We start from the raw sequence: 55,291 nt of genomic DNA on the forward strand, positions 1-55,291 counted from the left end.
CGGCGGGATAGTTCATATATAAACAATTGCGCGGCGCGGATGAAGGCGGAGGGCAGGATGGATCTGAAGGAAGCGCAGAGCGAACCGCGCGAGAGCATGGACTATGACGTCGTCATCGTCGGCGCCGGTCCTGCGGGTTTGGCTGCCGCGATCCGTTTGAAGCAGCTCGACGAGAACATCACCGTCGTCGTGGTCGAGAAGGGGGCCGAGGTCGGCGCCCACATTCTCTCCGGCGCGGTGATCGACCCGATCGGCCTGGATCGTCTCGTGCCCGATTGGCGCGATGATCCGGAGCGTCCGCTGACCACGGAGGTCAAGGAGGACATCTTCTATTTCCTCACAGAGCCGAACGGCATCCGCCTGCCGAACTTCGGTATGCCCAAGCTGATGAACAACCACGGCAATTTCGTCGGCTCGCTCGGGCTGGTGGCGAAGTTCCTGGCGGCGCGCGCCGAGGCGCTGGGCGTCGAGATCTATCCCGGCTTCGCCGCTGCGGAACTGCTCTACAACGATGACGGCTCGATCGCCGGCATCGCCACTGGCGATATGGGCATCGCCAAGGACGGCACGGTCTCCGAGCGCTTCACCCGCGGCATGGAGCTGCGCGGCCGCTACACGCTGCTGGGCGAGGGAGCACGCGGCTCGCTCTCCAAGATCGCCATCCGGAAGTTCGCTCTCGACGAGGGGCGCGAGCCGCAGAAATACGGCATCGGCCTGAAGGAACTCTGGCAGGTCAAGCCGGAGAAATTCCACAAGGGCCGCGTCCAGCATTCCTTCGGCTGGCCGCTCGACAACAGCACGGGCGGCGGCTCCTTCCTCTACCATTTCGACGACAATCTCGTCACCGTCGGCTTCGTCGTGCATCTGAACTATCAGAACCCGACGCTCTCGCCCTTCGACGAGTTCCAGCGCTTCAAGACGCATCCGCTGATCCGCGACACTTTCGAAGGCGCCAAGCGCATCTCCTATGGCTCACGCGCCATCACCGAGGGCGGCTATCAATCGGTGCCCAAGCTGACATTCCCGGGCGGCGCGCTGATCGGCTGCGCGGCGGGCTTCGTCAACGTTCCCCGCATCAAGGGCAGCCACAACGCGATTCTGTCCGGCATGCTGGCGGCGGAAAAGCTGGTGCCCGCATTGCAGGCGGGGCGCAGCCATGACGAGGTGGTCGAGATCGAGGATAGCTGGCGCGACAGCGCCATCGGCAAGGACCTCAAGCTGGTCCGCAACGTCAAGCCGCTCTGGTCGAAGTTCGGTACGCTGATCGGCATCGGCCTTGGCGGCATCGACATGTGGCTGAACCAGCTCTTCGGCTGGTCGCCCTTCGGCACGCTCAAGCACGGCAAGCCGGATTTCGCGACGCTGAAGCCGCTCGCCGAGGTCACGCCGATCACCTACCCGAAGCCCGACGGCAAGATTTCCTTCGACAAGCTGTCCTCGGTCTTTCTCTCCTCGACCAACCACGAGGAAGACCAGCCTGCGCATCTGAAGCTGACGGACCCGTCGATCCCGATCGCAAAGAACCTGCCTGTTTATGGCGAGCCGGCCCGGCTCTACTGCCCGGCGGGGGTCTACGAGGTGGTCTATGACGATGCCGAGGCGAAGACCAACCCGCGCTTCGTGATCAACGCGCAGAACTGCGTCCACTGCAAGACCTGCGACATCAAGGACCCCGCCCAGAACATCACCTGGACGGTGCCGGAAGGCGGCGGCGGACCTGGCTACGCGAATATGTGATCGGCTTGCGCCGGCGCGCTTGCAACACGTCATGAAAAAGGGCGCGCCGGCAGGCGCGCCCTTTGTTTTTGCGAGGCTGATCAGCCCTTGCGCACGACGGACGGAGCCGGCTTCGGCTCGTCCTTGGTGCAGCGGTCGGCGAAACCGGCGAGAAGAGCGGCAGCCGCGAAACTCGGAACAATCTTTTCCATTGGAACGATCCCAACAGAGAAGCTGCGTGATCTGGGGACCAACGAAATATGGAGCTGATAACCTTGCCTGATGACTGGCGTTTTCTCACGGCCTCCTCTCCGTCAGCCGGTTTTCGGGCACTGTTGCGCCGCCGCTACGAGACTGCCGCATTCGCTCGGAGCCCGGCTTGCCGGCCCGCCCGGAAACCGCCATCTTGCCAGCCTACGCGAAGCGATCACGGTCCGCTGGAAAAAGCGCCCCGGAACAGTGAGGCGGCGGACCGAGGGAGAATGGCAGTCGTGACATTTATGAAGAAGCTGCGTGCCTCCGGTACGGCTGCTGCCTTGTCGTTTTTGATGGTTCTGCCGGTGGCTGCTGCCGCTCAAGGCGCGACCGCGCCGCGTTCGGCCGATTCGCTCGAGCCGGCCGACAGCCTTGAAGGGAATTACCTCGCCGCCATCGTGGCAGGCGCCTCGCGCGATCTCGGCGCCGCCTCCGTCTATCTGCGTGAGGCCGTGCGGGACGATCCGCAGAACAACGACCTGCTGGAGCGCGCTTTCGTCGCTTTCCTGGCCGACGGCGCCATGCCCGACGCCTTCCGCGCCGCCGACAAGCTGATCCAGCAGGATCCGAGCAACGGCCTGGCGCAACTCGTCATTGGCATCCGTTCGATCAAGCAGAAGAGCTACCAGACCGCGCGCAATCACCTTCAGCGCGGCGGGCGCGGCCGGGCGGCCGACATCACCGCGACGCTGCTTTCCGCCTGGTCCTATCTCGGTTCGGGCAATTCCAGGCGCGCCATCGAGACGCTGGAGCGGTTGAAGGGCGAGCCGTCCTACAATCTTTTCCGCGACTATCACGCCGGGTTGATTCTCGACGCCGCCAACCGCAAGGCCGAGGCCGAGAAGCGGCTGAAATCGGCCTATGACGCCGAAAAGACGACGCTGCGCCTGGTAGATCTCTGGGCGCGCTTCCAGGCCCGCGGCGGCGATTATGCCGGGGCTGCGGCGACCTACGCCGATTTCGGCCGCTTGCTGCCCAACCACCCGATCATCCGCGAGGGCATGTCGCTGGTGGCGAAGAAGGAGGCCCCGCCGCGCCAGATCCAGACGGCGCAGCAGGGTGCCGCCGAGGTGCTCTACGGGCTCGCCAGCGCCGGCAATCGCCAGGGCGACGAAGCCGCTGCGCTGCTCTATCTGCGCATGGCGATCTATCTCGACCCCGGCCAGGACCTCGCCATCCTGACGCTGGGCGACATCCTCGAGCGCGCCCGCCAGCCGGAGGACGCGGTCGCGGTCTACGACAGGATGCCGGCTTCCTCGCCGCTGCGTTCCAATGCCGAGATCCAGGCCGGCCTCGCGCTGGAGAATCTCGGCAAGCCGGAAGAGGCGGTGAAGCATCTGGAGAAGGTCATCGCCGAGCGCCCCGATGATGTCGACGCGCTCTCCGCGCTCGGCAATATCTATCGCTCGCGCAAGCAGTTTGCCGAGGCGGCGGCGGCCTACGACAAGGCCATCAACAAGATCGCCTCGCCGGGCCGCGCCAACTGGGACCTGTATTATTTCCGCGGCATCGCGCGCGAGCGCATCAACCGCTGGCCGGAAGCCGAGGCCGATCTGCGCAAGGCGCTCGAACTCCTGCCCGATCCGCTCGGGCGCGAGCGCGCTCTGGTGCTGAATTATCTCGGATATTCGCTGGTCGACAAGCATCTCAAGCTCGACGAGGCGCTCGACATGCTGCGCCGTGCCGTCGAGCTGCGGCCGCGCGACGGCTACATCATCGATTCGCTGGGCTGGGCCTATTACCGCCTCGGCCGCTACGAGGATGCCTCACGCGAGATCGAGCGCGCCGCCGAGCTGCGCCCCTCCGACCCGGTCATCAACGACCACCTCGGTGACGTCTATTGGCGCACCGGCCGCCAGCTCGAGGCGAAGTTCCAGTGGAACCACGCCCGCGACCTCAAGCCGGAGCCCGAGGATCTGGAGAAGATCCAGCGCAAGATCGAGCGCGGGCTGGAGGATCCCTCGGCCAATGTCACGGACGACGCCAAGAAGGACGGCGGCTGACGCCTCCCGCGTCATAGGCGCCTCTAGAGAGTTTTCGCGTTGCTCCGAAGCGCAGAAATTCTCTAGCCCCTTGATTTATCGCATTTTCTTCACGCGAACCGGTATCCACTTCGCTCGAAAATGCTTCAGCCGGGATCGGCCGTGGCTCTACCGCTGACGACGCGTGCGCGCGCCAAGGTCAATCTTGACCTGCGGGTTCTTGGTCGGCGCGACGACGGCTATCACGAGCTCGAAAGCCTCGTCGCCTTCGCCGGAATCGGCGACGAGCTGACGCTCGATCCCGATGGACCGCTCTCCCTGTTGATTGCCGGTCCCCGCGCTACGGGGCTGGCGGTCGATGACGGCAATCTCGTCCTGCGCGCCGCCCGCGCGCTGGAGGCCGCCCGCCCCGGCCTGCGCTTCGGGCGCCTCCACCTCGTCAAGCGATTGCCTGTCGCCTCCGGGATCGGCGGCGGCTCGGCTGACGCGGCTGCGGCTTTGCGGCTGCTCGCGCGCCTGAACGGCATCGCCATGTCCGATCCGATTCTGCACGATGTCGCCGCGCAGGTCGGTGCCGATGTGCCGGTCTGCCTCGATTCGCGGGCGCGGCTGATGGCCGGTATCGGCGAGCGGCTCGGCCCGGCGCTGCGCTTGCCGCGGCTCTTTGCGCTGCTGGTCAATCCGGGCGTGGCAGTCGAAACGGTTGCGGTCTTCCGGGCGCTTGGACTGGCGCATGGCCAGCGGCTGGGCGGCCCCGATCAAAAGGCCGGCTATGGCACGGTCTCGGCGGCGGAGCTTCTCGCAAATCTCGCCCGTTCCGGAAACGATCTCGCCGTGCCCGCTCAGCGCGTTGCGCCGGGGATCGGCGAGGTCCTGGAGCGGTTGGAGCGCATTCCGGATTGCCGGCTTGCCCGCATGTCCGGCTCTGGCGCGACCTGCTTTGCGCTGTTCGATGATTGCCGCGCCAGCGCCGCTGCGGCGAAGGTACTGCAACGCGATCGGCCGGATTGGTGGGTGAAACCGACGTTGTTGAGCTGATAATCAGCCGTCATTCTCGGGCGAAGTGCAGCGCAGACCCGCGAATCGCTCACAGAATGAGGAGCAGGAGCCTCCGCGTTACGAGATGCTCGGGTCGAGCCCGAGCATGACGCTCCGCCTCAATGCGCCCGCGCCACGCAGAAATCGACGGCGGCGTTGAGCGCCTGCTTCATCGGCGAGGCCGGAAAGAGGCCGAGCGCGTCCTTGGCCATTCGCGCATAGTGCTCGGCACGGGCGATGGTGTCGTCCAGCGCCTTGTGCCGGCGCATGATCGCCTGCGCCTCTTCCAGATCGCCGTCCCTGATCTCGCCGTCCTGCAATGTGCGCTTCCAGAAGGCGCGCTCCGTCTCGTCACCGCGGCGGAAGGAGAGGACGACGGGCAGGGTGATTTTGCCCTCGCGGAAATCGTCGCCGGTGTTCTTGCCGAGCTTGGCCGCCACGCCCCCATAGTCGAGCGCGTCGTCGATGAGCTGGAAGGCGATGCCGAGATTGAGCCCGTAGCTGCGGCAGGCGGCGGCATCGGCCTTGGAAGAGCTGGCGATCACTGGCCCGACCTCGCAGGCCGCGGCAAAGAGCTCTGCCGTCTTGCCGCGGATGACCGACAGATATTCGTCCTCGGTCGTCTCGGTGTTCTTGGCGACGGAGAGCTGGAAGACCTCGCCCTCGGCGATCACGGCGGCGGCGGTGGAGAGAATGTCGAGTGCCCGGAGCGAGCCGACCTCGACCATCATCTTGAAGGCCTGGCCGAGCAGGAAGTCTCCGACCAGCACGCTGGCTTCGTTGCCCCAGAGCATGCGGGCCGCGAGCTTGCCGCGGCGCATGTCGCTCTCGTCGACGACGTCGTCATGCAGCAGCGTCGCCGTGTGCATGAACTCGACGGAAGCCGCGAGCTTGACCTGACCCTCGCCCTGATAGCCGCAGAGATTGGCCATGGCGAGCGTCAGCATCGGCCGCAGCCGCTTGCCGCCGGAGGAGATGAGGTGGTTGGCGACCTCCGGGATCATCGTCACGTCAGAGCCGGTGCGTGACAGGATCATGGCATTGACCCGCTCCATGTCGGCACGCGTCAGCGCGACGAGCGGCTCGATGCTCGCCTGATTCGATTCCCGTTCCTCGAGGGATACGACAACGCCCACTGGAAACACTCCGGATCAGATCCACGCGCCGATACGGCGCGCCTGCAGCCATGCCACAACCGTCGCATGGGACGCCAGCCCCCGCAAACCGGCGGGACGCCGCACCTTGCGCGAAGCGGCCGGCTTGGGCTCCATGGGGCGATGCACGAACTCATGCGCACCAACGACCTCATCCTGCTCGGCGCCGTCGAGGCCCTGCTGGACTCCGCCGGGCTCGACTGCCTGATCGCCGACCAGCACATCAGCGCGCTCGAAGGCATGATCGGTGCCTTCCCCCGGCGCCTCCTCGTGCGCGAGGCGGATAAGCGCCGGGCGCGGGCCCTGCTGGTCGAGGCCGGCTATGGCGGCGAGCTGCGTGATGAATGAGGCGGATGCTGCCTCGGCATTGGGCGAGATCGTCGAGGACCGGCTGCTCGACGGCCGTCTCGTTCTGCGCCAGCCGCGCAAGGGCCATCGCGCCGGCACGGATGCCATTCTCCTGGCGGCAGCGCTGCCCGATCTCGATGGCGGAACGCTGCTTGATATCGGTTCGGGCGTCGGAACGGTCGGCCTGGCCGCAGCGCTCGCAAGGCCCGGATTGAGCGTCACGTTGCTGGAGCGCGATCCCGATCTCGCGGCTCTGGCGAAGCACAATGCCGAGACGAACGGCATGGCCGGCCGCGCCGGCGTCATATCGGCCGACATCACGGCTCCTGCTGTGGAACTGGAGGCGGCGGGGCTGAAGGCAGCTTCCTTCGACGCGGTTGCGATCAATCCGCCCTTCTATCCCGCAGGGGGGACGCGGGCCTCGCCGACGCCCAATCGCAGGGCCGCCCATGTCGCCGAAGGCGATCTTCAGCCCTGGCTCCGTGCGGCCCGGCGCGCGCTGAAACCCGGCGGGCTCCTTGCGATGATCCATCGGGCCGAGGCGTTGCCGGAACTGCTCGCCGGCCTCGGCACCGGCTTCGGCGCCATCGCGATCCGGCCGGTCCACGGCTCGGCCGAGAGGCCGGCGATCCGTGTCATCGTCACGGCGGTCCTGAACAGCAGAAAGCCGGCAGAGGTGCTGCCGGCTTTCGTGATCAATGGCCCCGATGGCCGCTTTACCGATGCGAGCGAGGCCGTCCATCGTGGCCGCGCGCGCCTTGCGGCCTACCAGTAGCGCGGCCCGTAGAACGGCGGCGGCGGGGGCGGCGGACCATAGAAGCGCGGGCCGTAATAGGGGCGCGGCCCGTAATAGCGCGGCGGACCATAATAGCGGCGGGGCCCATAGTAGCCGCGCGGTCCGTAATAGCGGCGCGGCCCGTAATAATACTGGGCTTGCTGCACCATGCCGCCGGTATCAACCAGCGGCGCGGCGGCGACGGGCGCGGCAGCGGCCGGGGTGGCGCTCAGGGCGGCCACGCCCAGCGTGCCGGCCGTCGCGACGGTGAAAAGCATCGTCCGGAACATGATATCCTCCATGAGGTTGGCGCCGGCAGTATCTGCCGTCGAAATGAACGCCGTCCGTGGAAACGAAATTAGGTCTTTGAAGCTGAACGGAACGAAACCGCGCCGTTCAGCTTGCCTTCATTGAGCGGCCGATCATGGCCGGAATGCGTCGGCCTCAGCGGCAGACCCGTACGGGGCGGACGACCCAGCGCCAGCCATTCCACACGCGGCGTTCCGACCAGAAGCAGCGCGGGCGATAATAGGGGCGCGGGCCGTAATGGCGGCGTGGGCCTCGGTAGTAGTACTGGGCCTGTTCGATAAGGCCTTGGCCGGCCTGCGCGGTCTGGCCGGCCGGGGCAGCGACCGGCGCGGCCGAGGCGGGAGCAGCCGTCAGGGCAATACCGCCCAGCGCCGCCGTCACGGCAGCCGCGAGAAGCGTTGTACGGAACATCGTGATCTCCATCGCTGGCCACCGGCTTCGCCGATGGCCGACTTGTCGTCCCTGCAAAGGAACTTAGGCGTTTCACCTGAACGGCGCGAAACCGCGCCGTTCAGCTTGTCTTCATCTGGGGAAGGGCGCCGGCTCAGCGGCAGACGCGGTGCGAGCGCACGATCCAGCGCCGGCCGTTCCAGACGCGGCGGGTCTCGGTCCAGCAGCGGCGGACATGCGGGCGGCCCGGGCCGTAATGCGGGCGGCCACGATGCCAGGCCTGCTGCACGAGGCCGGTTTCAGCGCCGGAAGCCAGCGCCGTGCCGGCCGAGATCGGCGCGGCGGAAGCCGGGGCGCTGCTCATGGCGGCACCGAGCAAGGTTGCTGCGCCGAACGCGGCGGCAATGATGCGGGTTGTCAACATGGGCTTAACTCCTTCGTTATCCAGCCGCCGGCCCGGCATCAAATGCTCGCCCCGAACATCGCGAGCCCAGCGGTTGTCCCGGTGGTTATCAGACCGGGTATGAACGAAACCTGTCCGGTTCCGGCCGGGCGCTTGACCCTGGCGGGCGCGAACCCTAAGCACCCCGCCATCCCTTTGTTATCGGAAGGTTGCCGGCACTTGTCCGCCCCAGCACCGCACTTGCTCCCTGCCAACCCGGTTTCCTCGCCGGCGATGGACCCGACGCGCTCTTTCCAGGCGCTGCTGCTGACGCTGCAGCGCTTCTGGGCCGAGCGAGGTTGCGTCGTGCTGCAGCCTTACGACATGGAGGTCGGCGCCGGCACCTTCCACCCGGCGACGACTTTGCGTGCGCTTGGGCCCAAGCCCTGGAAGGCGGCCTATGTCCAGCCTTCGCGCCGCCCCAAGGACGGCCGCTATGGCGAGAACCCCAACCGCCTCCAGCATTATTACCAGTTCCAGGTCATCCTGAAGCCGTCGCCGCCGGACCTGCAGCAGCTCTATCTCGACTCGCTCAAGGCCATCGGCGTCGATCTCGCGCTGCATGATGTCCGCTTCGTCGAGGACGATTGGGAAAGCCCGACGCTCGGCGCATGGGGGCTCGGCTGGGAGTGCTGGTGCGACGGTATGGAGGTCAGCCAGTTCACCTATTTCCAGCAGGTCGCGGGTGTCGAATGCGCCCCGGTCGCGGGCGAGCTGACCTATGGGCTCGAGCGGCTGGCGATGTATGTCCAGGGCGTCGAGAACGTCTACGACCTCAATTTCAACGGCCTCGACGGCGAGGACCGGATTTCATACGGCGACGTCTTCCTGCAGGCCGAGCAGGAATATTCGCGGCATAATTTCGAGCACGCCAATACCGAGACGCTGTTCCGCCACTTCTCGGACGCCGAAGCCGAATGCAAGGCGTTGCTGGCCGCCGGCGAACCCGTCTCCGGCGCCAACCAGCCTCGCCACCAGCTCGCCCTGCCGGCCTATGACCAGTGCATCAAGGCGAGCCACATCTTCAATCTGCTCGATGCGCGCGGCGTGATCTCGGTCACCGAGCGCCAGAGCTATATCCTGCGCGTGCGTGAGCTCGCCAAGGCCTGCGGTGCAGCCTGGCTGAAGACCGCCGGCGGCGGAGCCATCTGATGCCCGATCTCCTGCTCGAACTCTTCTCCGAGGAAATCCCCGCGCGCATGCAGCGCAAGGCGGGCGAGGATCTGAAGAAGCTCGTCACCGATGCGCTCGTCGAGCGCGGCCTCGTCTATGAGGGCGCCAAGGCCTTCGTCACGCCGCGCCGGCTGGCGCTGCACGTCGCCGGGCTGCCGGTGCGCGGCCGCGATGTCCGCGAGGAGCGCAAGGGCCCGCGCGTCGGCGCGCCCGAGGCTGCCGTGCAGGGCTTCCTCAAGGCTGCCGGGCTAAATTCGCTCGATCAGGCGACCATCGTCAGCGATCCGAAAAAGGGCGATTCCTACGTCGCCATCATCGAGAAGCCAGGCCAGGAAACTGTTGCCGCCATCGCCGAGATCGTGCCGGCGGTGATCCGGTCCTTCCCCTGGCCGAAGTCGATGCGTTGGGGCAAGGCTTCCGCTGCCGGTGCCAGCCTGCGCTGGGTGCGCCCGCTGCATTCGATCCTCTGCACCTTCGGCGCGGAGACCGAGGACACCGAGATCGTGCCCTTCGAGGTCGACGGCATCGTCTCCGGCAACGTCACCTATGGCCACCGCTTCCATGCGCCCGGCCCGATCACGGTGAAGCGCCTCGACGACTATGTGACCTCGCTGGAGAAGGCCAAGGTCGTGCTAGATGCCGACCGGCGCAAGGAGATCATCCTCACCGACGCCCGCAACCTCGCCTTCGCGCAGGGGCTCGATCTCGTCGAGGATGAGGGGCTTCTGGAGGAGGTTGCCGGCCTCGTCGAATGGCCGGTCGTGCTGATGGGCGAATTCGAGGAGCGCTTCCTCGACATCCCCGGCGAGGCGATCCGCGCCACCATCCGCGCCAACCAGAAATGCTTCGTGTTGCGCGATCCCGCGACGGGCGCGCTTGCCAACCGCTTCATCCTGGTCTCGAACCTCCTCGCCAGCGACGGCGGCACGGCGATCACCGCCGGCAACGGCCGCGTCGTGCGCGCCCGCCTCTCCGACGCCGCCTATTTCTGGCAGACCGATCGCGGCTCGCTGCCGGACCTCGATACGCTCACGGCCAGCGCCGAGAAGCTCGGGCTCGATCTCGCCAAGCCGCTCGACCAGCGCATGGCCAAGCTCGAAAAGCTCGGCGTCGTCTTCCACGCGAAGCTCGGCACGCAAGGCGAGCGCGTCCAGCGCATCGCCGCGCTGGCGAGGGAGCTGGCTGATATCGTCGGTGCCGATCCCGAGAAGGCCGAGCGCGCCGCCAAGCTTGCCAAGGCCGATTTGCCGACCGAGATGGTCGGCGAATTCCCCGAGCTGCAGGGCCTGATGGGCCGGAAATACGCCGAGCTGCAGGGCGAGGACGCCTCGGTCGCCGCCGCGGTCGAGGAGCATTATAAGCCGCTCGGTCCCTCGGACCGCGTGCCGAGCGATCCAGTTTCGGTGGCGGTGGCGCTGGCCGACAAGCTCGATACGCTCGTCGGGTTCTGGGCCATCGACGAGAAACCCACGGGGAGCAAGGACCCCTATGCGCTGCGACGGGCGGCGTTGGGCGTGATCCGGCTGGTGGTTGAGAACGGGGCCCGACTGCCATTGTCTGACATTGGTATAGCTGCACTCAAGCCGGTGCTCGGCACGATGTACTACGCCAACAAGATGGCTTCGTTGGAGGCAGTCGAGGCTTTGAGCGACCTTGGAGTACAAGACGATATCGTTGACGACGCATCAACGCGTTTTGGAGGGAGCGTAAAAGCAATCGATATCTTTGATGATATCGTCCCTGGATACGAAAAGTGGGCTGATGAGAAAGTTGCCGGCCTCCTCTCCTTCTTCCACGATCGCCTGAAGGTCATGCTCCGCGACCAAGGCGCGCGGCATGATTTGGTCGATGCGGTTCTCGTCGGCGCCCCTTCTCCCCTTGCGGGAGAAGGTGGCAGCGCATCAGCGCTGACGGATGAGGGGTCTCGCGACGCTTCCGGCAAGGGTGGCGCGACCCCTCACCCCAACCCTCTCCCGCAGGGGGAGAGGGGGCAGGTCGGCGATTCCGACGATCTCCTCCTCATCACCCGCCGCGTCGCGGCGCTCGGCCGCTTCCTCGACACCGAGGACGGCAGGAACCTGCTCGCCGGCTACAAGCGCGCCGCCAACATCCTCAAGGCCGAGGAGAAGAAGGACGGGGAGGGCGCCTTCGCCGATGCTCCGGACCTGCACCTCATCGCCGATGCCGGGCTGATCGAGGAGAAGGCGCTCGCCGTCGCGCTGGCGCAGGCCACTCCGAAGGCCGAGGCCGCCGTCGCCGCCGAGGATTACGAAGGCGCCATGGCCGCGCTGGCGGAGCTGCGCCCGGCGGTCGATGCCTTCTTCAACAAGGTCACGGTCAACGATCCCGATCCGGCCCAGCGCGCCAACCGCCTGAAGCTGCTGAACCAGCTTCGTCAGGCGACGCGCTCGGTCGCGGATTTCGACCGCATCGCGGGCTGACACACCGCCGTCATGCTCGGGCTTGACCCGAGCATCTTGGAAACCAGTGCCTTCTCGTCCTGAGATTCTCGGGTCTGCGCTTCGCTTCGCCCGAGAATGACGCCCTCGACGCCAAGCTCGCCCTTGTGCGGGCATCCACGTCTTGACCGCGACCTTCGACCGCCGAAGACGTGGATGGTCGGGACAAGCCCGACCATGACGATGGAGCTCCCCGCCAAGCACACCCACTTCGCCGGCAAAAGCTCGAACCGGAACCTATTCCCACCCTGCGACGTTCTGTCGGCGGGGCTGACATGCTGCGAATACGTCGCGGCAGGGCTCCGGGGGGCCGGCTATCGGCCGAGATAAAGGGCTTCACGCATGTCCATTCTGATTTCGCTTCTGATCACCGTTCTCGTGATCGGCCTCGTGCTCTATCTCGTGCGCATGCTGCCGCTCGACGGGCAGATCAAGAACGTCGTGCAGATCATCGTCATCGTGATCGGCATCATCTCGCTGCTGCGCTATCTCGCTGTTTTCTAAGGCGATTGACGGCGCGCCTGCGCTGGTTCACACTTCGCAAGGTCCAGAGGGCCCCGGACGTTCCCGTCTGGGGCCCTTTCCTGTTTCAGGGCGAGACCTGCGATGAACGCGCCGAACCGCACCGGCCATATCAGGCTGACCTCCCATCCCGAGCCCGGCAGCGCCGCCGTTCGCTTCCCGATCCGATGGGGCGCCCCGACCGCCGCCGAGCGCGGCCCGATCATCGCCTCGACCACAAACCCGGCCGACCGCAACGTCATCGGCGCCCATGGCGGCTCCTATTCGGTCTATCGCGCGCTCGCGATCTCGGCCCGCGCGATGAACCCCTCGCAGCGTCCCGACCTGACCAACACCTATCCCACCGCCGAGATCGCGCCGCAGCCGCAATGGGCCGATCCGAAGAAGATCGTCTCGCTCGATCCTTACGGCCACACGGTGGCGCAGGATTTCGGCAAGCTGATCGGCGAGGGCATCGATATCCGCCCTTCCATCGCAATCACCAAGGCGAGGCTCAACCTTCCCGAGATACTCGCGGCCATGGGCGCGCATCGCCTTGCCGCCGACGGGCATATCCTGCATTCCACCGGCGACATCTCCGTCACCAAGATCGCGGTCGACCCGGTCTGGTATCTGCCGGGCATCGCCGAGCGCTTCGGCACCACCGAGAACGAACTGCGCCGCACGCTCTTCGAGCAGACCGGCGGCATGTATCCCGAGCTGGTGACGCGGCCTGACCTCAAGGTCTTCCTGCCGCCGATCGGCTCGATCACCGCCTATGTCATGGGCGAGGTCTCCGGCTTGGCCGACCGCAAGACGCGCATCGCCTGCCGCGTCCATGACGAGTGCAACGGCTCGGATGTCTTCGGCTCCGACATCTGCACCTGCCGGCCCTATCTCACCCACGGCATCGAGGAATGCGTGAAGGAGGCCCAGAGCGGTGGCGTCGGCCTCATCGTCTACAACCGCAAGGAGGGCAGGGCGCTTGGCGAGGTCACCAAGTTCCTCGTCTACAACGCCCGCAAGCGCCAGGAGGGTGGCGATTCCGCCGCGACCTACTTCGAGCGCACCGAATGTGTCGCCGGCGTGCAGGATGCGCGCTTCCAGCAGCTCATGCCGGACGTATTGCACTGGCTCGGCGTCACCCGGATCGACCGGCTGATGTCGATGTCGAACATGAAATACGACGCCATGGTCGAGAGCGGCATCGAGATCGGCGAGCGCGTCGCCATCCCGCCCGAGCTGATCCCGCCCGATGCCTCCGTCGAGATCGAGGCGAAGAAGGCGGCGGGCTATTATTCGCCCGAGGGCAAGCCCGGCGACAACGCGCTCAAGGCCACCGTCGGCCGCGAGCTCGACAAGTTCTGATCCCGTCCCGCCCTATCCGAGTTGATGATGCCTGACCGCGATTCCGAGGCGTTCCGCGCCCTGTTGAAACCTGCTGCCGTGCGCGAACGCGCGCGGGAGATGCTGGAGCTGGGATTGTCCGGCGGGCTGCTCCATTTCAGTGTCCATCCCGAGCGGCTGGAGGCTTGCGCCGACTATGTGCTGGAGACCATCCGCGCGAATTATCCGACGCTCGAAATCCCCTTCCACGCACGCTGGCGCCACTTCGTCGTCGCCGGGGACGATCGCTGGCAGAGACTGGATCAGGCCGCGGCCTTCTCCGACACAGGCGCGCGCGGCCGCGCCGCTTACGACCTCGCCATCGTCAGCGTCCTGCTCGATGCCGGTGCGGGACCGGACTGGCGCTATCGCGACGCGGCGACCGGCAGCGAGATCGGCCGCTCCGAGGGGTTGGCGCTCGCTTCGCTCGATATGTTCGCCGCCGGCCTGTTCTCCAGCGACCCGGCCGATCCTCTGCGCGCCGATGCCGACGCGCTGAAGCACCTCGATACGGCAGGGCTTGCGCAGGGATTCCAGGCCGGGCCGGACAATATGCTATTGGCGCTCGAAGGGCGTGCCGCCCTGCTCAACCGCCTCGGAGAGGAGCTGGAGCGGCAGGGTTTGTCGCGCCCCGGCGAGCTTTTCGACCGCTTCGCCGCCGCCGCCGATACGGGGACGCTCCGGGCCGCCCATATGCTCGGTGAGGTCCTCGCGGTCTTCGGCGGCATCTGGCCTTCGCGCCTGACGCTGGCCGGCGTGGCGCTGGGCGACACCTGGCGCCATCCGCTGATCGCACCCGGCGAGCCAACGGAAGGCCTGGTGCCCTTCCACAAGCTCTCGCAATGGCTGACCTATTCGCTGATCGAGCCGCTGCAATGGGCCGGCATCACAATCGTCGATATCGACGATCTCACCGGCCTGCCCGAATATCGCAATGGCGGGCTCTTCCTGGACAGCGGTGTCATCGCGCTCAAGGACGAGGCGGATCGGGAGAAGGCGCATGAGGTCGGCTCGCCGCTGGTGGTCGAATGGCGGGCGCTGACCGTGGCGCTGCTGGACGAGATCGGCGCACTGGTCCGCAGGCGCCTCGGCCGTTCGCGCGAGGAATTGCCGCTCGCCAAGGTGCTGGAGGGCGGCAGCTGGGCCGCTGGGCGCCGGATCGCGCGCGAAAAGCGTGTGGATGGCGGTCCGCCCTTGACCATTGTCAGCGACGGCACGGTATTTTGAGGGTGAGCACAGCTTCGGGAAACAAAGGGGTAACCGGCGTATGACTTCGAGCCAGGACGGTGTCACCGTCGTCGATCACCCGTTGGTCCAGCACAAGCTCACGCTGATGCGCGAGAAGGATCGCTCCACCAAGAGCTTCCGCCAGCTCCTCAACGAGATCGGCATGCTGCTCTGTTACGAGGTGACGCGCGATCTGCCGACCGAGAAGATCGAAATCGAGACGCCGCTGCAGAAGTCGATGCAGCCCGTCATCGCCGGCAAGAAGCTGGTCTTCGCGCCGATCCTGCGCGCCGGTGTCGGCTTCCTCGACGGTATGCTCGAGCTGGTGCCGGCAGCCCGCGTCGCCCATATCGGGCTCTACCGCGATCCCGACACGCTCCAGGCGGTCGAGTATTATTTCAAGGCGCCATCCGACATCGCCGACCGCATGATCGTGGTGATGGACCCGATGCTGGCCACCGCAAACTCGGCTGTCGCCGCCGTCGAGCGCCTGAAGGAGCGCGGCGCCAAGGATCTGCGCTTCGTCTGCCTGCTGGCCGCGCCTGAAGGCATCGCTCACCTGCGCGGCGCCCATCCCGATGTCCGCATCTGGACGGCAGCGATCGACGAGCGCCTCAACGAGCACGGCTACATCGTGCCGGGCCTCGGCGACGCCGGAGACCGCATGTTCGGCACGCGCTGAACGGCAAAAAGGCCCGCGCCGTTTCCCGGCGCAGGCCTTCCTATAACGTTGCGACCGTCAGGCCTGCCGTCAGTCGATCACCTCGATCACGCGGCGGGTGCGCGGCTCGACGATCACGGGCTCGTCGTTCACCACCGTGTAGCGATAGCCATGCGCGCCATACTCGGCCGGCACGACGTGATAGACCACTCCGCGCGACGGCAGCACTGTTCCGACTGCGACCGGCTCCGCATAGCGATACGAGCGCATATGCTGTGCCATCACATAGTTCCGGAAGCCCGGTTCGTCGCTGATCATCGTCCCACCGGCCGGGTCCCGCGTCAGGGTAGGGGCGAACATGTCCGACCCCGCAAGCGCGGGATCATGCGTGAAGCCACCGCTGGCGGGATCGCGAATGATCGGCCCCGCAGTCTGCGCAAAGGCAGTTGCGGGAAGAGCCGCGAGGACGACAGCAAAAAGAATCCGCTTCATTGTAAGTGACCTCCGATAACGCCCCGCTCTGAAAACGCCGCCACCTGGCGGCGGTTCCGGCTGTGGCGATCACCAAAAAGAGAGGCCCGCCCCCGTTTCCAGGGGCGGGCCTCTCGACGACTCCGAGGAGCCGTCAGGCGGTTACTGGATGATCTGAACCACGCGACGGGTCTGCGGCTCGACGATGACCGTGCGGTCGTTCACCACCGTGTAGCTGTAGTTCGAGGCGCTCGCGCCGTATTCGGCCGGCAGGCGGTGATAGGTCACGCCCTGCGCCGGCAGCACCGTGCCGACAGCGATCGGCTCGGCATAGGTATAGGACGGAACGCGCTGCTCGACGACATAGGTGCGGAATCGGGGCTCCGCCGCATCGCCGACGATGGCGCCGACGACTGCACCGCCGACGCCGCCGACGACTGCACCCACGGGGCCGCCGACGACAGCGCCGCCTACAGCACCGGCCGCCGCGCCGCTGGTCGCGCCGCCGACAGCGCCGCCCGAAGGCTGGCTCTGGGCGAAGGCAACAGCCGGGGTGATGGCGAGGGCGGCAACAAGAGCGATCTTCTTGAACATAATGTCTCTCCTTCCGAAGTGAACGTCGGCGAGACAACCGCAGCTTGGCGAAACAGTTCCCGGAAAATCGGTCACGAGATGTTAACGCCACGCAACCCGGCGGAAAAAGAACAGGCAGAACAAAGTCTTGCTTGTTCATGGCAGAACACGGACCCGCGGCTCATTCTCGCCCGCGCAGCCTGAAACGAAAACGGCGGGCCCCGAGGCCCGCCGCAAAATGCGCTCTGTCCGGCTGGATGCTTACTGCTTGGGCGCGGCCGAAAGTGCCGGCGTCAGCTTGTCGGCGTCGCCCTTGATCAGCGCGGCGAAGCCGGCAGGCGTCCGCTCCTCCGCCGTCGGCAGCACGGTGCCGAGGTCGAGCAGGCGCTTCTTGGTGCCCTCGTCGTTGAGCGCCTTGTTCAGGGCGTCGACGAGCTTGTCCACGGCCTCCTTGGCCATGCCCTTCGGCCCGGCGATGCCGTTCCAGGCTTCGATCTGGTACTCGGGCAGGCCGGCTTCCTTGGTGGTCGGGACGTCGGGCAGCGCCGGCGAGCGCTGGGCCGAGGCGATGGCGTAGGCCTTGATCGTGTTGGCGCGGACCTGCTCGGCGACGGAGACGATCTGGTCGCACATGAAGTCGACCTGGCCGGAGACGAGGTCGTTCAGTGCAGGGCCCGTGCCGCGATAGGCGACGGCGTTGATCTTCGGCGTGCCGAGGATGCCCTTCAGCAGGGTGCAGGTCGTCCAGGAGACCGAGCCGAGGCCGGCATGGGCCTCGTTCACCTTGTCCGGGTTCGCCTTCACATAGGTGACGAACTCCTTGAGGTCCTTCGGCTCGAAATTCTTGCGTGCCACGAGCAGGATCGGCGTGCCCCCGGCGAGACCGATGGTCTGCATGCCGTTGATCGGGTCGTATTTCAGGCCGGGATAGGTGGCCGGCGCCGCCGAGAAGGTGCCGAGATGGCCCATGGCGATGGTGTAGCCGTCAGGAGCGGCCGTTACGGCGCGCGCGATGCCGGTGGTGCCGCCGGCGCCGGCGACGTTCTCGATGACGATCTGCTGGCCGAGCGTCTTCGACATGTGGTCAGCGACGATGCGCGCGATGATGTCGGTCGGTCCACCCGCCGCGAAAGGCACGATCATGGTGATAGGCTTCGTCGGATATCCCTGCGCCTGCGCGCCGCCGGTGAACGCCAGCGCGGCAGCCGCAGCTAGGCCTAGAACGAGTTTCTTCATTCGGATTCCTCCCTCGATGTTGCTTGAGATGAAACTGGGGTGCCGCCGCCTGGGCGGCAACCCCGTCATTCGGTGAAGACCTCTTCGCGCTTCTTCGAGATCGAAGGCAGCAGGGCGATGGCCAGCACCAGCACCGCAACGAGCAGCAGGCCCAGCGAGATCGGCCGGTTCTGGTAGTCGATGAAGGTGTAGAACGAGCCGCGCGAGATGATCAGCGCCTGCCGCAGCTTCTCCTCCATCAGCTTGCCCAGCACGAAGCCGAGCAGCATCGGGGCGGGCTCGAAGCCGAGCTTGATCAGCAGGTAGCCGAACAGGCCGAACAACGCGGTGAATGCGACGTCGAGCGGCTGGTTGTTCACCGAGTAGATGCCGATGCAGCAGAAGATCAGGATCGCCGGGAACATCAGCCGGTAGGGCACCTGCAGCAGCTTCACCCAGACGCCGACCAGCGGCAGGTTGATGACCAGCAGCATCAGGTTGCCGACCCACATCGAGGCGATCATGCCCCAGAACAGCTCGGGGTTGCGGGTCATGACCTGCGGGCCGGGGATGATGCCGTGGATCGTCATCGCGCCGACCATCAGCGCCATCACCGCGTTCGGCGGGATGCCGAGGGTAAGCAGCGGGATGAAGGCGGTCTGCGCGCCGGCGTTGTTGGCCGATTCCGGCCCCGCCACGCCCTCGATCGCGCCCTTGCCGAAGCGCGACGGATCCTTGGCGATCTTCTTCTCCACCGTGTAGCTGGCGAAGGGGCCGAGCACTGCGCCGTTGCCGGGCAGGATGCCGAGGATGCCTCCGATCGCGGTGCCGCGCAGCACCGGCGCCGTCGCCTGCTTGATGTCGTCCCAGCCCGGCAGGAGCCGGCCGATCTTGCCCTTGACGACGTCGCGCGCCTCGGGGCTTTCGAGATTGCGCAGCACCTCCGCGAAGCCGAACACGCCCATAGCCAGTACCGAGAAGTCGATGCCGTCCGAGAGCGAGGCGATGCCGAAGGTCAGGCGCTCCTGGCCGGTCTCGAGATCGGTTCCAACGGTCGAGAACAGCAGGCCCAGCATGATCATGCAGAAGGCCTTGAGGATCGAGCCGCGCGCCAGCACGACGGCGAAGCACAGGCCCATCACCATCAGCGAGAAATACTCGGCCGGGCCGAAGAGCAGCGCCATCTTGGTCAGCGGCGCGCCGAGCGCGGCGATGATCAGCGTCGCCACGCAGCCGGCGAAGAAGGAGCCGATGGCCGCCGTGCCGAGCGCGACGCCGGCGCGGCCCTGCCTGGCCATCTGGTGGCCGTCGAGCGTGGTGACGACCGAGGTCGCCTCCCCGGGGATGTTGACCAGGATCGCGGTGGTCGAGCCGCCATACTGCGCGCCGTAATAGATGCCGGCGAGCATGATCAGCGCGCCCGTCGGATCGAGTCCGAAGGTGATCGGCAGCAGGATCGAGATCGTCGCGATCGGGCCGACGCCGGGCAGCACGCCGATCAAAGTGCCGACGAGGCAGCCGACGAAGCAGAGGCCGATGTTCTTCAGTGTCAGAGCGACGCCGAAGCCCAGCGCGAGATTGGAGAACATGTCCATCGGTCAGATCCCCAGCAGCCAGGGCGCGAGCGGGATCGGCAGCGACAGCGCGTATTTGAACAGGAGGATGCAGCCGGCGGACATCGCCACCGCGAAGATCAGCAATTCCTTGAGCTTGCGGTCGTCGGCGGCGAGGCCGGAGAAGAAGATCAGCAGCGGACCGGAGACGAGCAGGCCCAGCGCCGGGAACCGGATCGGACCGATCTCAAAGCCGCGGATGGTCAGTCCGAACAGGCAGGCGCCGCCGAGCGCGAAGAAAACGCCGCGCCAGGACCAGCCCTGCAGCTTCTCGCCGTTATAGCGCAGCGAGGCGAGGGCAAGCATCACCCCCAGCGCGCCGCAGATTACGGCGAAGGTCTTGGGCAGCATTCCCGGCCCGAGCTGGCGCAGCGTGCCCGCCGGCAGGTCCCAGGTGAAGATGAAGGCACCGAGCGCCAGCAGGATCATGAACAGGCCGCCGGCCAGATCCTGCGTAGATCGTACGCGCAGGCCCTGCGCCTGTTCTATCTGATTGAGACTCATCAGGCTCCTCCGACTGGCGACCCGGTTCGGGCTGTCCGTTTCTGCGATTTGGGGGAAGGGGTGAAGGAAAGGGTCTGGCGATCGTCGAGCAGGGTCACGCTTTCCCTCAGGATCGCAAGAAAATCGTCGCGCGCCGGCAGTTTCTGCTGGGGACGCCAGGCGACGCCGACGAGCGCGCCGGGCGGCGGCGGGTCGAGAAGGGCGCCGCGCAGGCGCCGCATCGTCACGCCGGGGAAGGACAGCCGCGACACCCAGTCCGGCGCTAGGGCCATGCCGAGCCCGGCTGCGACCGCCGACATCATCGCCGGCTTCTCGGTCGCCTCGATCGTCACGTTCGGCACTGCGCCGACGCTCTCGAAATAGGCCATGACCAGATCGTAGGCATAGGGGCGGATGCGCTTCGACGGCACGACGAAGGGTTCGCCGACGAGATCGAGCATGGTCAGATGCTCGCGGGCGGCGAGGGGATGGGCCTCGTTCAGCACCACGAGCGGGCGCTCCACCCGCAGGATCTCGAAGGCGCAGTCGGTCGGCTTGCGTGGCGGGCGGGTCAGCGCGAGGTCGAGCTTGCCGGATTCGAGCATCTGGACCAGCGCCGCCGTCATGGCCTCGACGAACTTGATCTCGATGCCGGGGAAGCGTGTCCGGAAGGCGACCAGCGCCTCGGGCACGAAGCTCGAAGACGCCGCGTCGATCGCCCCCACGCGCAGGATCTTGCCCGAGGCGAGCGAAGCCTCGCGCACCGCGCGGGTGGCATGCTCCATCTTGACGAGGATGCCCTTGGCTTCCTCGAGCATGATCAGCCCGGCCCGGGTCATGGCGACCTGTCGGGTCGTGCGGGTCAGCAGGCTGACGCCGAGTTCATCCTCGAGGGCGCTGATCTGGCGGGACAGGGCGGGAGGCGCGACGCCGAGCCGCTCGGCCGCCCGGCCGAAATGCAGCTCTTCCGCGACCGCGATGAAACATCGCAGCTGCCGCACATCCATGGCCGTCCCCTGTTCCCCGGTACCGCTTGCCCGCGATATCTCTCGGTGGGCCGTGCCCAATAGCGACTCCAGCCGACAAGTCGACCCTAGAGCAATTCATAATTTTTTGGCAATAAAGTCTTTGGTCCTAGGCAGGCCTGGCGCGGGCCATCCTGAACAGGCGTCCGTCGATCAGGGCGAGGCCGGCGGCGATGGCCGCCATCCCCCAGAAGTGCCGTGCCAGCAGCGCTTCTCCGAGGAAAACCGAGCCGAGCAGGATGGCACTCACGGGGATGAGGAAGGTCACCAGGGTGACGTTGGTGCCACCGGCCCGGCGCATGATCCGGAAGAAGATGACATAGGCCAGCGCCGTCGAGAGCAGCGCCAGTCCGACCAAGGACAGCGCGACCTTGGTGCTCGGCACCGGCAGCAGCCAGGGCGGGTGGAAGAAAATGACCAACGGTATCGTCATCAATGTCGTCGCGCTGACCTGGCCGGCAGCGCTGACGAGCGGCGGCATCCCGCGGAAGCGGCGTCCGAAAAGCGCGGCGAAGCCGTAGGACAGCGCAGCGGCGAGGCAGGCGAGCTGCGGCAGCAGCGCCCCGCTGACGCCATGGACCGCGTCAGGCCCCATCAGGATCGCGACGCCGACGATGCCCGCGCCGACACCGGCGAGCTTGAGCCCGCCCGCTTTCTCGTCCGGCGCGAACAGATGCGCGACGACGACGCCGAAGAGCGGGGTCGTGGCATTGATGATCGAGGCGAGGCCGCTGGCGATCTGGGTCTGGCCCCAGAAGATCAGGCCGAACGGGATCAGGTTGTTGAGCAGGCCCATGCCGAAGAAGGCGAGCCACATCCGCCCGCCGACACGCATCGATAGGCCTGACAGCCTGACTACGAGGAGCAGCGCGATGGCGGCCATGCCGACGCGGGCGAGCACGACGGCGAGCGGCGGCCATTCGGCGACGGCGATCTTGCCGAAGAAGAACGAGGCACCCCAGAGCAGGGAGAGCAGCAGGAGCAGCAGCCAGTCGCTCAGGTCCATGACGGGTTGCGGAGCGGGGGAGGACGACATGGTGAACCTGCTGAACAATAACGAGCCGGAGCGATAGGCTCGCCCCGGCTCTTCCTCCACCCGTTTCCTGTATCAGGCGGCTTCTGCGTCGCGCGCCTGCCACATCGCCTGGAAGGCCGGCCGTGCCTGGCAGGCATCGAGCCAGGCCTTGACGCGCGGAGCGGCCTCGAAGAGCTGCGTTGCGGGCTTCGCGTAGCGGATGATCTCGGCGACGTTGATGTCGGCGACTGTGAAGCGGCCGCCCATCACGTAGCCGTTGTTCTCGGCCAGCGTCTTGTCGAGCACGGCGAAGGGGCCGGGCAGGGCGGCCAGGGCAGCATCGACCAGCTCGGGCTTGCGCTTCTCCGGCGGATAGGCGGCGAGGTGGAACTGCAGGTTGAGCGCGTGGGTCTCGCACTCGGTCGCCGCCCAGAGCGCCCACATCACCGCGAGCCCCTCTTCCTGCGCGTTCTGCGGCGCGAGCGGGCCACCATGCTTGCGCGCCAGATAGAGGTTGATCGCCAGCGATTCGTGCAGCTTGAAGCCGTTGTCGTCGATGCTGGGGATATGGCCGTTGGGGTTGATCTTCAGGAACTCGGCGCTGCGCGTGTGCAGCGGCACGCCCGGCGCCGCCGGATCGGGGAGGCGATAGGCCTGGATCACCGGCACATGGCTGAACGGCAGGCCGAGCTCGTTGGCGAGCCAGATGACGCGCGTGGCGCGCGAACGATAGCAACCGTAGATCGTCAGGGTCATCGGCGGGATTCCAGTGAGAAATGGCGGACCGTCGGCGGAGGTGGCGCAGGGCACCGATTCCGTCGCCGCGACCTTAGGCGCGCGATGGCGCTGAGCCAATGCGGATGATCGGGGGCAACGCGCCGAAAAAACCGTTTGACGCAGGCGTTTGGCGGGTGCATTGGCCTCCTGCTCCCGGCCTTCGTGGCCGGCTGCTCACAGGAAACTTCAACCCGATGCCAAGCGACAGTCCCAGCCGACAGTCGAAGCCGTCTGCCGCCGCTTCGCGCGCCTGACCGGGTTGCCCGGCTCGCCTGCGATCCGGCCATGACGGCCCGATCGCAAGGAATAGAGCCATGAACGATACCGCCGCCACGACGGACCTCCTTGCCGTGACGCTGGCCCAGACGCTGGCGCAAGAGCATGTCGCCGACATCGTCGAGACGCTGAACGAGCAGGACGAAGCGACCATCGCGCATGTCCTGGCCGAGTTGCCTTTCGATCGCGCCGTCGAGGCGCTCGACCAGCCGGAATTCACCGCCGCCGCCGAGGCGCTGGCCTTGCTGCCTGACGGGCGCGCCGGCGCGCTGCTCTCGGCCATGTCGGCGGACCGCACTGCCGACGTCTTCCAGGAATTCGACGAGGAGACCCGTCAGCGCCTGAGCGGCCGTATCGACCGCCAGACCCGTTCCGACCTCAACAAGCTGCTGGCTTATCCCGAGCATAGCGCCGGCTCGATCATGACGACAGAGTTCGTCAGCGTGCCCAGCAACTGGTCGGTACAGCAGGCGCTCGACCATATCCGCCGCGTCGAGCGCTCGCGCGAAACCGTCTACGCCATCTACGTGCTCGATTCCGTGACCCGCAAGCTGGTTCGCGCCGTCTCTCTCCGGCGCCTGATCAGCGGCGACCCCGAGGCTCCGGTCGAATCGGTCGTGCCGGCGCACAAACCGATCACCGTTGCGCCCGAGGTCGATCGCGAGGACGTGGCGCGCCTGATCACCAAATACGACCTGCTGGCCGTTCCCGTCGTCGATGCCGACGACCACGTCGTCGGCATCGTCACCTTCGACGACGTCATCGACGCGATGATCGCCGAGACGACGGAGGACGTGCAGAAGCTCGGCGGCATGGAGGCCCTCGACCAGCCTTATAACGAGATCGGCTTTCTTTCGATGATCCGGAAGCGTGCCGGCTGGCTCTCGATCCTGCTGGTCGGCGAGATGCTGACCGCCTCGGTCATGCAGTATTTCGAGGGCGAGCTCGAGAAGGCGATCGTGCTGACGCTGTTTATCCCGCTCATCATGAGCTCGGGCGGCAATTCCGGCTCGCAGGCGACCTCGCTGATCATCCGGGCGCTGGCGCTGCGCGAGGTCACGCTGAAGGATTGGTGGCGGATCGCACTGCGCGAACTGCCGACAGGTCTCACGCTCGGCGCCATTCTCGGCGTCATCGGCGTTATCAGAATCATCGTGTGGCAGTGGCTCGGCTTCTACGATTACGGGCCGCACTGGATGCTGGTGGCGGCGACGGTCGGCGGCGCGCTGGTCGGCATCGTCACCTTCGGCTCGCTTGCCGGCTCGATGCTGCCCTTCGCGCTGAAGCGGCTCGGCTTCGACCCCGCCAGCGCTTCCGCGCCCTTCGTGGCGACGCTGGTCGATGTCACCGGGCTGGTGATCTATTTCGGCGTCGCCGCCGCGATCCTGACCGGGACGCTGCTATAGAGGCACGCTCTTCAAGTGCAACCGTGCCGTCATTCCGGGGCATCGCGTCAGCGATGAGCCCGGAACCCAGAGCCGCCGCCGATTCTGGTCAAGGCGCAGGCCCGGCCGTGTTCAAATGAAACAGGGCATCGGTTCTGGGTTCCGGGCTCGGGCCTTCGGCCCGCCCCGGAATGACGGCTCGCGTTTGTGTATCGTCAGCTCGCCAGCACGCGCTGCGGCGGGAAGGTGATCTCGACCAGCGTGCCTTCCTTCTTGACTGATGTGATCGACATCGCGGCGCGGTTTGCCTCGACCAGCGCCTTGGTCAGCGGCAGGCCGAGGCCGGTACCGCCCGCGCGCCGCGTCGTCGGCACCTGCCGGAAGGGCTCGAGCGCAAGCTTCAGCTCGTCATCATCCATGCCGATGCCGGTATCGCGCACCCGCAGGATCGCCTCGCCCTGGTCGCCGAGCGCGGTCGAGATGATCACCTGCCCGCCGGCATCGGTGAACTTCACCGCGTTGGAGAGCAGGTTGATCGCGATCTGCCGGATGGAACGTTCGTCGGCGACGACCGGCGGCAGCTTCGGGGACAGGCCGGAGCGCAGCACGACGCGTCCGCGTTGCGCCTCGGGCTGCAGCAGCGAGACGGTCGACAGCGCGATCTCGTTCAGGTTGACGCTGACGAAATCGAGGTCGAGCTTGCCGGCCTCGATCTTGGCGAGATCGAGCAGGTCGTTGACCAGGCTGATGACGTAGCCGCCGGACTGGTGGATGTCGCGCAGATATTCCTTGTAGCGCTCGTTGGCGATCGGCCCGAAGCGTTCCTCCGCCATCACCTCGGCAAAGCCGATGATGGCGTTGAGCGGGGTGCGGATCTCATGGCTGATCTTGGCGAGCACGTCGGATTTCTGTGCGCTCGCCATTTCCGCAGCCTTGCGCGCGTCGACCAGCTCGCCCTCGGTCTTCTTCCAGGCGGTGATGTCTCGCAGCACCGCGCAGAAGCGCGGCTCGGCCCCATGCGCGATCTGGCCCATGGTCATGAACAGCGGGATCTTGCCGCCCTGGCGCACCCGGCCCTGCACCTCGCGCCCGTCGTTCAGCACCGAGGCGACGCCGCCGCCTTTCAGGCCTTCGAGATAGTCGAGCGCCGGCGCATGGCTCTCGCTGGCGAAAAGCAGCGTGAACAATTCGCCTGTGACCTCGCGCTGGTCGTAGCCGAACAGCGCCTCGGCCGCCTTGTTCAGCGCCAGGATGCGCCCGCGATCATCGACCGTGACGACGCCGTCCGTCGCCGTGTCGAGCATGGCGGTGAGTTCGTCGATGCGGGCATCGCGGGTCTCGGCGTCGAGCCTGAGCGCCTCGACACGCGCCGCCGATTCGGATTCCTCGGCAGCGAACTCGGCCGCAAGCTCGGCTTCCTCCGCCTCTTCCGGCGTCAGCACCTTGACCTCGCCGCCGCCATTGGGATGGCGGAAGGCCATCAGCGTTGCCGGCTCGTCCTGCCAGCTGACGCTGGAAAGGATGGCATCGACGCTGACCAGATGGCCCCGGCGATCGATCAGCGTCATCGCGCCACCTTCGGCGCGCGAGGCTTTCTTGATAAGGCGGCTGACATTGCCGCCGGCCTTCAAATCGGCGAGGTCGGCAAAGTCGAGCAGGTCGAGCAGCGTGCGGTTGGCGTAGACCGCCTCGTCGCCGCGGTTCACCAGGACGGCGACGGGCAGACGGTCGAGCACATCGGCATGGGAGTTGCGCTGCCGTGCGGGCGCGACGGCAGAGTCCGCTTCGGCTCCCGCCTTCTCTGCGGCGGCGGCTGCCTCTTCGCGTTCCTTGACCTGCAGCGGCGCGACGGGCGGCAGCCGTGGGCCGACTGTTTCCTCGTCGCCGGCCAGCCGCGCGCCCAGCGCCTTGGCGATCTCGCGGAAGGCATTGCGCTCGGCGGAACTGAGGTGAGGCTTCGACGGCTCCAGAACCGGCCGCAGCGTGGTCAGCGTGCCGTTACGGAGCGGGACGATGTTGCCGCCCGGTGCCGCAGCTTCAGCCACAGGCTGCTCGTCGCCAAGCCATTCGGCCGGCCGAATCTCGGGCTCATCGTCTTCAGCCGGATTCGCGAGCGGCGTGGCAGCGCCTTCATCGACATGGCCCTCCGCTTCCGGCTGCTCATGCTGATCAGCAGCGTCTTCGGCGAGTGGCTCGGGAATTTCGTCGGCTTGTGCCGGTAGAGCATCCGCTTCGGGCGCGGTTTCCGTCGCGGCTGCAGGCTCTTCCTGCCGGCTCGCCTTATCGTGCTCCGCAACCGGCGCGTCCGCTTCCGGCAGGTCGAGGACGGCTTCCGGCGCGGCGAAAGGCTCGCGCTCGTTCAGGCGGGCGATGCCGAAGCCGCGAAATCCGGTGAGCGCGCGTCCGGCATCGAGAAGCGGCACGCCCGAGAGCTCGACGCGCGCCCCTTCGCCGGGCGTATCCGTCTGCCAGAGCAGGGCGTGGCCGCTCCAGGTCGCCGCCGTGGCGAGCCGCTCCGCCAGCCCGCCGTCGCGGTCGAGAACGGTGGAGCCGAGGAGGTCGTGCCAGCTTTTGCCGGCAAGCCCGGCTGCGGCCTCTGCGCCGGTCAGGGCTGCGATCTGTTCGGAGACGCTGGTCAGCGTCCCCTCGCGGTCGCTCTGCCACAGAAAGCGAATCATTGCCGGCCGCGCAGGCGCGGCGGCTTCGACCTCGGCCGGCGGTGTGGGGGGCGTCGCGATCGTAGCGGCTGCCGTCGGCTCGCTGGACTGGGGAATCGCGATGCCCAGCCGGCGCAACTCGGCTGCCGAAACCACGACCGCCAGGACCGTTTGTCCATCGGGGCAGGACAGGAGTTTGCAGCCGCAGGTGACGGGCAGGGCGGCGAAGCCCGAAGTCAGGCGCAGCCTTTCGAGGCGGATGCCGGCCATGGAGGCCAGGCCGCCGGCGAGGGCATCGAGGCGCTGCCGCGCTTGATTCGGAACGACGATTTCAGCGGTCTTGCCGCCGAGCAGAGCCTGGCCGGCGGAGTTGGCGAAGCCGGGGCGTCCGGCGCCGGCATCCCAGAGAAGCAGGGCGCCGCCCGCGGCAAAGGTCGCAAGGGCGGCGTCCTCAGCCGCCGCCGCTCCCCGTCGCGCCCAGTCCTGTCCGGATTCGCTCATGCCTGCCTGCTCGTTCAATCCGCGCCCGTTATGCCTAACAAACCTTTAATAGCTCCCAAATGGCCGCAAATCCATGGAACCAAAGATCGCTCTCCCGCTTCTCCTCGAAACAGCGTTAACATGGGCGGCGTCGCGATAGGTCACGCGGTTGTCATTGCATTGCAACAATGATATTGCAGTGCACAATATTGTAAGGCTTGGCTGCAAGACGACAGGAGGATCCCATGAACGGCAAATCACCCTACGAAGTGCCAACCGAGATGCGCGAGTTCGCGGAACGCAGCGTCGAGCAGGCCCGCAAGGCTTTCGACGGCTTCATCGGCGCGGCCCAAAAGGCTGTGGATAGCGCCCATGGCTCGGCCGAGAACGCCCGCGCCAACACTCACGACGCCACCCGCAAGGCGATCGCCTATGCGGAAGACAATGTCGCGGCGGCTTTCGACTTCGCCCAGAAGCTGGTGACGTCGAAGGACCTCACCGAGGTCATGCAGCATCAGTCGGATTTCCTGAAGTCCCAGATGGCGTCGTTCCAGACCCAGCTCAAGGATCTCGGGGCTGCCGCCCAGGACGCTGCGACGAAGGCTGCCGAGACCGTCAGCAAGGCCACCAAGGGCGGCCGCTGAGGCGCGTCTGCCGGCGCTACTGCGCGCCGGCACACATTCTGGCCGGGCCAAGGGCCCGGCTTCCGCTGTTTGCCGCTGAAGGAGAGCCGCCATGGTTAAGCCTGCTCCCACCAGGACCACGTCCAAGGTTCCGGTCAGCCTGCCTCCGGTGAGGGCGCTGTCGCCCGCGCCTGCCGAGAAGCAGGTCGACAAGCTGCCGTCGCCGAATCCGGATGCGCGTCCCGCCGCCAGCGACGCGACGCCGCCTCGGCCTGCTCCCGCCAGCCCGGCCGTTTCGAAGCCCGCTTCTCCCGCGGACGCGGCCCCTGCGGCGGCTGCTCCCGTCGTCGTGGCTCCCCCGGCTGTCGCTCCCGCAGTGGCCGCGCCAAGTGCAGCCGCGCCAAGTGCAGCAGCTCCGGTTGCCGCGCAGAACAAGCCTTTGGCCGCAGTCTCACCGCCGGCAGCGCGAACCGAAGCGGTTGCTCCGGCCGAGGTCGCTCCGGTCAAGGAGGCCGTTACTCCGGTTAAGGCGGATCGGCCTGCCGTGACACCGGTCTCCGTCGCTGCCAAGAAGGCGGCGCCGGCCAAGAAAGCAGCTTCGGCCAAGATCCGCATCGAGAAGCCGGTCGCCAAGGTCGTTGCGCCGAAGATTGCTGCCAAGGCCGCTCCCGCTGCGCCGAAGGTGGCCCCGCAAGCTCCCGCGCCTCAGAAGGCCACTCCCAAAACCATCGCCAAGCCCGCCGCGCCGAAGGCGACATCAGCGCCGGCGAACGCCGCTGTGGCTGCACCTCCTGCCAGGACGATCCAGCCGGTCGCTGCACCCGCTCCTGCGCCCGCCAAGCCGGTGCAGCCGGTATCGCTCGATTCGCTGCCTCTGCCGCGGCCGCCCGAGGCTGTCACCGTCGCGTCCGCAACCGTGATGAGCCAGGCGCTGACGATGGCGCGGGCTTTCGGCGCCTTGCAGGCCCGCATGCTCGACCATGCCTGCGCGGAACTGGAAGCGACGTTGCACGACGCCCAGACGGTGGCGCGCAGCAACAGCGCGTCCGAAGCCATCACGCTTCAGGCCAAGGCGGTTCGCCGCAGCTACGAATCCTACGCGGACCATCTCAAGGAGCTTGCGCGCGTCGCCAATGCCGCCTTGCGCAAGGATTGATGGGCCACTGTGATCGGCGCGCGCTCGGGCGCGCCGAAATTCAGCCGGCCGAATGCATTACGCGGTTGCAAAAGCAAAAACTCGGCACTAGGGTCCGCGCCGCTGGTGACCCCGCCGAGGCGGCTGGTTGCAAGGCCCAAGGTACGGGCAGCCATAGCTCAGTTGGTTAGAGCGCTAGATTGTGGATCTAGAGGTCCCCCGTTCAAGCCGGGGTGGCTGTACCATCTTTTCGACGAGAATCCTGAAGCGACCGTCGGCTGGCCAGGGCTCTCCGGTGCCTGTTCGGCTCCTCTTGAAGCAAGGCCCGCGGTTCGCCATATCCTTGCCGAGCGAAAGGGTTCGCCTTTCGCCCGCGGGGTGCTGCCGGCTGCGGGTCCCGATGATAGTGAGGCGCCTTTCGAGGGCCTGGATAGATGACGCGTACGCCTAGCCTGTCCCATCCGTTCCTGCTCGGCTTCGACGACATCGAGCGTGCGCTCGACCGTGTCGCCAAGGGCGCGAGCGAGGGTTATCCGCCCTACAACATCGAGCGGCTGCCCCGGACGGAGGACGAGCCCGATCGCCTGCGCATCACGCTGGCCGTTGCGGGCTTCTCGCGCGAGCAGCTCGAGATCACGCTGGAGGAGAACCAGCTCACGATCCGTGGCCGCCAGAGCGACGACAAGAATCGCCAGTTCCTGCACCGCGGGATCGCGGCCCGTCAGTTCCAGCGCAGCTTCCTGCTGGCCGACGGCATGCAGGTCCTTGGTGCGGATTTGTCGAACGGCCTGCTCGCGATCGATCTGGTCAGGCCGGAACCGGAACGGCTCATCCGGCGTATCGATATCATGAGCCGCGAGTAGAGGACGGAGTCCCGTCCAGCTTTTGAAGGATGCGTCAGCGGTTTTCGCATCTGTTCATAATTGAAGGCGCAGTATCAGAACCGCATTCGCACTGCTCTGAAGGAGGGCGCGATGAAACAGGACAGAATCCTTATCCAGGCCGACCCGCTGACCCCTGCGGAATTCGCCGCGCTCGGCGCCGGCGAAGTGGCCTATGTCAAGCCGATGACCTCGGACGAGCTGATGCGGATCTTCCCGCAGGCGCCGAAGATCGAATCAGGCTTGCAGCTCTTCACCCTGCTCTCGGCCGATGGCGCGCCGATCCTCGTGACGGATACGCGCGAGGCTGCGACGGCCAATGCCTGGGAGCACGACCTGAAGATGGTCAGCGTCCACTGACGCTGACCGCCCTTCCGGCGTTCAGGGCGCGGTCGCCATTCCGGCGACTGCCATTTGCAGCCGCACGATATCTTCCGGCGTGGACAGGCGGTGATCGCCATCTTTGATCAGCGTCAGCACGACCGGATCGCCGCTCAGGTGCTCGACCAGCTTCAAGGCCTGGCGCCAGGGCACGTCGGGATCGCGCATGCCCTGCAGGATATGGACGGGGCATCCAGCCCGGATTTCGCCGCCGAACATCAGGTGCTGCCGCCCGTCCTCGATCAGGGCGCGGGTGATCGGCGTCGGGTCCGGTGAATACTCGGAAGGGCGCAGCCAGACGCCTTCGTCCAGGATCGCCCGGCGGATCGCGTCGGGCATCTGCGCCCACATCAGTTCCTCGGAGAAATCGACCGCCGGCGCGATCAATACCAGGCCGGCCGGCTGCAACGGCGTCCCGAACAGGCGGCGCGCCGCGAGCAGCGCGATCCAGCCGCCCATCGATGATCCCACCAGGATCGGAGGCTGGCGGCACTGACTCTCGATGGCAGCGAGCGCATCGGCCAGCCAGTGCGACAGGGTGAAGCCGGCGAAGTCGCCTTCGCTCTCGCCATGGCCGCCATAGTCGAAGCGCAGATAGGCGCGCCCGGTGTCATAGGCCCAGTCTGACAGGGCCTCGGCCTTGGTCGCGCGCATGTCGGAGCGGAAGCCGCCGAGCCAGACCACGGGCGCCCCGGTGCCCTGCTGAAAGAGATAGGCGAGGCGGCGCCGATCAGGGCCGTTTCCGACGTCGAGCCATTGCGGCGGCTGGCGCTCCAAGGCAAATCTCCTGTGACGAATCGCTTGGCCGCGGCGATTAAAGGCTGCGGTCGCGGCCGCATAGGGGCATATTCGCCCCCGTTCACGAAAGTCCAGACCAAGAGCGCATGTCCTTCAAGCCGGGTGCCCATCTTTCGCTGCCGTCGACCGAAACGCATCCGCTGGCGGGGCGGACGATCCTGCAGATCATCCCCGAGTTGGAGGCCGGCGGAGCCGAGCGCACGGCGGTCGACATCGCCAAGGGGCTGACGGATGCCGGCGCCCGCGCTCTGGTCGCGACCGAGGGCGGGCGCCTCGTCGCTGAGCTTCAGGCCAAGGGGGGTGTCTGGCTGCCCTTCCCGGCGGCCTCGAAGAATCCGGTCGCGATGGCGCTCAACATCCGCAAGCTCGTGCTGCTCTGCCGGCAGGAGGGCGTGGAACTGATCCATGCCCGCTCGCGCGCGCCGGCCTGGGTCGCGCTCGGCGCGGCGAAGCTGCTGAAGCTGCCCTTCGTCACCACCTATCACGGCTCCTACAACAGCCGTTCGGCGGTGAAGACGCTCTATAATTCGGTGATGACGCGCGGCGACGTCGTCATCGCCAACTCCGGCTATACGGCCGAACTGATCCTGTCGAAGCACCCGATGGCGCGCGAGCGGATCAGGGTCGTCAACCGTGGCACCAATTTCTCGGCCTTCGCGCCGGCTGCCGTCGGCGCCGAGCGGGTCCAGGCGCTGCGCAAGGCCTGGGGCGTCGAGCCGCATCAGCGCATCGTCCTGCTGCCCGGCCGGCTGACCGGCTGGAAAGGCCAGCGTGTGCTGATCGAGGCCGCGCGGCTGATGCGCGATGGCGGCGATGGCGAAACGGCCTTCATCCTCGCCGGCGATGCGCAAGGGCGGGACGCCTACGTCAAGGAACTCGACGGGCTCATCGCAAAGGCGGGGCTGGAGGGCCGTGTCAGGCGCGTCGGCCATTGCACGGACATGCCCGCCGCGATGCTGTCGGCTGCGGTCGTCGCCGTGCCGTCGACGGAGCCCGAAGCTTTCGGCCGCGTCGCTGTCGAGGCGCAGGCGATGGGTACGCCCGTCGTGGTCTCCGATCTCGGCGCCGTACCGGAAACGGTGCTCGCCCCGCCGCAGGTCGCGCCGGGAGAGCGCACCGGCTGGCATATCCCGCCGGGCGATCCGGCCGCTTTGGCGGCTGGGTTGAGCGAGGCGTTGGCGCTGCGTCCGTCCGCTCGCGATGCCCTGGCGAGGCGGGCGCGCGAACATGTCGAGAAGCATTTTTCGCTCGAGTCGATGGTGACGGAAACCCTCGATGTCTACTGCGCGTTGCTGGAACGCTGAGGCGCCACGGCCCAGGTGAATGGCTGCCGCAGCGGCGTCATGCATTGACAACGCGCATCTTTGTGCAATGTGTCTCAATCAACGGCGCGATACGCGCCAAATGCAGGAGAATACCCCATTCGTCGCCCTTACCGTGCTGCCCCGACCCCGACCAAGGAAGGTCCCCGTTCGAACCGTGATATTCGCGGAGTTCGCGAGGTTCAGCTCATCGACGACACAGGCGCCAACCGTGGCGTGGTGTCGTTCTTCGAGGCGCTGAAGATCGCCGAGGATGCCGGTCTCGACCTCGTCGAGATCGCCCCGAACTCCGTGCCGCCTGTCTGCAAGATTCTCGATTACGGCCGTTTCCGCTTCCTGGAGCAGAAGAAGGCGGCGGAGGCGCGCAAGAAGCAGCGCACCATCGAGATCAAGGAGATCAAGCTGCGTCCCGGCATCGACAAGCACGATTACGACGTGAAGATGAAGGCGATGCATGGCTTCTTCGAGGAGGGCGACAAGGTGAAGGTCACCCTGCGCTTCCGCGGCCGCGAGATGGCTCACCAGGATCTCGGCGTGAAGGTGCTGGAGCGCGTCAAGGTCGATACGGCCGAGTTCGCCAAGGTCGAAAGCGACTGGCAGCTGGAAGGCCGCCAGATGGTGATGGTCCTGGCGCCGCGCTGAGGCGCCCGTCTGTCCAGCGATCTCGTTCAAGGCAGATCGAGAAGGGGCGCCTCCGGGCGCCCTTTCTCATTTCGGCCGGTGCAACAAGCCGTCGAGCATCGCGTTGAAGGCGTCGGTCGCCGCCTGTAGGGCGGCTTCCGGTTGCGGGGCATGCGCGATCCATTGGGCCGCATGCTGGGTGGCGCCGACGATCAGCCGCGCCACGGCTTCCGGGTCGAGCGGCGCCAGCGCGCCGTCCGCGACGAGTTCGCCGAGGCCCCGGGTCATCATGCGGATACAGTCGTTCTGGATCGGCCAGTTCCAGGGGTCGCCGAGCACGGCAGGCCCGTCGCGCAGGACGATGCGCTGGATCTCTGGCTCCAGCGCCATCGCGAGATAGGCGGCGCATTCGTCGCGGAACCCGGTCCAGCGATCCTCCGCCTTGGCCGCGACGGCGCGCAGCCGCACAGTCATTTCCGCGTCGATCTGGTCCAGAACCGCCGCAAAAAGTCCCTTCTTGTCGCCGAAATGGTGATAGAGCGCGCCGCGGGTCAGCCCGGCCGAAGCGGTCAGGTCGTCCATCGATGCTGCCGCATAGCCGACCGTGCCGAACGCCTCGCGCGCCGCCGAAATCAGGCTGGCGCGGGTTTCCGCGATCATGTCGGCGCGAAGCCTGCGAGCCATCATAACCCTTTCACATACGGTTCGTATGTTAATTGACATACGCAACGTATGCAATTACCCATTCGCATACGCGGCGTATGTCCGCTCTTCCTTCGGGACAAGCCTGTCATGCCGAATCCCTATGGCGAGATTTTCCGCGCGCCCGGCGCGCTCGCCTTTTCGTCCGCCGGCTTCGTCGCGCGCCTGCCTGCCTCGATGGTCGGGCTCGGCATCGTCACCATGCTGTCGGAACGGCGCGGGGAATACGCCATCGCCGGTGCGGTCGCCGCGACCTTCGCGCTCGCCAGCGCGCTGATCACGCCGCAAATCTCGCGCCTCGTCGATCGTTACGGCCAGCGCCGCGTGCTGATGCCGGCCACAGTGGCGGCAGCCTTGGCGCTGAGCGCGTTGATGCTGTCGACATGGGCGGGGGCCCCCAGCTGGCTGCTCTTCGTCTTCGCGCTGCTCTCCGGCCTGATGCCGAGCATCGGCGCGATGGTGAGGGCACGCTGGACCGAGTTCTACCGCGATACGCCGCAATTGCGCACGGCCTTCGCCTTCGAATCGGTGGTCGACGAGATCATCTTCATGGTCGGGCCGATCGTCGCGATCGGGCTGAGCGTCAGCCTGTTTCCCGAAGCCGGGCCGCTGGCCGCGCTGCTGTTCCTGGTCGTCGGCGTGCCGCTGCTCTGTGTCCAGCGGCGCACCGAGCCGCCCGTCCGCGCCGATGCCGCGGATGCCGATGTCTCGGTCATCCGGCTTGGCGGCGTGCAGGTCGTCGTGCTCGCCATGATCGCGGTCGGTGCCATCTTCGGCACTGCCGAGATCACCGCCGTCGCCTTCGCCGAAGCGCAGGGCCAGAAGGCGATGGCGAGCGTCGTGCTTGCCATCTATGCGGCGGGCTCGCTGATCGTCGGCCTCGTCTTCGGCACGCTCAAGCTCAAGGCCACCCTCGCCACGCAGTTCCTCGCCGCGATCACGCTCGCGGCCCTGACGACGCTGCCCTTGCTGGCAGTCGAGGGACTGGTGTCGCTGGCGCTGGTCTTCTTCCTGGCGGGGGCGGCGGTCTCGCCGACGATCATCATCGCCATGGGGCTGATCGAGCGCCTGGTCTCGCCGCGCCAGCTCACCGAGGGCATGACATGGGGCATTACCGGCATCGGCATCGGCATGGCCTTCGGCGCCTCGGCGGCCGGCGCGCTGATCGATGCCTTCGGCGCCCGCAGCGGCTTCTGGATCTCGGTCGCCGCCGGCGTCGCGGCGCTGCTCGTCACGCTCATCGGCTACAGCCGGCTGCTCGGGGAACGCAAGCAGGCCGTGCTCTGCGAAGCGGCCTGAGCGGCTTCGAACGAAAAGGGCCGCCCCTTCGGAAGAGGCGGCCCGTTCTTCTCAATCGCTACCTCGGCGAAGCCGTCAGCCTCAGCGAATTGGTGGGGCGTATTGCAGACCGCCCTGGGTCCAGAGCTTGTTGGCGCCGCGCGGCAGTGGGTTGCGCGTGTTCGGCCCGAAATGCCGATCGAAGCTCTCGCCGTAGTTGCCGACAGCTTTGACGACCCGCACGACCCAGTCGTTGCTGAGGCCGAGCGCCTCGCCGAATTTGCCTTCGCTGCCGAGCATGCGGCGGATTTCGGGATTCTGCGAAGTCTTCGCCATCTCCTCGACATTGGCCTGCGTCACGCCGAACTCCTCGGCATTGATCAGCGCGAAGACCGTCCAGCGCACGATGTCGAACCAGGCCGGATCGTTCTTGCGAACCCAGGGGCCGAGCGGCTCCTTGGAAATGACCTGCTGCAGCAGCACATGCTCCTCCGGGTCCTTCAGCCTGCCGCGCGTACCGGCAAGCGACGAGAGGTCGGTGGTGTAGGCATCGCAGCGGCCCGCCTCATAGGCCTGCACGGTGTCGTCAAGGGTGGCGAAAGCGACGGTCTCGAACTTGATGCCATTCGTCCGGCCATAGTCGGCGAGGTTGAGCTCGGTCGTCGTGCCCTGCGCCACACAGACCGAGGCGCCGTTCAGGTCCTTGACGTCTTTCACATTGAGCTTCTTGCGGACGATGAAGCCCTGGCCATCGTAGTAGTTGACTGCCGTGAAGGTCAGGCCCTGGCCGATGTCGCGGCCGAGCGTCCAGGTCGTGGTGCGGGCGAGCACGTCGATCTCGCCGCTCTGGAGCGCGACGAGCCGGTTCTTGCTCGACAGCGACAGATAGCTCGCCTTTTTCGGGTCGTTGAAGATCGCCGCCGCCAGGGCGCGGCAGACGTCGGTGTCGAAGCCCTGCCAGATGCCGTTGCCATCCTGCAGCGAGAAGCCGGGCACGCCTTCGCTGGTGCCGCAGATGATGTTGCCGCGGGCTTTGATCTTGTCGAGCGTGGATTGGGCAAGCGCAGGGGCCGAGGCGGCAGCCGTCAAGGCCAGGCCGGCGGCGAGGCTAAGCAGAAACTTCTTCACAGAGGGATTCTCCAGATGCGGAACGTGACGGATGACCTTACGTCGTGACAAGTGTTTGAAGGAAGAGCGCAGATACCGGGCGTTTTTCCCGGCGGCCTCTCGCCGCGTTGCCGGCTTCGCACTTGCCAGAGCGGCGCTTTTCTGCGATAGGGCCGGCCTTCGATCGCCCGGCTGATAAGGGCTGCCGTGGCGGTCGTGCTTCGCTTCCTGAAAGCAAGACATTGGCAACGCGTTCAAAAAACGTGCGGCCACGACCATTGAGGAGCTGAAATGCCCAAGATCAAGACGAAGTCGAGCGCTAAAAAGCGCTTCAAGATCACCGGTACCGGCAAGGTGCTCTACGCCCAGGCCGGCAAGCGTCACGGGATGATCAAGCGGACCAACAAGCAGATCCGCAACCACCGCGGCACGACGACCCTCTTCGAGGGCGATGCGGCCAACGTGAAGAAGTACTTCCTCCCCAACGGCTGACGCCACCTGACACACCGGAGATCATGACATGGCTCGCGTGAAACGGGGCGTGACTGCCCACGCCAAGCACAAGAAGACACTCAAGGCCGCCAAGGGCTTCTATGGCCGCCGCAAGAATACGATCCGCGCCGCCAAGGCGGCCGTCGATCGCTCGATGCAGTACGCCTATCGCGACCGCAAGAACAAGAAGCGCTCGTTCCGCGCGCTCTGGATCCAGCGCCTCAACGCTGCGGTGCGCGAGCACGGCCTGACTTATTCGGTCTTCATCGGCGGCCTGATCAAGGCCGGCATCGAGCTCGACCGCAAGACCCTGTCGGCCATGGCGATCGACGACGTGGCATCGTTCACGGCCGTGGTCGAGACCGTCAAGGGCGCGCTCGGCGCCGAAGCCAAGGCCGCCTGAGCGGACTGGTATCGCTGAATTGGAAAAGGCCGGCGGTGACGCCGGCCTTTTTCTTTGGCGATGTGGCATGGGCACGTCATTCTCGGGCGACCGAAGGGGGACCCGAGAATCTTTGGACGAAGGAGGCGCCGTGTCACAGGGGCCTTTCCGGGGAGAGCGGAAGGGTCAGCTCTGCACGCTGCCGTTCGTCGGCGGGTTCCAGCCATCGCCGGCGCCTTCGACGATCCGGTCATAGGCTTGCTCGGGCGTGTCGACATAGCTGAAGAGCTTCAGGTCCTCAGGGCGGATGAAGCCGGCGGCCGCCATCCTGTCGAGGTTGAGCAGGCCCTGCCAGTAGCCGGAATCGTAGAGCACGATCGGCACCGGCCCCATCTTGCCCGTCTGCACCAGCGTGATGATCTCGAACAGCTCGTCGAGCGTGCCGAAGCCGCCGGGGAAGACCACGAGCGCCGCAGCGCGCATGGCGAGATGCATCTTGCGCATTGCGAAATAGTGGAAGCGGAAGGTCAGGTCGGGCGTCGACCAGGCGTTCGGCTCCTGCTCGTGGGGCAGGGTGATGTTGAAGCCGATCGAGATCGCGCCGGCCTCGGTCGCGCCGCGATTGGCCGCTTCCATGATGCCCGGCCCGCCGCCGGTGGCGATGACGTGGTGGCGCCCGGCCTCGCCGTCGCGCAGCGCGCCGCCGCGTTCGGAGGCGATGCGGCCGAACTGCCGGGCGGCTTCGTACCAGGGGTTGCCCTCGCGCACCCGCGCCGAGCCGAAGACCACGATCGTCGAGACGACGCCGCGCGCCCGCAGATGATTCTCCGCCTTCTGGTATTCCAGCAGGAAGCGTACGCCGCGGGTCGAATCGCCGAGGATGAAATCGGGGTCGCGGGCGGCGAGCCGATAGGAGGGCGATTCCTTCTGGGCGGTGTTGTCGGGCAAGGCATCCTCCTGCATCGGCATCGACGAAGCTGAACCTGTTCGGCAAAGCGTCGCTTCGCTCTGGCATAAGCCGGCTGTTCCCGCTAGAACGCGCCCGTTCCCACGCCTTCAACGCTTGCGACCCATTCAATGACCGATATCGCCACCCTGGAACGCGACGTCCTCGCCGCGATCGACACCGCCTCCGACGAAACTGCCGTCGAGGATGTGCGCATCGCCGCGCTCGGCAAGTCCGGCTCGATCTCGGCGTTGCTGAAGACGCTGGGCGCGATGACGCCCGACGAGCGCAAGGAGAAGGGCCCGCTGATCAACGGCCTGCGCGACCGAGTGCAGGGCGCTATCGCGGCCCGTAAGGAAGCGCTCGGCGAGGCGGCGCTGGAGACGAGGCTCGCCTCCGAGCGCGTCGACGTGTCGCTGCCGGTTCAGGATGGCCCGGAAGCGCGGGGCCGCATCCACCCGATCAGCCAGGTCATCGACGAGATCACCGCGATCTTCGGAGACATGGGCTTCGCCATCGCCGAGGGGCCGGATGTCGAGACCGACGACCTCAACTTCACCAAGCTGAACTTCCCGGTCGGCCACCCCGCCCGCGAGATGCACGACACCTTCTTCTTCGCGCCGGATGCCAATGGCGAGCGCAAGCTGCTGAGGACTCACACCTCGCCGGTGCAGGTCCGCACGATGCTGGCGCAGGAGCCGCCGATCCGCGTGATCTGCCCGGGCCGGACCTACCGCAACGATTCCGACCAGACCCACACCCCGATGTTCCATCAGGTCGAGGGTCTCGTCATCGACAAGACTGCCCATCTCGGCCATCTTAAGTGGATCCTGGAGGAGTTCTGCAAGTCCTTCTTCGAGATCGACGATGTGAAGATGCGCTTCCGCCCGTCCTTCTTCCCCTTCACCGAGCCCTCGATGGAGGTCGACATCCAGTGCTCGCGCAAGGGCGGCGAGATCCGCTTCGGCGAGGGCGAGGACTGGCTGGAGATCCTCGGCTGCGGCATGGTCCATCCGAACGTACTGCGCAATTGCGGGCTCGACCCGGAAGTCTATCAGGGCTTCGCCTGGGGCATGGGCATCGACCGCATCGCCATGCTGAAATACGGCATGCCGGACCTGCGCCCCTTCTTCGAAGCTGACGTGCGCTGGCTCGCCCATTACGGCTTCCGCCCGCTCGACCTGCCGACGCTGACGGGCGGCCTTTCTTCATGATGCAGTGGACCGGCCAGGGGAGGGCGCGATGACGCCTGCGGGCTGGGCGGCGCTGTTTGCCGGGCTGCTGAGCGCGACGAACCTGGCGAGCCAGGCCATCGCGCTCCGGCGGCTGCGCCGGCCTTTGCAACGCTCGGTCCTGCTCGACACCTTGCCGCCGGTCACCATTGTCAGGCCTGTGCGCGGCATCGAGGCCTTCAGCCGCGAGACGGCGATCTCCGGGCTTGAGCTCGACTATCCCAGCTACAGCACGATCTTCTGCGTCGCCGATGCGCAGGACCCGATCGTTCCGCTGGTCGAGGAATTGATCGGCATCTACGGCGCCGACAAGGTCAGGCTGATCATCGGCGACGTCGCGGTCAGCGCCAATCCAAAGCTGAACAATTGCGTGCGCGGCTGGGAGGAGGCGACGACCGACTGGGTCATCCTCGCCGATTCCAACGTGCTGATGCCGAAGGATTACATCAAGCGCATGCTCGCCGCCTGGCAGCCTGCCACCGGGCTCGTCTGCTCGACGCCGGCCGGCTCCCGGCCGCAGAGCTTCGGCGCCGAGGTCGAATGCGCCTTCCTCAACGCCTTCCAGGCACGCTGGCAATATGTCGGCGAAGCCTTGGGGCTGGGCTTCGCGCAGGGCAAGTCGATGCTCTGGAACAAGCCCTTCCTCGACGCGCTGGGCGGTATCGCCGCGCTCGGCGCCGAGATCGCCGAGGATGCCGCCGCGACCAAGCTCGTGCGCGGCGCCGGCAAGCATGTCCATCTCGTCGGCCAGCCCTTTGAGCAGCCGCTCGGCCCGCGCCGCCTGGCGGATGCGGTGCAGCGCCAGTTCCGCTGGGCGCGGCTGCGGCGCGTGACGTTCCTGCCGTTCTTCATGCTGGAGCTCATCTCCGCACCGCTCCTGCCGGCCGTGCTGGCGGCCTTCGGCGCCCCGGCGCTGGGTTTGCCGTTCTGGCTGGGGCCGCTTCTGGTGCTGCTGCTCTGGTATGTCGGCGACATCGTGCTGTCCGCCAGCGTCGGCTGGTTTCTGAACTGGCGTACGCCGCTCGCGATGCTGGTGCGAGACATCGCCTTCCCCGGTGTCTGGGCCTATGCCTTCGTCGGCGGGGAAGTGAGTTGGCGTGGCAACGCCATGAAGATCCGCACTGACGGCGCCAACGAGCTGAACGACACGACGCCGACGCTTTCGACGGCGAACTCGAAGATTTCCGACTGATCTGGCAAGCTATTGATCTGACAACGCGATGAAATTCACGATTTCCTGGCTCAAAGAGCACCTCGACACCGACGCCTCCGTCGCCGAGATCGCCGAAACCTTGACCCGCATCGGCCTCGAGGTCGAGGCGATCGAGGATCGCGCCGCCGCGTTCTCCGCCTTCACCATCGCCTATGTCATCGAGGCGAAGCAGCATCCCAACGCCGACCGGCTGCGCGTCTGCCTGGTCGATACCGGCGCGGGCGAGCCCGTGCAGGTGGTCTGCGGCGCGCCCAATGCCCGCACCGGGATGAAGGGCGTGTTCTCGCCGCCGGGCAGCTACATCCCCGGCAAGAAGATCACCCTCGGCAGGGGCGTGATCCGCGGCGTCGAATCGAACGGCATGCTGGTCTCCGAGGCCGAGCTCGAACTCTCCGACGACCATGACGGCATCATCGATCTGCCTGATGATGCGCCGGTCGGCCAGCCCTACGCGACTTATGCCGGGCTCGACGATGCCGTGATCGAGATCGCGGTGACCCCGAACCGGGCCGATGCGCTCGGCGTCGCCGGCATCGCGCGCGACCTCGCCGCTGCCGGCCTCGGCAAGCTCAAGACGCCGTCGGTACCGCCGGTACGCGGCAGCTTCCCATGCCCGGTCAAGGTTACGCTCGACTTCGCCGACGAGGACCGCAAGCTTTGCCCGGCTTTCGCGCTGCGTCTCGTGCGTGGCGTGAAGAACGGTCCGTCGCCGGACTGGCTGCAGGCGCGGCTGCGCGCCGTAGGCCTGCGCCCGATCAACGCGCTGGTCGACATCACCAACTTCATGACGCTCGACAGCAACCGCCCGCTGCACGTCTTCGACGCCGCCAAGGTGCAGGGCAACCTCACCGTGCGCCGCGCGAAGGCAGGCGAGACCATCCTCGCCCTCGACGGCAAGACCTATACGCTCACCGACGAGCAGGTCGTGATCGCCGATGAGCACGGCGTAGAGTCGCTCGCGGGCATCATGGGCGGCGAAGCCTCCGGCAGCAGCGAAACGACCACCGACGTGCTGATCGAGAGCGCGCTCTGGGATCCGCTCAATGTCGCCCGCTCGGGCCGCGCACTCGGCATCAACTCGGATGCGCGCTATCGCTTCGAGCGCGGCGTCGATCCCGATTTCGCCCGGCCCGGCCTCGACCTCGCCACGGCGATGGTCATCGATCTATGCGGCGGCGAGGCCTCCGAGATGGAGTTCGCCGGCGAATTGCCTGACAGCCCCGGCGCGATCGACTTCCCCTGGTCGGAGGTCAAGCGCCTCACCGGGCTCGACCTGCCGCAGGCGGAGATGAAGCTCGCGCTGACCTCGCTCGGCTTCCACGTCTCGGGCGCGGGGGACCGGGTCAAGGTCGCGCCGCCGTCCTGGCGCGCCGATGTCGGCGGCAAGGCGGATCTGGTCGAGGAGATCGTCCGCATAGCCGGCCTGGATCGCGTCGCCTCGACGCCGCTGCCGCGCATCAAGGGCGAGGTGGTCAAGCCGGTGCTGACCGTGCTGCAGAAGCGCACGCGCATCGCCAAGCGCACGCTCGCGGCGCGCGGCCTCGTCGAGGCCGTGACCTGGTCCTTCATCTCGCAGGATCAGGCCAGGCTCTTCGGCGGCGGCTCGCCCAAGCTCGCGCTCGCCAATCCGATCGCCGCCGATCTCTCCGACATGCGCCCCTCGTTGCTGCCGGGCCTGATCCGGGCTGCGCAGGCCAATGCCGATCGCGGCTTCCCCGATGTCGCGCTGTTCGAGGTCGGCCAGATCTTCAAGAGCGACGAGCCGGAAGGCCAGCTCATCGCCGCAACGGGCCTGCGCCGCGGTACGGCCCGCCTCGAAGGCGTCGGTCGCCATTGGGATGGCGGCGCCAAGCCGGTCGATGCCTTCGATGCCAAGGCCGATGTGCTCGGCCTGCTGGCCGGGCTCGGCGTGCCGACCGGTGGCCTGCAGATCGTTGCGGGCGGCCCGGTCTGGGCCCATCCCGGCCGCTCGGCCACGCTGCAGTTCGGCCCCAAAGGCATCGTCGGTGCCTTCGGCGAAATCCACCCGCGCATCCTCAAGGCGCTCGACGTCAAGGGGCCGCTCGTCGCCTTCGAGATCCATCTCGATGCGCTGCCGCTGCCGAAGTCCAAGCCGACCAAGGTCAAGCCGAAGCTAGCCCTCTCCGACTTCCAGCCGGTGACGCGCGACTTCGCCTTCATCGTCGACAAGGCGGTGGCGGCCGGAGATATGGCGAAGACCGCCCAGGGCGCGGACCGTGCCCTGATCGCCAATGTCGGCGTCTTCGATCTCTATGAGGGCGCGGGCGTCGACGCCGGCAAGAAGTCGGTCGCGCTCGCCGTGACGCTGCAGCCGACCGAGAAGACGCTGACCGAAGCCGAGATCGAGGCCGTCGGCACCAGGATCGTCGCCGAGATGGGCAAGCGCTACGGCGCGACTCTGCGCGGGTAACGCCGCCATCCAACGCGCGTCATGCTCGGGCTCGACCCGAGCAGCGCGTGCAGGGCGAGGCTCTCTCGCCCTCTTCGGCAGGAGATTCTCGGGTCACCGCTCCGCGGCGCCCGAGAATGACGTCCGGGCGCCCGCCAAGCTCTCACCATTGATCAGGATTGTGTAATAATCCGTGCGCGAAATCCCTGAGCTTTCAGGGTATCGGCTGGCGTATTCTTGCATTGCCGTGGTCCGATGAGCCTCACCGAACGTCCTGTAACGGATAATCTCTTCCCCGGTTTCCGCCTGCTCGACGTTCAGACGTCGGGAGCGCGCATCCGCGTGCGTACGGGCGGGGAGGGGCCGCCGCTCCTGCTGCTGCACGGCTATCCGCAGACGCACGCGCTCTGGCACAAGGTCGCTTCGCGGCTGAAGGACAGCTTCACCCTCGTCTGCGCCGATCTGCGCGGCTATGGCGACAGCGACAAGCTTGCGACAGACGCGGAGCATTCCCCCTATTCGAAGCGCGCCATGGCGCAGGACATGGCCGAGGTGATGACCGCGCTCGGCCACGAACGCTTCTTCGTCGGCGCGCATGATCGCGGCGCCCGCGTCACCCATCGCCTGGCGCTCGACCATGCCGACCGCGTCATGCGCCTTGCCACGCTCGACATCGCGCCGACGCGCGAGATGTACGCCAACACCACCGACGCCTTCGCCCGCGCCTATTGGCACTGGTTTTTCCTGATCCAGCCGGCGCCCTTTCCGGAGCGCATGATCGGTGCCGATCCGGAGGCCTATTGGCGCAAGAAATGCGGGTCCGGCTCGGCGGGGATGACGCCTTTCGCACCTGAGGCGCTCGCCCATTACCTCCGCTGTTTCGCCGACCCCGCGGCGATCCACGGCAGCTGCGAGGACTATCGCGCCGCTGCGACCATCGACATTCGTCACGATGATGAGGATGGCGGGCGCAAGCTGACCCAGCCGCTGCTTGCGCTTTGGGGCGCGAACGGCATCATCGGAAGATGTTTCGACCCGCTGGCCTTGTGGCGTGAGCGTGCGCAGGATGTGCGCGGCCATGCCCTGCCGGGCGGGCATTATCTTGCGGAGGAGGTCCCTGATCTCGTCGCCGCGGAGTTCAGGACGTTCTTCGGAGAAGCCGCATGACCGGGACCAATCGCGTTTACCGTATCGCCGTCATCCCCGGTGACGGCATCGGCAAGGAAGTCATGCCCGAGGGCCTGCGCGTGCTGGAGGCGGCGTCGAAGAAGTTCGGCTTCGAGCTTCGCCTGGACGAGTTCGACTTCTCCTCCTGCGACTACTACGCCAAGCACGGCAAGATGCTGCCGGATGACTGGAAGGAAAAGATCGGCGGCCACGACGCGATCTATTTCGGCGCCGTCGGCATGCCCCAGCAGGTGCCGGACCACATCTCCCTCTGGGGCTCGCTGCTGCTGTTCCGGCGCGAATTCGACCAATACGTCAACCTGCGCCCCGTCCGCCTGATGCCGGGCGTTCCCGGCCCGCTCGTGGGCCGCAAGCCGGGAGACATCGACTTCTTCGTCGTCCGCGAGAACACCGAGGGCGAGTATTCCTCGGTCGGCGGGCGCATGTATGCCGGCACCGAGCGCGAGATCGTCATCCAGGAGACGGTGATGAGCCGTGTCGGCGTCGACCGCGTGCTCAAATACGCCTTCGAGCTCGCCCAGCGCCGCCCGCGCAAGAAGCTGACCTCCGCCACCAAGTCCAACGGCATCTCGATCACGATGCCCTACTGGGACGAGCGGGTGAAGGAGATGGCGAAGAATTATCCCGGCGTCGCCGTCGACCAGTACCATATCGACATCCTGACCGCGCATTTCGTGCTGAACCCGGACCGCTTCGACGTCGTCGTCGCCTCCAATCTCTTCGGCGACATCCTCTCCGATCTCGGCCCGGCCTGCACCGGTACGATCGGCATCGCTCCCTCAGGCAACATCAACCCGACCGGCGATCACCCCTCGCTGTTCGAGCCGGTCCACGGTTCGGCGCCGGATATCGCCGGGCAGGGCATCGCCAATCCCGTCGGCATGATCTGGTCGGGCGCGATGATGCTCGATCATCTCGGCGAGCACGAAGCCGCGAAGGGCATCGAGGCCGCGATCGAGCGTGCGCTCGGCGACGCTGGCACCCGCACGCGGGATCTCGGCGGCTCGCTCGGCACGCAGGCGGCCGGCAAGGCGGTCGAGCAGGCGCTTTAAGACGGCCCGCCGGTCGTCGCAAAGGATTTGAACGCAGGGATTTGAAGATATGGATTTGTCGTCGATATCGATTGTCGATCCCCTGATCTGGGGCAAGCTGGCCGAGATCATCCTCCTCAACATCGTGCTCTCAGGCGACAACGCCGTCGTCATCGCGCTGGCCTGCCGCGCGCTGGCGCCTGCGCAGCGGACCAAGGGCATCGCGCTCGGCGCCGGTGTCGCAGTGGTGCTGCGGGTGGTCTTCACGGTGCTGATCGCGTCGCTGCTCAACACGCCGTTCCTGCGCATCATAGGTGCGGTTCTGCTCGTCTGGATCGCGGTGAAGCTGATCGTTGAGGACGAGGGCCAGGACGAGGATTCGATCACCGCCAGCAGCAAGCTCTGGAAAGCGGTGCAGACCGTCGCGATAGCCGACATCGTGATGAGCCTCGACAACGTGCTGGCCATCGCCGCCGTGGCGAAGGACTCGATCCCGCTCCTCATCGCCGGCCTCATCATCTCGATCCCGCTGATCGTGCTCGGCGCTTCGCTGATCACCAATCTGCTGACGCGCTTCCCGATCCTGGTCTGGGCCGGTGCGGCGCTGCTGGGCTGGGTCGCCGGCGAGATGTTCGAGAGCGATCCCTGGCTGATCGCCCGCTTCGGCGAGGAACTGCTGCACAAGCTGGAATACCCGGCCGCGATCCTGGGCGCGCTGCTCGTGCTCGGTCTCGGCTATCTCATCAAATCGCGCCGGCCCGACCCGGCTCACTGACAAGAAAGGGGCAGACCTTCGATGGATTTTTCGTCCTCCACCTTCTGGATATCGCTGCTGCAGATCATCTGGATCGATCTGCTGCTCTCCGGCGATAATGCGATCGTCATCGCGCTCGCCTGCCGCTCGCTGCCGGAGAACCGCAAGAAGATCGGCATCTGGCTCGGTGCCGGCGCGGCCGTCGGCCTGCGCATCATCTTCGCGCTGGCGGTCACCTATCTGCTCGCGGTGCCGTATCTGAAGGTGGTCGGTGGCGTCCTGCTGTTCTGGATCGCGATCAAGCTCGCAGTGGGTGAGGAGGAGTCCCACGGCAACATCGAGGCGAGCGAGAGCCTGTGGAAGGCGGTGCGCACCATCGCCATCGCTGACGCGGTGATGAGCCTCGACAACGTCATTGCCATCGCGGCGGCCTCGCGCGGCCATCCCGAGCTCTTCATCTTCGGCCTGCTGCTCTCGATCCCGCTGATCATCATGGGCGCGCAGCTCCTGACCTCGATCATCGAGCGCTTCCCGATCCTGATCTGGCTCGGCGCCGCGCTGCTAGGCTGGATCGCGGCCGAGATGATCCTCGGCGACATCGCGGTGCTGCGCTGGCTGCAGGCCAACTGGCCGAACTGGGTCAGGGCGATCCCGGTCGAGGTCAATCCGCTCGGCATCGGCCCGGCGAAAATACCGCAATATGCGGCGGCGGTGATCGGCGCGCTCTTCGTCTGCGTCCTCGGCTATGTGCTGAAGCGCAAGCCGGCCGACCAGCCGGGCTGATCCCCGGCGTCAATCGAGAACGATCACCGCGGCGGCCAGGATATCCTGGCCGCCGTTTTTCATGGTGCGGAGATACCCCGTCATGTCGGTGGGTCGCAGTGGATCCGCCACGCAAAAGTGCGTGTCTGATACCAGCGAGACCGCAAAGCTCTCCGGAGCCCTTCCGAAGCCGGTGCCGAGCGCCTTCACATAGGCCTCCTTCGCCGCCCAGAGGCAGGCGAAGGCGAGGGCGCGGGCATCAGGCGCGATCGCATCCAGAGCTTCACGCTCGGCAGGGTGCAGCACATCGAGCGGCGGCAGGGCTTGTGTCTCGACCCGTTCGACGTCGACGCCGACCGGCTGCGAGGCCAGGGCCACCGCGACCACGCCCGCCCGTGTCGCGAGCGAAAGATGCAGACCCTTATCCTCGGGCTGGACCAGCAGCGGCTGGCCTGCCGGATCGTGCGCGATCACGACATGCTCATCCATGCAGCCGAGCTGGCGGGCGAGCAGGCGCCGCGCGACGCCGCGCCTCAGCGCCGAGCGCTCGCCGAGATCGCGCGGGCTCGTCCCGGTCGGGATCAGCCAGACGGCCGGTAGGGCAGGGGCCACGCTGTCGCTGGAATCGAGCCAGAGCATGGCGCGGACTCTAGAGATGCTGCCGCATGCTGTCGCGTTCTGCGCGCAATTCATGCAGCTGCGCCGTTGGTGCGCGTTGACGCGCGCGCGGGCTTTCCGCTTCTGGAACGCGATGTCGCCCGATCCGAACACATTGCCGACCACCGAAAAGCGAGCGCCGGTTACGGGCGCCGGCATGCTGCTGGGTGTGCGCAAGGTCTCGGTGCTGATGCCGGGCGTCATCGTCTTCGCGGTCGCCTTCGGCGCTGCGGCCTCGGCAAAAGGGCTGTCCTTTCTCGAAACCATGCTGATGAGCGCCCTCGTCTACGGTGGTGTGTCGCAACTCGTGGCGATGGAAATCTGGCGGCCCGAATGGAGCTGGGGCGCCATCGCCGGCCTCGCCGTCGTCACGGCGACGGTCAATGCGCGCATGGTCCTGCAGGGCGCCGCGCTCCAGCCCTGGCTCGCGCAGTATCCCAAGACGCTCAACGCCTTCCATCTCTTCTTCTTCACCGACGCGAACTGGCTGATCGGTACACGCTACCAGGCCGAAGGCGGACGCGATCTCGGCGTGCTTGTCGGAGCGGGCATAGCGCTTTGGGCGGTCTGGGTCATCGCGACGGGCGGCGGCTACATGCTCGGCGCGCTGGTGTCGGATCCGCGCCGCTATGGCATCGACCTCGTGATGCCGATCTTCTTCGCCGCGATGATCGTGCCGCTCTGGCGTGGCCGGCGCGGCGCGGTGCCCTGGGTTGTCGCCGGGCTCGTCGCGCTGGTGACGGCCAAGCTCGTCGATGGCTATGCCTTCATCATCGTCGGCTCGCTCGCCGGCGCCGTGACGGGAGCGTTCCGCGATGACGCTGCCTGATCCCGGCACCTGGGGCGCGATCCTCGCCATCGGCGCGATGACGCTGGCGACCTATCTCTGCCGCGTCGCCGGCGTGGCGCTGATGAGCGTCATCCCGCTGACGCCGCATGTCCGGCGCGGGCTTGCCGCGCTGCCGGGCTCGATCGTGGTCGCGACCGTCGTGCCGCTGATCGAGCGATTGGGCTGGACTGCGGCGCTGGCCCTGCTGGTCGCCATCGGCACCATGATCCTGCGGCGCAGCGAGCTGCTGGCGCTGCTGACCGGCATGGCCGCGATCTCCGCCCTGCGCGCGCTCTGCTTCTGACCCATCACCTGTTCCGATTGCTTCCATCACATCCCGTCATTGCGATATGCGTTGGCATGTGTTGACGGCGGACGGTGGGGGGAGGACGGTGCGGCACGGTAAAACTGACTAAAATGGAGCGCCGTCATGGCATGGTATTCTCAGACGTGGACGTGGTTCGATGGCGCCTGGCACGAGGGCAACCCTGGCATCGTCGGTCCGCGCAGCCATGTGCTGTGGCAGAGCTCCTCGGTCTTCGACGGCGGCCGCTATTTCGATGGCGTGGCCCCTGACATCGATCTGCACGCTGCCCGCGTGAACCGTTCGGCGCTGGCGCTCGGCCTCGAGCCCACCGTCACCCCGGAGTTCATCGTCGAGAAGATGTATGAGGGCGCCAAGAAATTCGCGCCCGGCACGGCGCTTTACGTCAAGCCGATGTACTGGGCCGAGGCCGACGGCCCGTCGACCATCATGCCCGATCCCGGCTCGACCCAGTTCGCGCTCTGCCTGTTCGAGGCGGCGATGCCAGCCCCGACCGCCGGCTTCTCTGTGACCAAGGGCATCTATCGCCGCCCGAGCTACGAGACCGCCCCGACCGATTCCAAGGCGGGCTGCCTCTACCCGAACAATGCCCGCGTGCTGAAGGCGGCGAAGGCCGCCGGCTTCGACAACGCGCTGGTGCTCGACATGCTCGGCCATGTCGCGGAGACCGCCACCTCGAACATCTTCCTCGCCAAGGACGGCGTCGTGAAGACCCCAGTCCCGAACGGCACCTTCCTGAACGGCATCACCCGCCAGCGCGTCATCCGGCTGATGCGCGAGAGCGGCGTGGTGGTCGAGGAATGCAGCCTGCGCTACGAGGATTTCGAGCAGGCCGACGAGATCTTCATGTCCGGCAACTACTCGAAGTGCATGCCGGTGACGCGCATCGACAACCGCACGCTCCAGCCCGGCCAGCTCTTCCGCCGCGCCCGCGAACTCTACATGGACTTCGCCCACAGCAAGGCGAAGGCTGCCTGAGCCCGGCCTCCTGACATGGCGCGTCTCGCCACGCGGCTGACCGAGCGGCTTGGCATCGCCCACCCGATCCTGTCGGCGCCGATGGCGTTGGCAGGCGGCGGGGTGCTCGCCGCCGCCGTCACCCGGGCGGGCGGCCTCGGCCTGATCGGCGGGGGCTATGGCGACGGCGCCTGGATCGAGCAGCAATTCACCGCTGCCGGCAACACTCAGGTCGGCTGCGGCTTCATCACCTGGTCGATGGCAGGGAAGCCCGAACTTCTGACCCAGGCGCTGGCCCACAAGCCGGCCGCGCTGATGCTCTCCTTCGGCGATCCCACCCCCTTCGCCGCCGAGATCGCGGCCGCCGGCGTGCCGCTGATCTGCCAGTGCCAGTCGATCGCACATGTCCGGCAGGCGCTCGATGCCGGTGCCGCGATCATCGTCGCACAGGGCGCCGAGGCCGGCGGCCATGGCCATCGCCGCGCGACGCTGCCCTTCGTGCCGGAGGCGGCCGACCTTATCGCTCGCGAAAGCCCCGACACGCTGCTGCTCGCAGCCGGTGGCATCGCCGACGGGCGCGGACTCGCCGCGGCCCTGATGCTCGGCGCCGACGGCGTGCTCGTCGGTACGCGCTTCTGGGCAAGCCGCGAGGCGCTGGTGCATGAGCGCCATCATGGCCGTAGCAGCAAGCGGCGACGAGACCATACGTTCCGCATTGCCCGATATCGCCCGTCAGCTCGACTGGCCGAAGCCTTTCGACATCCGCGTCAGCGACAACGCCTTCATCGCGAAATGGGCTGGCCGCGATGCCGAACTGAAAGCGGCCATCGAGACGGAAGCTCCGGCCTATCGCGAGGCCTTCATGGCTGGCGATCCCGAGAAGGCGGCCGTCATCTTCGGCGAGTCGGCGGGGCTGATCTCCGATATCCCCCACCGCCAGCGAGATCGTCGAGCGCATGGTGGCACAGGCTGCGGCGCTGCTCGGTCGCGCCGATCGCTTCCTCGCCTGAGCTTCAGCGCAGCAGCCTGAGCAGCCCTGTCGCCTTCAGCGCGCCGCCTGCGAGTGCTGCGTAAACCACGGTCGCGGCCCCCGACAGAAGCATGACGGCCATCAGCAGCGGCTCGAAGGGCAGGGCGGCGGTTAGCCGCAACGCCAGCGGCGCAGCCCACCAGGCCAGCGCCCCTGCGATGACAGCTGCAATACAAACGATCGCCGCGAAGCCCGGCAAGCGCCGGTCAACCTGTGTCCAGCCGCGCCGCCGCGCCAGCACGAACAGCGTCAGCAGGTTGACCCAGGCTCCGGCTGCGGTCGCAAGCGCGAGACCGGGCGCGCCCCAGTCGCGCCAGAGCAGGAGCTTCAGCGCGAGATTGCAGGCGATGGCGGCGAGCGCGATCAGCATCGGCGTCTTGGTGTCGCCGCGTGACTGGAAAGCCGAAACCTGCGTTCGAATCATCACGATCGCCGGCAAGCCGAGCGCGTAGGCAAAGAGCACTGCGCCGGCCGCGGCGCTCGCCTGCGCGTCGAAGGCGCCGCGCTGGAACAGTCCGGCCACCATCAGCTCGGGCACGGCTACGAAGGCCGCGACGAAGGGCGCGCTGGCGATGAGGGAGATCGCGATGGCACGGTTCTGCGCGCGATTGGCGGCAGCCTCGTCGCCGCGCGCGACAGCGCGGCTCATCGATGTCAGCGCGACGGTGCCGACCGCGATGGCGATCAGCCCTAGCGGGAGCTGGTAGAGCCGTTCGGCGTAGTAGAGCGCCGCATAGCCGCCGCGCGGCAGCAGCGAGGCGATGATCGTATCGGCGAAGATTGCGATCTGCACCCCGGCCGAGCCGATAACGGCCGGGCCGAACGCCTTCAGAAAGCGCCGGACGCCGGCATCCAAATGCGGCTTGACCACCGTGCTGGAGACGCCGGCCCGCTTCGCCGCGACGTAGAGCAGGATCCACTGCGCCACGCCCGAGATCGCGACGCCCCAGGCCGCGGCATGGGCCGCGCTCGGGAACAGGAACGGCACGGCCAGCGCCGCCATGATGACGACGTTGAACAGGATCGGCGCGGCGGCGAATGCGGCATAGCGCTCGACGGCGTTCAGCGTCGCGCCGAGGAACGTGACCATGGTCACGAACAGCAGATAGGGGAAGGTGATCCGCGTCAGCGCGACCGCAAGCTCGAAGACGGCGGGGTCGCGAGTGAAGCCGGGCGCCAGAAGCGTCACCAGCCAGGGCATGAGTGGCAGTATCAGCGCCAGCAGCACGATCTGTACGAGAAGGAGAACGGTGAAGAGGCGGTCGGCGAAGAGACCGGCGGCCTCCTGGCCCTGCCGTTCCAAGACATGGGCATAGGTCGGCACATAGGCCTGGTTGAAGGCGCCTTCGCCGAAGATGGCACGGAAATGATTGGGCAGGCGCAGCGCGACGGAGAAGGCGTCCATCGTCGCGCCGGCGCCGAGCACGGCCGCCAGCATGATGTCGCGCGCGAAGCCGGTGAGACGCGAGATCAGCGTATAGCCGCCGACCGACAGGATGTTTCTCAGCATGAAGGCCTAGCGGATCAGCGGCGGCAGCGCGTCGCCGCGCGGATGGTCGACCGTGCGCGCATCGAAACCGACTCGTTCCCCGATCAGGTAGAGCGGCCGGCGTTTGACCTCGGCGAAGATGCGCCCGACATATTCCCCGATCATCCCGAGCGAAAGCAGCTGGATGCCTGAGAAGAACATGATCGAGACGATCAGCGACGGGAAGCCCGGCAGGTCGGTGCCGACAAGCAGCGTCCGCAGCAGGAAGTAGGCTGCCGTCAACGCCGCAATGACCGCGATGACAGCCCCCGACCACGTCGCCACCTTGAGCGGCACTGTGGAGAAGGAGGAAAGCCCGTCGAAGGCGAAGGAGAACAGCTTGCGGTATTTAAATTTCGACTGCCCGTGCTCGCGCTCGGCGACATGGAAGGGCACGCCCACGGATCGAAAGCCGACCCAGGCATAGAGCCCCTTCGAGAAGCGCGCCCGCTCCGGCAGCGCCCGTAGCGCATCGACGGCCTTGCGGTCGAGCAGGCGGAAATCGCCGGCGCCTTCCGGCAGCGGGGTTTCGCCGAAATAGCCGAAGATGCGGTAGAACATCTTGGCGAAGTTGCGCTTCAGCCGCGTCTCGTCCTCGCGGTCGGTGCGCTGGCCGTAGACGTTGAGATAGCCCTCGCGCCATTTCGCCAGGAAGGCCGGGATGGTCTCCGGCGGATGCTGGAGGTCGGCATCCATGATGATCGCGGCATCGCCCAGGGCGTGGTCGAGCCCTGCGGCGATGGCGATCTCCTTGCCGAAGTTCCGGCTGAAGGAGACCGCGCTGATCCGCGGATCGGCGGCATTCAGGCCGCGGATGACGGCCAGCGTCTCATCACGGCTGCCATCGTCGACGAAGACGAGCTGCCAGGATGAGACCGCCTCGTCGAGGACCGTCCGCAGCCGTTCCACCAGCAAGGGCAGGTTCTCCGCCTCGTTGTGCACGGGCACGACGACGGAGAGCTCCGGCCGGCCTGTGCCGGTAACGGTAGCGGCAGGAGCGGGGCTGGACGCGATGTCCGACACGGACGCCCTTTCAGCGCTAGAGCATTTTCAAGCGAAGTGGATACCGGTTCGCGTAAAGAAAATGCGATAAAACAAACGGCTCGAGCATTTTCGCGATTCAGGGAAACGCGGAAATGCTCCAGCGTCATCGCCGGATGACGCGCGTGGCACAGAACCTTAAAGCTTGCCGGCCGACAAGCCTGCCGCGCTATAGCGCGATGCAGCTGAACGAGGAATAGCGAACGGCATGGCGAAAGGCTTCATCCTCTGCGCCGATGATTTTGCCCTGACCGATGGCGTCAGCCGCGCCATCCTCGACCTGCTCGGGCGCGGCAAGCTCACGGCGACCGGCGCGATGACCAACCGTCCGCATTGGCGCCGGCTCGCGCCGGAGCTGGCGGCGTTTGCCGGCAAGGCCGATCTCGGCCTCCACCTCAACCTCACCTGCGCGGCGCCGATCACGAAGATGCCCAGCCTCGCGCCGGGCGGCACTCTGCCCGGCCTGAAGGATGTCGCCCGCGCCGCTGCTTCCTCCGGGACAGTGCGGGCCGAGATCGCGGCCGAGATCGCGCGCCAGCTCGACGCCTTCGAGGATGCGCTGGGGCGTCCGCCCGACTTCGTCGACGGCCACCAGCATGTCCATGTCCTGCCGGGTGTCCGGCGGGCGCTGCTCGACCTGCTGGCGCGGCGCTATCCGGCCGGCTCGCTCTATGTGCGCGATCCGGCCGACCGTGTGATGGCGATCCGGACCCGCGGCGTCGCGGTCGGCAAGTCGCTTGTGATCGCGGGCCTCGCAACTGGCTTCCGCAGCGCGGCGCTGCGGCGGCAGCTTCGCGTCAATCGAGGCTTCTCCGGCGTGGCGCCTTTCGACCCTCAGCGCGATTTCGGCGCTGATCTCACCCGCTTCCTGATCGATCCCGGCCCGGCCCATCTCGTCATGTGCCATCCCGGCTTCATCGACGACGAATTGGCACGGCTCGATCCCGTCACTGCGACGCGACCCGTCGAGCATGCCGCGCTCGCCGCTTTCCAACCGCCTCCGGGCATGCCGTTGCGCCGCTTTGCAGAGCTGGCGGGCTGATCTGCGTCGCCACTGGCGCGCAAGCGATTTGTTTACCGGGATCGGCGAATGTTGGCCCAGGGTAGTTGGGCACTCTGCTTTGCAGCTGTTGCGCCGGATTTCGGGGATATCAGGCTCGATGACGTGGTTCAGACGCGCCTCCGCTGCGGGCGAGTTGGCGCAGCCGGTCGGGCGAGGCCTGGGCTCGCTCAGCCGGCAGATCGCTGCCGCCGCCGTGGCGATCGTGGCCGTGGCGGTCGTCCTCGTCGTCATGGCGGTCGCTCGCTACAACGATGCCCGCACGCGCGCCGATCTGGATCAGAAGATCACGGCGCTCACCTTGATGGTGGTCAATGCGGCGCCGTCCCTGATCCTCTCGCGCGACACCAACACGCTCGGCTACATCCTGACGTCGCTTCGGCGCGATCCCGATTTCGATGCGGGCCTGGTCGGCGATGATCTCTCCGCTCTGGCTTCGGCCGGACGCAATGAGGACGCCCGTCTCTCTTTGACGCCTCGATGGCTGGCCAAGCTCATCGGCGAGGAGCCGTGGAAGGTCCTGCAGGGTCGTGAAGAGATCACGATCGAGGATGATGTCTTCGTCTCAAAGATTCATGCGGTGCGTGTCGGCAACCAGCAGAAGCTGATCGGCTACGTCGCGCTGCGTTTCGACAAGACCCGGCTTGTGGCTCGCGCGGCCTGGGAGCAACTCGTCACCATCGGGCTTGGCCTCCTCATCCTGGTCGTGCTCGGGCCGCTGCTGTGGTTCTCGCTGTCACGGACGATGCGGCCGCTGCGCAGCATGACGAAATCGATCGTCAGCATTTCCGACGGCAAGCTGGACACGCCCATCGATGCG

The 55,291-nt window shown here is 66.8% G+C and carries 54 protein-coding genes and 1 tRNA gene (1 of these 55 running past the window's edge); 35 read left to right on the forward strand and 20 right to left on the reverse strand.

Annotation, left to right across the window (positions count from 1 at the left end; genetic code table 11):
- The first annotated feature begins 57 nt into the window (after positions 1-57).
- From NWE53_RS26370 to NWE53_RS26380, 3 genes are all read left to right on the forward strand, one after another.
- Entirely contained in the window at positions 58-1,737 is a 1,680-nt protein-coding gene (locus NWE53_RS26370) for an electron transfer flavoprotein-ubiquinone oxidoreductase (protein ID WP_265052250.1), read from the forward strand.
- Positions 1,738-2,216: 479 nt separating this feature from the next.
- A complete protein-coding gene (locus NWE53_RS26375) occupies positions 2,217-3,974 on the forward strand; it encodes a tetratricopeptide repeat protein (RefSeq protein WP_265055035.1) in 1,758 nt (585 codons plus the stop codon).
- Between the two features lie 120 nt (positions 3,975-4,094).
- Positions 4,095-4,991, forward strand: a complete 897-nt coding sequence (locus NWE53_RS26380; RefSeq protein WP_442864912.1) for a 4-(cytidine 5'-diphospho)-2-C-methyl-D-erythritol kinase — start codon at positions 4,095-4,097, stop codon at positions 4,989-4,991.
- 119 nt (positions 4,992-5,110) lie between these two features.
- Here NWE53_RS26380 and NWE53_RS26385 read toward each other — a convergent pair whose 3' ends face one another.
- Complete coding sequence (locus NWE53_RS26385) at positions 5,111-6,127, reverse strand: polyprenyl synthetase family protein (RefSeq protein ID WP_265052252.1); 1,017 nt, start codon at positions 6,125-6,127, stop codon at positions 5,111-5,113.
- Positions 6,128-6,280: 153 nt separating this feature from the next.
- On the opposite strand from NWE53_RS26385, the gene NWE53_RS26390 reads away from it, so the two are divergent.
- Together NWE53_RS26390 and NWE53_RS26395 are read left to right on the forward strand one after the other, a co-directional pair.
- Positions 6,281-6,493 (forward strand): putative signal transducing protein, encoded by a 213-nt coding sequence (locus tag NWE53_RS26390; protein WP_442864913.1) that lies wholly within the window; start codon positions 6,281-6,283, stop codon positions 6,491-6,493.
- Positions 6,486-7,268 carry a tRNA1(Val) (adenine(37)-N6)-methyltransferase gene (locus NWE53_RS26395; RefSeq protein ID WP_265052254.1) on the forward strand — a complete coding sequence of 261 codons (783 nt, stop codon included), beginning with the start codon at positions 6,486-6,488 and terminating at the stop codon, positions 7,266-7,268. Before NWE53_RS26390 ends, NWE53_RS26395 begins: the two co-directional genes overlap by 8 nt.
- Here NWE53_RS26395 and NWE53_RS26400 read toward each other — a convergent pair.
- From NWE53_RS26400 to NWE53_RS26410, 3 genes are all read right to left on the reverse strand, one after another.
- Entirely contained in the window at positions 7,259-7,558 is a 300-nt protein-coding gene (locus NWE53_RS26400; RefSeq protein ID WP_265052255.1) for a hypothetical protein, read from the reverse strand. The two genes, NWE53_RS26395 and NWE53_RS26400, sit on opposite strands and share 10 nt — an antisense overlap.
- A gap of 154 nt (positions 7,559-7,712) precedes the next feature.
- Positions 7,713-7,988 (reverse strand): hypothetical protein, encoded by a 276-nt coding sequence (locus NWE53_RS26405; RefSeq protein WP_265052256.1) that lies wholly within the window; start codon positions 7,986-7,988, stop codon positions 7,713-7,715.
- 133 nt (positions 7,989-8,121) lie between these two features.
- A complete protein-coding gene (locus tag NWE53_RS26410; RefSeq protein WP_265052257.1) occupies positions 8,122-8,391 on the reverse strand; it encodes a hypothetical protein in 270 nt (89 codons plus the stop codon).
- Between the two features lie 252 nt (positions 8,392-8,643).
- On the opposite strand from NWE53_RS26410, the gene NWE53_RS26415 reads away from it, so the two are divergent.
- The 6 genes from NWE53_RS26415 to upp all read left to right on the forward strand — a co-directional run bounded on the left by NWE53_RS26415 (position 8,644) and on the right by upp (position 15,837).
- The gene (locus tag NWE53_RS26415; protein WP_265055036.1) at positions 8,644-9,561 is read left to right on the forward strand and encodes a glycine--tRNA ligase subunit alpha; all 918 of its coding nucleotides are present in this window, start codon (positions 8,644-8,646) and stop codon (positions 9,559-9,561) included.
- On the forward strand, positions 9,561-12,023 hold the full coding sequence (gene glyS, locus NWE53_RS26420) for a glycine--tRNA ligase subunit beta (protein ID WP_265052258.1): 2,463 nt from the start codon (positions 9,561-9,563) through the stop codon (positions 12,021-12,023). The genes NWE53_RS26415 and glyS overlap by 1 nt, the downstream gene beginning before the upstream one ends.
- 360 nt (positions 12,024-12,383) lie before the next feature.
- On the forward strand, positions 12,384-12,545 hold the full coding sequence (locus NWE53_RS26425) for a Thivi_2564 family membrane protein (RefSeq protein WP_091855869.1): 162 nt from the start codon (positions 12,384-12,386) through the stop codon (positions 12,543-12,545).
- 102 nt (positions 12,546-12,647) lie between these two features.
- The gene (locus NWE53_RS26430) at positions 12,648-13,910 is read left to right on the forward strand and encodes a GTP cyclohydrolase II (protein ID WP_265052259.1); all 1,263 of its coding nucleotides are present in this window, start codon (positions 12,648-12,650) and stop codon (positions 13,908-13,910) included.
- A 27-nt stretch (positions 13,911-13,937) separates the two neighbouring features.
- Positions 13,938-15,155, forward strand: coding sequence for a URC4/urg3 family protein (locus NWE53_RS26435; RefSeq protein WP_265052260.1), 1,218 nt, complete (start codon positions 13,938-13,940; stop codon positions 15,153-15,155).
- Between the two features lie 40 nt (positions 15,156-15,195).
- Positions 15,196-15,837: a uracil phosphoribosyltransferase gene (gene upp / locus NWE53_RS26440; protein WP_265052261.1), complete on the forward strand. Its 642-nt coding sequence runs from the start codon at positions 15,196-15,198 to the stop codon at positions 15,835-15,837.
- Between the two features lie 69 nt (positions 15,838-15,906).
- Here upp and NWE53_RS26445 read toward each other — a convergent pair whose 3' ends face one another.
- The 8 genes from NWE53_RS26445 to NWE53_RS26480 all read right to left on the reverse strand — a co-directional run bounded on the left by NWE53_RS26445 (position 15,907) and on the right by NWE53_RS26480 (position 22,967).
- Positions 15,907-16,308, reverse strand: a complete 402-nt coding sequence (locus tag NWE53_RS26445) for a DUF1236 domain-containing protein (protein ID WP_265052262.1) — start codon at positions 16,306-16,308, stop codon at positions 15,907-15,909.
- 141 nt (positions 16,309-16,449) lie between these two features.
- The gene (locus NWE53_RS26450) at positions 16,450-16,881 is read right to left on the reverse strand and encodes a DUF1236 domain-containing protein (protein WP_265052263.1); all 432 of its coding nucleotides are present in this window, start codon (positions 16,879-16,881) and stop codon (positions 16,450-16,452) included.
- A gap of 240 nt (positions 16,882-17,121) precedes the next feature.
- Complete coding sequence (locus tag NWE53_RS26455; RefSeq protein ID WP_265052264.1) at positions 17,122-18,096, reverse strand: tripartite tricarboxylate transporter substrate-binding protein; 975 nt, start codon at positions 18,094-18,096, stop codon at positions 17,122-17,124.
- Positions 18,097-18,161: 65 nt separating this feature from the next.
- A complete protein-coding gene (locus tag NWE53_RS26460; protein WP_265052265.1) occupies positions 18,162-19,670 on the reverse strand; it encodes a tripartite tricarboxylate transporter permease in 1,509 nt (502 codons plus the stop codon).
- Between the two features lie 3 nt (positions 19,671-19,673).
- Positions 19,674-20,192: a tripartite tricarboxylate transporter TctB family protein gene (locus NWE53_RS26465; RefSeq protein WP_265052266.1), complete on the reverse strand. Its 519-nt coding sequence runs from the start codon at positions 20,190-20,192 to the stop codon at positions 19,674-19,676.
- Entirely contained in the window at positions 20,192-21,178 is a 987-nt protein-coding gene (locus NWE53_RS26470; RefSeq protein WP_265052267.1) for a LysR family transcriptional regulator, read from the reverse strand. Before NWE53_RS26470 ends, NWE53_RS26465 begins: the two co-directional genes overlap by 1 nt.
- Positions 21,179-21,305: 127 nt before the next feature.
- Positions 21,306-22,232 (reverse strand): DMT family transporter, encoded by a 927-nt coding sequence (locus NWE53_RS26475; protein ID WP_265052268.1) that lies wholly within the window; start codon positions 22,230-22,232, stop codon positions 21,306-21,308.
- 72 nt (positions 22,233-22,304) lie between these two features.
- Entirely contained in the window at positions 22,305-22,967 is a 663-nt protein-coding gene (locus NWE53_RS26480) for a glutathione S-transferase family protein (protein WP_265052269.1), read from the reverse strand.
- 335 nt (positions 22,968-23,302) lie between these two features.
- Between NWE53_RS26480 and mgtE the strand changes: the two genes are divergently transcribed.
- On the forward strand, positions 23,303-24,670 hold the full coding sequence (gene mgtE / locus NWE53_RS26485; RefSeq protein WP_265052270.1) for a magnesium transporter: 1,368 nt from the start codon (positions 23,303-23,305) through the stop codon (positions 24,668-24,670).
- A 194-nt stretch (positions 24,671-24,864) separates the two neighbouring features.
- Here mgtE and NWE53_RS26490 read toward each other — a convergent pair whose 3' ends face one another.
- The gene (locus NWE53_RS26490) at positions 24,865-27,807 is read right to left on the reverse strand and encodes a sensor histidine kinase (RefSeq protein ID WP_265052271.1); all 2,943 of its coding nucleotides are present in this window, start codon (positions 27,805-27,807) and stop codon (positions 24,865-24,867) included.
- 224 nt (positions 27,808-28,031) lie between these two features.
- On the opposite strand from NWE53_RS26490, the gene NWE53_RS26495 reads away from it, so the two are divergent.
- The 5 genes from NWE53_RS26495 (at position 28,032) to NWE53_RS26515 (ending at position 30,785) form a co-directional block, all read left to right on the forward strand.
- Complete coding sequence (locus NWE53_RS26495; RefSeq protein ID WP_265052272.1) at positions 28,032-28,430, forward strand: phasin; 399 nt, start codon at positions 28,032-28,034, stop codon at positions 28,428-28,430.
- 523 nt (positions 28,431-28,953) lie between these two features.
- Positions 28,954-29,565: a phasin family protein gene (locus NWE53_RS26500; RefSeq protein WP_265052273.1), complete on the forward strand. Its 612-nt coding sequence runs from the start codon at positions 28,954-28,956 to the stop codon at positions 29,563-29,565.
- Positions 29,566-29,712: 147 nt separating this feature from the next.
- Positions 29,713-29,789: transfer RNA gene (locus NWE53_RS26505), tRNA-His, on the forward strand.
- A gap of 189 nt (positions 29,790-29,978) precedes the next feature.
- The gene (locus NWE53_RS26510) at positions 29,979-30,407 is read left to right on the forward strand and encodes an Hsp20 family protein (protein ID WP_265052274.1); all 429 of its coding nucleotides are present in this window, start codon (positions 29,979-29,981) and stop codon (positions 30,405-30,407) included.
- A gap of 111 nt (positions 30,408-30,518) precedes the next feature.
- The gene (locus tag NWE53_RS26515) at positions 30,519-30,785 is read left to right on the forward strand and encodes a BQ00720 family protein (RefSeq protein ID WP_265052275.1); all 267 of its coding nucleotides are present in this window, start codon (positions 30,519-30,521) and stop codon (positions 30,783-30,785) included.
- A gap of 21 nt (positions 30,786-30,806) precedes the next feature.
- Here the strand turns inward: NWE53_RS26515 and NWE53_RS26520 are convergent, their stop codons facing one another.
- Positions 30,807-31,583, reverse strand: coding sequence for an alpha/beta hydrolase (locus tag NWE53_RS26520; protein ID WP_265052276.1), 777 nt, complete (start codon positions 31,581-31,583; stop codon positions 30,807-30,809).
- Positions 31,584-31,690: 107 nt separating this feature from the next.
- Here NWE53_RS26520 and NWE53_RS26525 point away from each other — a divergent pair, with 107 nt between their 5' ends.
- Both NWE53_RS26525 and infC read left to right on the forward strand, forming a co-directional pair.
- Positions 31,691-32,908 carry a glycosyltransferase family 4 protein gene (locus NWE53_RS26525; protein ID WP_265052277.1) on the forward strand — a complete coding sequence of 406 codons (1,218 nt, stop codon included), beginning with the start codon at positions 31,691-31,693 and terminating at the stop codon, positions 32,906-32,908.
- A 117-nt stretch (positions 32,909-33,025) separates the two neighbouring features.
- Entirely contained in the window at positions 33,026-33,568 is a 543-nt protein-coding gene (gene infC / locus NWE53_RS26530; protein WP_265055037.1) for a translation initiation factor IF-3, read from the forward strand.
- Positions 33,569-33,634: 66 nt separating this feature from the next.
- Here the strand turns inward: infC and NWE53_RS26535 are convergent, their stop codons facing one another.
- Positions 33,635-34,231, reverse strand: coding sequence for a TetR/AcrR family transcriptional regulator (locus tag NWE53_RS26535; RefSeq protein WP_265052278.1), 597 nt, complete (start codon positions 34,229-34,231; stop codon positions 33,635-33,637).
- Positions 34,232-34,339: 108 nt separating this feature from the next.
- Between NWE53_RS26535 and NWE53_RS26540 the strand changes: the two genes are divergently transcribed.
- Positions 34,340-35,548 (forward strand): MFS transporter, encoded by a 1,209-nt coding sequence (locus NWE53_RS26540; protein ID WP_265052279.1) that lies wholly within the window; start codon positions 34,340-34,342, stop codon positions 35,546-35,548.
- An 81-nt stretch (positions 35,549-35,629) separates the two neighbouring features.
- On the opposite strand, the gene NWE53_RS26545 is transcribed toward NWE53_RS26540, so the two are convergent.
- Positions 35,630-36,655, reverse strand: coding sequence for an amino acid ABC transporter substrate-binding protein (locus NWE53_RS26545; RefSeq protein WP_265052280.1), 1,026 nt, complete (start codon positions 36,653-36,655; stop codon positions 35,630-35,632).
- Between the two features lie 270 nt (positions 36,656-36,925).
- Here NWE53_RS26545 and rpmI point away from each other — a divergent pair, with 270 nt between their 5' ends.
- Together rpmI and rplT are read left to right on the forward strand one after the other, a co-directional pair.
- Positions 36,926-37,126, forward strand: coding sequence for a 50S ribosomal protein L35 (gene rpmI / locus NWE53_RS26550; protein ID WP_131860007.1), 201 nt, complete (start codon positions 36,926-36,928; stop codon positions 37,124-37,126).
- A gap of 28 nt (positions 37,127-37,154) precedes the next feature.
- A complete protein-coding gene (rplT, locus tag NWE53_RS26555) occupies positions 37,155-37,529 on the forward strand; it encodes a 50S ribosomal protein L20 (RefSeq protein ID WP_265052281.1) in 375 nt (124 codons plus the stop codon).
- A gap of 165 nt (positions 37,530-37,694) precedes the next feature.
- Here the strand turns inward: rplT and NWE53_RS26560 are convergent, their stop codons facing one another.
- A complete protein-coding gene (locus NWE53_RS26560; RefSeq protein WP_265055038.1) occupies positions 37,695-38,471 on the reverse strand; it encodes an LOG family protein in 777 nt (258 codons plus the stop codon).
- Positions 38,472-38,585: 114 nt separating this feature from the next.
- Between NWE53_RS26560 and pheS the strand changes: the two genes are divergently transcribed.
- The 7 genes from pheS to NWE53_RS26595 all read left to right on the forward strand — a co-directional run bounded on the left by pheS (position 38,586) and on the right by NWE53_RS26595 (position 47,065).
- Entirely contained in the window at positions 38,586-39,668 is a 1,083-nt protein-coding gene (gene pheS, locus NWE53_RS26565) for a phenylalanine--tRNA ligase subunit alpha (RefSeq protein WP_265052282.1), read from the forward strand.
- 28 nt (positions 39,669-39,696) lie between these two features.
- Positions 39,697-40,878: a ceramide glucosyltransferase gene (locus NWE53_RS26570; RefSeq protein WP_265052283.1), complete on the forward strand. Its 1,182-nt coding sequence runs from the start codon at positions 39,697-39,699 to the stop codon at positions 40,876-40,878.
- 28 nt (positions 40,879-40,906) lie between these two features.
- Positions 40,907-43,330, forward strand: a complete 2,424-nt coding sequence (gene pheT, locus NWE53_RS26575) for a phenylalanine--tRNA ligase subunit beta (RefSeq protein ID WP_265052284.1) — start codon at positions 40,907-40,909, stop codon at positions 43,328-43,330.
- 234 nt (positions 43,331-43,564) lie between these two features.
- Positions 43,565-44,476, forward strand: a complete 912-nt coding sequence (locus NWE53_RS26580) for an alpha/beta fold hydrolase (protein ID WP_265052285.1) — start codon at positions 43,565-43,567, stop codon at positions 44,474-44,476.
- A complete protein-coding gene (locus tag NWE53_RS26585; RefSeq protein ID WP_265052286.1) occupies positions 44,473-45,549 on the forward strand; it encodes a tartrate dehydrogenase in 1,077 nt (358 codons plus the stop codon). The genes NWE53_RS26580 and NWE53_RS26585 overlap by 4 nt, the downstream gene beginning before the upstream one ends.
- Positions 45,550-45,598: 49 nt before the next feature.
- Positions 45,599-46,303, forward strand: coding sequence for a TerC family protein (locus NWE53_RS26590; protein ID WP_265052287.1), 705 nt, complete (start codon positions 45,599-45,601; stop codon positions 46,301-46,303).
- Positions 46,304-46,324: 21 nt separating this feature from the next.
- The gene (locus tag NWE53_RS26595) at positions 46,325-47,065 is read left to right on the forward strand and encodes a TerC family protein (RefSeq protein WP_265052288.1); all 741 of its coding nucleotides are present in this window, start codon (positions 46,325-46,327) and stop codon (positions 47,063-47,065) included.
- 9 nt (positions 47,066-47,074) lie between these two features.
- Here the strand turns inward: NWE53_RS26595 and NWE53_RS26600 are convergent, their stop codons facing one another.
- Positions 47,075-47,683: a 4'-phosphopantetheinyl transferase family protein gene (locus NWE53_RS26600; RefSeq protein ID WP_265052289.1), complete on the reverse strand. Its 609-nt coding sequence runs from the start codon at positions 47,681-47,683 to the stop codon at positions 47,075-47,077.
- Between NWE53_RS26600 and NWE53_RS26605 the strand changes: the two genes are divergently transcribed.
- The 4 genes from NWE53_RS26605 (at position 47,682) to NWE53_RS26620 (ending at position 50,886) form a co-directional block, all read left to right on the forward strand.
- Positions 47,682-48,530: an AzlC family ABC transporter permease gene (locus tag NWE53_RS26605; RefSeq protein ID WP_265052290.1), complete on the forward strand. Its 849-nt coding sequence runs from the start codon at positions 47,682-47,684 to the stop codon at positions 48,528-48,530. The genes NWE53_RS26600 and NWE53_RS26605 overlap by 2 nt on opposite strands.
- Entirely contained in the window at positions 48,517-48,834 is a 318-nt protein-coding gene (locus NWE53_RS26610) for an AzlD family protein (protein ID WP_265052291.1), read from the forward strand. Before NWE53_RS26605 ends, NWE53_RS26610 begins: the two co-directional genes overlap by 14 nt.
- Before the next feature lie 126 nt (positions 48,835-48,960).
- The gene (locus tag NWE53_RS26615) at positions 48,961-49,833 is read left to right on the forward strand and encodes a branched-chain amino acid aminotransferase (RefSeq protein ID WP_265052292.1); all 873 of its coding nucleotides are present in this window, start codon (positions 48,961-48,963) and stop codon (positions 49,831-49,833) included.
- 15 nt (positions 49,834-49,848) lie between these two features.
- Positions 49,849-50,886 carry a nitronate monooxygenase gene (locus tag NWE53_RS26620; RefSeq protein WP_320109541.1) on the forward strand — a complete coding sequence of 346 codons (1,038 nt, stop codon included), beginning with the start codon at positions 49,849-49,851 and terminating at the stop codon, positions 50,884-50,886.
- Here the strand turns inward: NWE53_RS26620 and murJ are convergent.
- Both murJ and NWE53_RS26630 read right to left on the reverse strand, forming a co-directional pair.
- Positions 50,826-52,352, reverse strand: a complete 1,527-nt coding sequence (gene murJ / locus NWE53_RS26625; protein WP_265052293.1) for a murein biosynthesis integral membrane protein MurJ — start codon at positions 52,350-52,352, stop codon at positions 50,826-50,828. The genes NWE53_RS26620 and murJ overlap by 61 nt on opposite strands.
- 6 nt (positions 52,353-52,358) lie before the next feature.
- Complete coding sequence (locus NWE53_RS26630) at positions 52,359-53,384, reverse strand: glycosyltransferase family 2 protein (RefSeq protein ID WP_442865062.1); 1,026 nt, start codon at positions 53,382-53,384, stop codon at positions 52,359-52,361.
- Between the two features lie 235 nt (positions 53,385-53,619).
- Between NWE53_RS26630 and NWE53_RS26635 the strand changes: the two genes are divergently transcribed.
- On the forward strand, positions 53,620-54,453 hold the full coding sequence (locus NWE53_RS26635) for a ChbG/HpnK family deacetylase (RefSeq protein WP_265052295.1): 834 nt from the start codon (positions 53,620-53,622) through the stop codon (positions 54,451-54,453).
- Positions 54,383-55,291: the 5' end (the start) of a methyl-accepting chemotaxis protein gene (locus NWE53_RS26640; protein WP_265052296.1), read on the forward strand. 966 nt of this gene lie beyond the right edge of the window; only the first 909 of its 1,875 coding nucleotides appear in the window; its start codon is at positions 54,383-54,385; its stop codon lies off the right edge, out of view. The genes NWE53_RS26635 and NWE53_RS26640 overlap by 71 nt, the downstream gene beginning before the upstream one ends.

Source organism: Bosea sp. NBC_00550 (assembly GCF_026020075.1).
In the GTDB taxonomy this organism is placed as follows: Bacteria; Pseudomonadota; Alphaproteobacteria; order Rhizobiales; family Beijerinckiaceae; genus Allobosea.

What these genes read in the sequence shown, in the direction of transcription:
- NWE53_RS26465 (WP_265052266.1), bottom strand. Translation starts at nt 20,192, where the DNA reads ATGAGTCTCAATCAGATAGAACAGGCGCAGGGCCTGCGCGTACGATCT.
- pheT (WP_265052284.1), top strand. Translation starts at nt 40,907, where the DNA reads ATGAAATTCACGATTTCCTGGCTCAAAGAGCACCTCGACACCGACGCC.
- mgtE (WP_265052270.1), top strand. Translation starts at nt 23,303, where the DNA reads ATGAACGATACCGCCGCCACGACGGACCTCCTTGCCGTGACGCTGGCC.
- NWE53_RS26390 (WP_442864913.1), top strand. Translation starts at nt 6,281, where the DNA reads ATGCGCACCAACGACCTCATCCTGCTCGGCGCCGTCGAGGCCCTGCTG.
- NWE53_RS26495 (WP_265052272.1), top strand. Translation starts at nt 28,032, where the DNA reads ATGAACGGCAAATCACCCTACGAAGTGCCAACCGAGATGCGCGAGTTC.
- NWE53_RS26510 (WP_265052274.1), top strand. Translation starts at nt 29,979, where the DNA reads ATGACGCGTACGCCTAGCCTGTCCCATCCGTTCCTGCTCGGCTTCGAC.
- NWE53_RS26480 (WP_265052269.1), bottom strand. Translation starts at nt 22,967, where the DNA reads ATGACCCTGACGATCTACGGTTGCTATCGTTCGCGCGCCACGCGCGTC.
- NWE53_RS26430 (WP_265052259.1), top strand. Translation starts at nt 12,648, where the DNA reads ATGAACGCGCCGAACCGCACCGGCCATATCAGGCTGACCTCCCATCCC.
- NWE53_RS26515 (WP_265052275.1), top strand. Translation starts at nt 30,519, where the DNA reads ATGAAACAGGACAGAATCCTTATCCAGGCCGACCCGCTGACCCCTGCG.
- NWE53_RS26490 (WP_265052271.1), bottom strand. Translation starts at nt 27,807, where the DNA reads ATGAGCGAATCCGGACAGGACTGGGCGCGACGGGGAGCGGCGGCGGCT.
- NWE53_RS26370 (WP_265052250.1), top strand. Translation starts at nt 58, where the DNA reads ATGGATCTGAAGGAAGCGCAGAGCGAACCGCGCGAGAGCATGGACTAT.
- NWE53_RS26460 (WP_265052265.1), bottom strand. Translation starts at nt 19,670, where the DNA reads ATGGACATGTTCTCCAATCTCGCGCTGGGCTTCGGCGTCGCTCTGACA.
- NWE53_RS26615 (WP_265052292.1), top strand. Translation starts at nt 48,961, where the DNA reads ATGGCATGGTATTCTCAGACGTGGACGTGGTTCGATGGCGCCTGGCAC.
- NWE53_RS26595 (WP_265052288.1), top strand. Translation starts at nt 46,325, where the DNA reads ATGGATTTTTCGTCCTCCACCTTCTGGATATCGCTGCTGCAGATCATC.
- NWE53_RS26580 (WP_265052285.1), top strand. Translation starts at nt 43,565, where the DNA reads ATGAGCCTCACCGAACGTCCTGTAACGGATAATCTCTTCCCCGGTTTC.
- pheS (WP_265052282.1), top strand. Translation starts at nt 38,586, where the DNA reads ATGACCGATATCGCCACCCTGGAACGCGACGTCCTCGCCGCGATCGAC.
- NWE53_RS26620 (WP_320109541.1), top strand. Translation starts at nt 49,849, where the DNA reads ATGGCGCGTCTCGCCACGCGGCTGACCGAGCGGCTTGGCATCGCCCAC.
- NWE53_RS26435 (WP_265052260.1), top strand. Translation starts at nt 13,938, where the DNA reads ATGCCTGACCGCGATTCCGAGGCGTTCCGCGCCCTGTTGAAACCTGCT.
- NWE53_RS26605 (WP_265052290.1), top strand. Translation starts at nt 47,682, where the DNA reads ATGGCGCGGACTCTAGAGATGCTGCCGCATGCTGTCGCGTTCTGCGCG.
- NWE53_RS26590 (WP_265052287.1), top strand. Translation starts at nt 45,599, where the DNA reads ATGGATTTGTCGTCGATATCGATTGTCGATCCCCTGATCTGGGGCAAG.
- NWE53_RS26610 (WP_265052291.1), top strand. Translation starts at nt 48,517, where the DNA reads ATGACGCTGCCTGATCCCGGCACCTGGGGCGCGATCCTCGCCATCGGC.
- NWE53_RS26415 (WP_265055036.1), top strand. Translation starts at nt 8,644, where the DNA reads ATGGACCCGACGCGCTCTTTCCAGGCGCTGCTGCTGACGCTGCAGCGC.
- NWE53_RS26560 (WP_265055038.1), bottom strand. Translation starts at nt 38,471, where the DNA reads ATGCAGGAGGATGCCTTGCCCGACAACACCGCCCAGAAGGAATCGCCC.
- upp (WP_265052261.1), top strand. Translation starts at nt 15,196, where the DNA reads ATGACTTCGAGCCAGGACGGTGTCACCGTCGTCGATCACCCGTTGGTC.
- NWE53_RS26455 (WP_265052264.1), bottom strand. Translation starts at nt 18,096, where the DNA reads ATGAAGAAACTCGTTCTAGGCCTAGCTGCGGCTGCCGCGCTGGCGTTC.
- NWE53_RS26375 (WP_265055035.1), top strand. Translation starts at nt 2,217, where the DNA reads ATGAAGAAGCTGCGTGCCTCCGGTACGGCTGCTGCCTTGTCGTTTTTG.
- NWE53_RS26445 (WP_265052262.1), bottom strand. Translation starts at nt 16,308, where the DNA reads ATGAAGCGGATTCTTTTTGCTGTCGTCCTCGCGGCTCTTCCCGCAACT.
- NWE53_RS26405 (WP_265052256.1), bottom strand. Translation starts at nt 7,988, where the DNA reads ATGTTCCGTACAACGCTTCTCGCGGCTGCCGTGACGGCGGCGCTGGGC.
- NWE53_RS26525 (WP_265052277.1), top strand. Translation starts at nt 31,691, where the DNA reads ATGTCCTTCAAGCCGGGTGCCCATCTTTCGCTGCCGTCGACCGAAACG.
- NWE53_RS26400 (WP_265052255.1), bottom strand. Translation starts at nt 7,558, where the DNA reads ATGTTCCGGACGATGCTTTTCACCGTCGCGACGGCCGGCACGCTGGGC.
- NWE53_RS26535 (WP_265052278.1), bottom strand. Translation starts at nt 34,231, where the DNA reads ATGGCTCGCAGGCTTCGCGCCGACATGATCGCGGAAACCCGCGCCAGC.
- NWE53_RS26585 (WP_265052286.1), top strand. Translation starts at nt 44,473, where the DNA reads ATGACCGGGACCAATCGCGTTTACCGTATCGCCGTCATCCCCGGTGAC.
- NWE53_RS26470 (WP_265052267.1), bottom strand. Translation starts at nt 21,178, where the DNA reads ATGGATGTGCGGCAGCTGCGATGTTTCATCGCGGTCGCGGAAGAGCTG.
- NWE53_RS26380 (WP_442864912.1), top strand. Translation starts at nt 4,095, where the DNA reads ATGCTTCAGCCGGGATCGGCCGTGGCTCTACCGCTGACGACGCGTGCG.
- rpmI (WP_131860007.1), top strand. Translation starts at nt 36,926, where the DNA reads ATGCCCAAGATCAAGACGAAGTCGAGCGCTAAAAAGCGCTTCAAGATC.
- murJ (WP_265052293.1), bottom strand. Translation starts at nt 52,352, where the DNA reads ATGCTGAGAAACATCCTGTCGGTCGGCGGCTATACGCTGATCTCGCGT.
- NWE53_RS26450 (WP_265052263.1), bottom strand. Translation starts at nt 16,881, where the DNA reads ATGTTCAAGAAGATCGCTCTTGTTGCCGCCCTCGCCATCACCCCGGCT.
- NWE53_RS26395 (WP_265052254.1), top strand. Translation starts at nt 6,486, where the DNA reads ATGAATGAGGCGGATGCTGCCTCGGCATTGGGCGAGATCGTCGAGGAC.
- rplT (WP_265052281.1), top strand. Translation starts at nt 37,155, where the DNA reads ATGGCTCGCGTGAAACGGGGCGTGACTGCCCACGCCAAGCACAAGAAG.
- NWE53_RS26425 (WP_091855869.1), top strand. Translation starts at nt 12,384, where the DNA reads ATGTCCATTCTGATTTCGCTTCTGATCACCGTTCTCGTGATCGGCCTC.
- NWE53_RS26570 (WP_265052283.1), top strand. Translation starts at nt 39,697, where the DNA reads ATGACGCCTGCGGGCTGGGCGGCGCTGTTTGCCGGGCTGCTGAGCGCG.
- NWE53_RS26540 (WP_265052279.1), top strand. Translation starts at nt 34,340, where the DNA reads ATGCCGAATCCCTATGGCGAGATTTTCCGCGCGCCCGGCGCGCTCGCC.
- NWE53_RS26475 (WP_265052268.1), bottom strand. Translation starts at nt 22,232, where the DNA reads ATGTCGTCCTCCCCCGCTCCGCAACCCGTCATGGACCTGAGCGACTGG.
- glyS (WP_265052258.1), top strand. Translation starts at nt 9,561, where the DNA reads ATGCCCGATCTCCTGCTCGAACTCTTCTCCGAGGAAATCCCCGCGCGC.
- NWE53_RS26410 (WP_265052257.1), bottom strand. Translation starts at nt 8,391, where the DNA reads ATGTTGACAACCCGCATCATTGCCGCCGCGTTCGGCGCAGCAACCTTG.
- NWE53_RS26635 (WP_265052295.1), top strand. Translation starts at nt 53,620, where the DNA reads ATGGCGAAAGGCTTCATCCTCTGCGCCGATGATTTTGCCCTGACCGAT.
- NWE53_RS26600 (WP_265052289.1), bottom strand. Translation starts at nt 47,683, where the DNA reads ATGCTCTGGCTCGATTCCAGCGACAGCGTGGCCCCTGCCCTACCGGCC.